This is a genomic window from Microbacterium sp. SY138, assembly GCF_039729145.1.
Lineage (GTDB): Bacteria > Actinomycetota > Actinomycetes > Actinomycetales > Microbacteriaceae > Microbacterium > Microbacterium maritypicum_A.
The window spans coordinates 1,473,807-1,530,363 of record NZ_CP155793.1 but is presented as its reverse complement, the minus strand read 5'-3'; the positions used below and the strand labels follow the sequence as shown (position 1 = coordinate 1,530,363).

55 protein-coding genes (2 of these 55 only partly in view) are annotated in these 56,557 nt (G+C 67.0%); 12 read left to right on the top strand and 43 right to left on the bottom strand.

The features are described from left to right. The 14 genes from tpiA to ABDC25_RS07160 all read right to left on the bottom strand — a co-directional run. On the bottom strand, positions 1-535 hold the 5' portion of the coding sequence (gene tpiA, locus ABDC25_RS07225; RefSeq protein WP_021201515.1) for a triose-phosphate isomerase. 257 nt of this gene lie to the left of the window's left edge; the window shows 535 of its 792 coding nt (coding positions 1-535); it begins with the start codon at positions 533-535; the stop codon falls past the left edge of the window. Beyond that, the gene (locus tag ABDC25_RS07220; RefSeq protein ID WP_021201516.1) at positions 526-1,740 is read right to left on the bottom strand and encodes a phosphoglycerate kinase; all 1,215 of its coding nucleotides are present in this window, start codon (positions 1,738-1,740) and stop codon (positions 526-528) included. The genes tpiA and ABDC25_RS07220 overlap by 10 nt, the downstream gene beginning before the upstream one ends. A 10-nt stretch (positions 1,741-1,750) precedes the next feature. Further along, positions 1,751-2,761 (bottom strand): type I glyceraldehyde-3-phosphate dehydrogenase, encoded by a 1,011-nt coding sequence (gap, locus tag ABDC25_RS07215; protein ID WP_021201517.1) that lies wholly within the window; start codon positions 2,759-2,761, stop codon positions 1,751-1,753. Between the two features lie 115 nt (positions 2,762-2,876). After that, positions 2,877-3,503: a superoxide dismutase gene (locus ABDC25_RS07210; protein ID WP_297558171.1), complete on the bottom strand. Its 627-nt coding sequence runs from the start codon at positions 3,501-3,503 to the stop codon at positions 2,877-2,879. Positions 3,504-3,688: 185 nt separating this feature from the next. Next, a complete protein-coding gene (whiA, locus tag ABDC25_RS07205) occupies positions 3,689-4,666 on the bottom strand; it encodes a DNA-binding protein WhiA (protein WP_017830285.1) in 978 nt (325 codons plus the stop codon). Between the two features lie 67 nt (positions 4,667-4,733). Then, entirely contained in the window at positions 4,734-5,606 is an 873-nt protein-coding gene (gene rapZ, locus ABDC25_RS07200) for an RNase adapter RapZ (protein ID WP_021201519.1), read from the bottom strand. Positions 5,607-5,640: 34 nt separating this feature from the next. Further along, entirely contained in the window at positions 5,641-7,545 is a 1,905-nt protein-coding gene (uvrC, locus tag ABDC25_RS07195) for an excinuclease ABC subunit UvrC (protein WP_167253906.1), read from the bottom strand. Then, on the bottom strand, positions 7,545-10,433 hold the full coding sequence (gene uvrA, locus ABDC25_RS07190) for an excinuclease ABC subunit UvrA (RefSeq protein WP_021201521.1): 2,889 nt from the start codon (positions 10,431-10,433) through the stop codon (positions 7,545-7,547). The genes uvrC and uvrA overlap by 1 nt, the downstream gene beginning before the upstream one ends. A gap of 9 nt (positions 10,434-10,442) precedes the next feature. Then, positions 10,443-11,036, bottom strand: a complete 594-nt coding sequence (locus tag ABDC25_RS07185) for a hypothetical protein (protein ID WP_167253904.1) — start codon at positions 11,034-11,036, stop codon at positions 10,443-10,445. Continuing rightward, complete coding sequence (locus ABDC25_RS07180; protein WP_347125606.1) at positions 11,033-12,346, bottom strand: DUF58 domain-containing protein; 1,314 nt, start codon at positions 12,344-12,346, stop codon at positions 11,033-11,035. Before ABDC25_RS07180 ends, ABDC25_RS07185 begins: the two co-directional genes overlap by 4 nt. Further along, on the bottom strand, positions 12,343-13,314 hold the full coding sequence (locus tag ABDC25_RS07175) for a MoxR family ATPase (protein ID WP_347125604.1): 972 nt from the start codon (positions 13,312-13,314) through the stop codon (positions 12,343-12,345). The genes ABDC25_RS07180 and ABDC25_RS07175 overlap by 4 nt, the downstream gene beginning before the upstream one ends. Then, positions 13,311-13,784, bottom strand: a complete 474-nt coding sequence (locus tag ABDC25_RS07170) for a hypothetical protein (RefSeq protein WP_347125601.1) — start codon at positions 13,782-13,784, stop codon at positions 13,311-13,313. The genes ABDC25_RS07175 and ABDC25_RS07170 overlap by 4 nt, the downstream gene beginning before the upstream one ends. Next, complete coding sequence (locus ABDC25_RS07165; protein ID WP_347125600.1) at positions 13,781-14,536, bottom strand: DUF4129 domain-containing protein; 756 nt, start codon at positions 14,534-14,536, stop codon at positions 13,781-13,783. The genes ABDC25_RS07170 and ABDC25_RS07165 overlap by 4 nt, the downstream gene beginning before the upstream one ends. A gap of 71 nt (positions 14,537-14,607) precedes the next feature. Further along, positions 14,608-15,051 carry a MarR family transcriptional regulator gene (locus ABDC25_RS07160; protein ID WP_021201527.1) on the bottom strand — a complete coding sequence of 148 codons (444 nt, stop codon included), beginning with the start codon at positions 15,049-15,051 and terminating at the stop codon, positions 14,608-14,610. Between the two features lie 45 nt (positions 15,052-15,096). On the opposite strand from ABDC25_RS07160, the gene ABDC25_RS07155 reads away from it, so the two are divergent. Then, positions 15,097-15,339, top strand: a complete 243-nt coding sequence (locus ABDC25_RS07155) for a hypothetical protein (protein WP_172889137.1) — start codon at positions 15,097-15,099, stop codon at positions 15,337-15,339. A 35-nt stretch (positions 15,340-15,374) separates the two neighbouring features. On the opposite strand, the gene ABDC25_RS07150 is transcribed toward ABDC25_RS07155, so the two are convergent. The 11 genes from ABDC25_RS07150 to rpsA all read right to left on the bottom strand — a co-directional run bounded on the left by ABDC25_RS07150 (position 15,375) and on the right by rpsA (position 28,030). Then, the gene (locus ABDC25_RS07150; RefSeq protein WP_021201529.1) at positions 15,375-15,725 is read right to left on the bottom strand and encodes a TfoX/Sxy family protein; all 351 of its coding nucleotides are present in this window, start codon (positions 15,723-15,725) and stop codon (positions 15,375-15,377) included. 11 nt (positions 15,726-15,736) lie between these two features. Next, positions 15,737-17,809 (bottom strand): excinuclease ABC subunit UvrB, encoded by a 2,073-nt coding sequence (gene uvrB / locus ABDC25_RS07145; protein ID WP_021201530.1) that lies wholly within the window; start codon positions 17,807-17,809, stop codon positions 15,737-15,739. Between the two features lie 108 nt (positions 17,810-17,917). After that, complete coding sequence (locus ABDC25_RS07140) at positions 17,918-19,135, bottom strand: MFS transporter (RefSeq protein ID WP_021201531.1); 1,218 nt, start codon at positions 19,133-19,135, stop codon at positions 17,918-17,920. After that, positions 19,132-19,731: a dephospho-CoA kinase gene (coaE, locus tag ABDC25_RS07135; protein WP_347125596.1), complete on the bottom strand. Its 600-nt coding sequence runs from the start codon at positions 19,729-19,731 to the stop codon at positions 19,132-19,134. The genes ABDC25_RS07140 and coaE overlap by 4 nt, the downstream gene beginning before the upstream one ends. A 32-nt stretch (positions 19,732-19,763) precedes the next feature. Next, positions 19,764-20,342 (bottom strand): CoA-binding protein, encoded by a 579-nt coding sequence (locus tag ABDC25_RS07130; RefSeq protein ID WP_347125594.1) that lies wholly within the window; start codon positions 20,340-20,342, stop codon positions 19,764-19,766. Next, the gene (locus ABDC25_RS07125) at positions 20,339-21,643 is read right to left on the bottom strand and encodes an O-acetylhomoserine aminocarboxypropyltransferase/cysteine synthase family protein (RefSeq protein ID WP_021201534.1); all 1,305 of its coding nucleotides are present in this window, start codon (positions 21,641-21,643) and stop codon (positions 20,339-20,341) included. Before ABDC25_RS07125 ends, ABDC25_RS07130 begins: the two co-directional genes overlap by 4 nt. Positions 21,644-21,672: 29 nt before the next feature. Then, positions 21,673-23,688: an acetate--CoA ligase gene (acs, locus tag ABDC25_RS07120; RefSeq protein WP_347125592.1), complete on the bottom strand. Its 2,016-nt coding sequence runs from the start codon at positions 23,686-23,688 to the stop codon at positions 21,673-21,675. Positions 23,689-23,690: 2 nt separating this feature from the next. Beyond that, positions 23,691-24,551, bottom strand: coding sequence for an ABC transporter permease (locus ABDC25_RS07115; RefSeq protein WP_136025023.1), 861 nt, complete (start codon positions 24,549-24,551; stop codon positions 23,691-23,693). After that, positions 24,548-25,588: an aliphatic sulfonate ABC transporter substrate-binding protein gene (locus ABDC25_RS07110; protein ID WP_021201537.1), complete on the bottom strand. Its 1,041-nt coding sequence runs from the start codon at positions 25,586-25,588 to the stop codon at positions 24,548-24,550. Before ABDC25_RS07110 ends, ABDC25_RS07115 begins: the two co-directional genes overlap by 4 nt. Next, positions 25,585-26,433: an ABC transporter ATP-binding protein gene (locus tag ABDC25_RS07105; RefSeq protein WP_347125589.1), complete on the bottom strand. Its 849-nt coding sequence runs from the start codon at positions 26,431-26,433 to the stop codon at positions 25,585-25,587. The genes ABDC25_RS07110 and ABDC25_RS07105 overlap by 4 nt, the downstream gene beginning before the upstream one ends. Positions 26,434-26,575: 142 nt before the next feature. Beyond that, positions 26,576-28,030: a 30S ribosomal protein S1 gene (gene rpsA, locus ABDC25_RS07100; protein ID WP_021201539.1), complete on the bottom strand. Its 1,455-nt coding sequence runs from the start codon at positions 28,028-28,030 to the stop codon at positions 26,576-26,578. 239 nt (positions 28,031-28,269) lie between these two features. On the opposite strand from rpsA, the gene ABDC25_RS07095 reads away from it, so the two are divergent. Further along, complete coding sequence (locus ABDC25_RS07095; RefSeq protein WP_347125587.1) at positions 28,270-28,827, top strand: hypothetical protein; 558 nt, start codon at positions 28,270-28,272, stop codon at positions 28,825-28,827. A gap of 212 nt (positions 28,828-29,039) precedes the next feature. Next, a complete protein-coding gene (locus tag ABDC25_RS07090; protein WP_347125585.1) occupies positions 29,040-29,645 on the top strand; it encodes a hypothetical protein in 606 nt (201 codons plus the stop codon). 17 nt (positions 29,646-29,662) lie between these two features. Here the strand turns inward: ABDC25_RS07090 and ABDC25_RS07085 are convergent, their stop codons facing one another. Continuing rightward, the gene (locus tag ABDC25_RS07085) at positions 29,663-30,388 is read right to left on the bottom strand and encodes a hypothetical protein (protein WP_347125583.1); all 726 of its coding nucleotides are present in this window, start codon (positions 30,386-30,388) and stop codon (positions 29,663-29,665) included. An 88-nt stretch (positions 30,389-30,476) separates the two neighbouring features. Here ABDC25_RS07085 and ABDC25_RS07080 point away from each other — a divergent pair, with 88 nt between their 5' ends. Next, the gene (locus ABDC25_RS07080) at positions 30,477-31,415 is read left to right on the top strand and encodes a 5'-3' exonuclease (RefSeq protein ID WP_347125581.1); all 939 of its coding nucleotides are present in this window, start codon (positions 30,477-30,479) and stop codon (positions 31,413-31,415) included. A 23-nt stretch (positions 31,416-31,438) separates the two neighbouring features. Here ABDC25_RS07080 and ABDC25_RS07075 read toward each other — a convergent pair whose 3' ends face one another. Both ABDC25_RS07075 and trpD read right to left on the bottom strand, forming a co-directional pair. Then, the gene (locus ABDC25_RS07075) at positions 31,439-32,425 is read right to left on the bottom strand and encodes a PHP domain-containing protein (RefSeq protein ID WP_347125579.1); all 987 of its coding nucleotides are present in this window, start codon (positions 32,423-32,425) and stop codon (positions 31,439-31,441) included. A 2-nt stretch (positions 32,426-32,427) separates the two neighbouring features. After that, a complete protein-coding gene (trpD, locus tag ABDC25_RS07070) occupies positions 32,428-33,498 on the bottom strand; it encodes an anthranilate phosphoribosyltransferase (protein WP_029264931.1) in 1,071 nt (356 codons plus the stop codon). 288 nt (positions 33,499-33,786) lie between these two features. Between trpD and ABDC25_RS07065 the strand changes: the two genes are divergently transcribed. The 7 genes from ABDC25_RS07065 to ABDC25_RS07035 all read left to right on the top strand — a co-directional run bounded on the left by ABDC25_RS07065 (position 33,787) and on the right by ABDC25_RS07035 (position 39,742). Beyond that, positions 33,787-34,344 (top strand): heme-copper oxidase subunit III, encoded by a 558-nt coding sequence (locus ABDC25_RS07065; protein ID WP_208323613.1) that lies wholly within the window; start codon positions 33,787-33,789, stop codon positions 34,342-34,344. 20 nt (positions 34,345-34,364) lie between these two features. After that, complete coding sequence (locus ABDC25_RS07060; RefSeq protein ID WP_029258331.1) at positions 34,365-35,168, top strand: cytochrome c; 804 nt, start codon at positions 34,365-34,367, stop codon at positions 35,166-35,168. Positions 35,169-35,204: 36 nt separating this feature from the next. Continuing rightward, positions 35,205-36,281, top strand: coding sequence for a Rieske (2Fe-2S) protein (locus tag ABDC25_RS07055; protein ID WP_021201548.1), 1,077 nt, complete (start codon positions 35,205-35,207; stop codon positions 36,279-36,281). Further along, positions 36,278-38,089: a ubiquinol-cytochrome c reductase cytochrome b subunit gene (locus tag ABDC25_RS07050; protein ID WP_021201549.1), complete on the top strand. Its 1,812-nt coding sequence runs from the start codon at positions 36,278-36,280 to the stop codon at positions 38,087-38,089. The genes ABDC25_RS07055 and ABDC25_RS07050 overlap by 4 nt, the downstream gene beginning before the upstream one ends. Before the next feature lie 80 nt (positions 38,090-38,169). Further along, positions 38,170-38,574, top strand: a complete 405-nt coding sequence (locus ABDC25_RS07045; RefSeq protein WP_021201550.1) for a Rid family hydrolase — start codon at positions 38,170-38,172, stop codon at positions 38,572-38,574. After that, a complete protein-coding gene (locus ABDC25_RS07040) occupies positions 38,571-39,092 on the top strand; it encodes a GNAT family N-acetyltransferase (protein WP_021201551.1) in 522 nt (173 codons plus the stop codon). The genes ABDC25_RS07045 and ABDC25_RS07040 overlap by 4 nt, the downstream gene beginning before the upstream one ends. Positions 39,093-39,322: 230 nt before the next feature. Beyond that, positions 39,323-39,742, top strand: coding sequence for a rhodanese-like domain-containing protein (locus ABDC25_RS07035; protein ID WP_021201552.1), 420 nt, complete (start codon positions 39,323-39,325; stop codon positions 39,740-39,742). Between the two features lie 65 nt (positions 39,743-39,807). On the opposite strand, the gene ABDC25_RS07030 is transcribed toward ABDC25_RS07035, so the two are convergent. From ABDC25_RS07030 to ABDC25_RS07010, 5 genes are all read right to left on the bottom strand, one after another. Continuing rightward, on the bottom strand, positions 39,808-40,242 hold the full coding sequence (locus ABDC25_RS07030) for a cytochrome c oxidase subunit 4 (protein ID WP_021201553.1): 435 nt from the start codon (positions 40,240-40,242) through the stop codon (positions 39,808-39,810). A 3-nt stretch (positions 40,243-40,245) separates the two neighbouring features. Continuing rightward, complete coding sequence (gene ctaD / locus ABDC25_RS07025) at positions 40,246-41,979, bottom strand: cytochrome c oxidase subunit I (protein WP_021201554.1); 1,734 nt, start codon at positions 41,977-41,979, stop codon at positions 40,246-40,248. A gap of 3 nt (positions 41,980-41,982) precedes the next feature. Next, positions 41,983-42,885: a cytochrome c oxidase subunit II gene (gene coxB, locus ABDC25_RS07020; protein ID WP_029258335.1), complete on the bottom strand. Its 903-nt coding sequence runs from the start codon at positions 42,883-42,885 to the stop codon at positions 41,983-41,985. A 140-nt stretch (positions 42,886-43,025) separates the two neighbouring features. Continuing rightward, positions 43,026-43,388, bottom strand: coding sequence for an iron-sulfur cluster insertion protein ErpA (gene erpA / locus ABDC25_RS07015; protein ID WP_017830247.1), 363 nt, complete (start codon positions 43,386-43,388; stop codon positions 43,026-43,028). Positions 43,389-43,458: 70 nt separating this feature from the next. Continuing rightward, positions 43,459-44,862, bottom strand: a complete 1,404-nt coding sequence (locus ABDC25_RS07010) for a dipeptidase (protein ID WP_029258336.1) — start codon at positions 44,860-44,862, stop codon at positions 43,459-43,461. Positions 44,863-44,908: 46 nt separating this feature from the next. On the opposite strand from ABDC25_RS07010, the gene ABDC25_RS07005 reads away from it, so the two are divergent. Next, the gene (locus tag ABDC25_RS07005) at positions 44,909-45,481 is read left to right on the top strand and encodes a DUF3043 domain-containing protein (protein WP_021201557.1); all 573 of its coding nucleotides are present in this window, start codon (positions 44,909-44,911) and stop codon (positions 45,479-45,481) included. On the opposite strand, the gene ABDC25_RS07000 is transcribed toward ABDC25_RS07005, so the two are convergent. From ABDC25_RS07000 to ABDC25_RS06955, 10 genes are all read right to left on the bottom strand, one after another. After that, positions 45,456-46,493: a quinone-dependent dihydroorotate dehydrogenase gene (locus ABDC25_RS07000; protein ID WP_021201558.1), complete on the bottom strand. Its 1,038-nt coding sequence runs from the start codon at positions 46,491-46,493 to the stop codon at positions 45,456-45,458. The two genes, ABDC25_RS07005 and ABDC25_RS07000, sit on opposite strands and share 26 nt — an antisense overlap. Before the next feature lie 10 nt (positions 46,494-46,503). Continuing rightward, a complete protein-coding gene (gene nrdR, locus ABDC25_RS06995; RefSeq protein ID WP_021201559.1) occupies positions 46,504-46,974 on the bottom strand; it encodes a transcriptional regulator NrdR in 471 nt (156 codons plus the stop codon). Between the two features lie 10 nt (positions 46,975-46,984). Beyond that, complete coding sequence (gene hisD / locus ABDC25_RS06990) at positions 46,985-48,289, bottom strand: histidinol dehydrogenase (protein ID WP_021201560.1); 1,305 nt, start codon at positions 48,287-48,289, stop codon at positions 46,985-46,987. Position 48,290: 1 nt separating this feature from the next. After that, positions 48,291-49,541: a hypothetical protein gene (locus ABDC25_RS06985; RefSeq protein ID WP_347125572.1), complete on the bottom strand. Its 1,251-nt coding sequence runs from the start codon at positions 49,539-49,541 to the stop codon at positions 48,291-48,293. 71 nt (positions 49,542-49,612) lie between these two features. Further along, positions 49,613-53,131, bottom strand: coding sequence for a DNA polymerase III subunit alpha (gene dnaE, locus ABDC25_RS06980; RefSeq protein ID WP_347125570.1), 3,519 nt, complete (start codon positions 53,129-53,131; stop codon positions 49,613-49,615). A gap of 61 nt (positions 53,132-53,192) precedes the next feature. Beyond that, positions 53,193-54,287 (bottom strand): hypothetical protein, encoded by a 1,095-nt coding sequence (locus ABDC25_RS06975; protein ID WP_136053540.1) that lies wholly within the window; start codon positions 54,285-54,287, stop codon positions 53,193-53,195. Next, on the bottom strand, positions 54,262-54,867 hold the full coding sequence (locus ABDC25_RS06970; protein ID WP_029258341.1) for a sigma-70 family RNA polymerase sigma factor: 606 nt from the start codon (positions 54,865-54,867) through the stop codon (positions 54,262-54,264). The genes ABDC25_RS06975 and ABDC25_RS06970 overlap by 26 nt, the downstream gene beginning before the upstream one ends. 37 nt (positions 54,868-54,904) lie before the next feature. After that, complete coding sequence (locus ABDC25_RS06965; RefSeq protein ID WP_347125567.1) at positions 54,905-55,081, bottom strand: hypothetical protein; 177 nt, start codon at positions 55,079-55,081, stop codon at positions 54,905-54,907. After that, the gene (locus ABDC25_RS06960) at positions 55,078-55,677 is read right to left on the bottom strand and encodes a GNAT family N-acetyltransferase (RefSeq protein WP_347125565.1); all 600 of its coding nucleotides are present in this window, start codon (positions 55,675-55,677) and stop codon (positions 55,078-55,080) included. Before ABDC25_RS06960 ends, ABDC25_RS06965 begins: the two co-directional genes overlap by 4 nt. A gap of 48 nt (positions 55,678-55,725) precedes the next feature. Beyond that, positions 55,726-56,557, bottom strand: partial view of an RluA family pseudouridine synthase gene (locus tag ABDC25_RS06955; protein WP_347125563.1) — the 3' portion only. 89 nt of this gene lie beyond the right edge of the window; 832 of the gene's 921 nt are visible here — the last part of the coding sequence; the start codon falls outside the window, past its right edge; its stop codon occupies positions 55,726-55,728.

The following is a 56,557-nucleotide window of genomic DNA, read 5'->3' as shown; positions in this document are numbered from 1 at the left end:
CCCACACGGGCTCGTATGCCACGACGATGTCCGCCTTCGGCGAGACGCCCTCGAGCGCGGCCTCGAGCTGGGACACCGGGACCGCACTGGCGCCGAACTTCTCGAGGTCTCCCGCTGTCTCGCCGACGCAGATCACCGGGACGAGTCCGTGCTTGAGCGAGGCCTTCACCTTGGCAGCCACGATGTCGTCGCCCTCGGAGTGGTACTCACGGCGTTCGGAGTGACCGATGATGACGTACTTCGCGTCGAGCTTCGCCAAGAATGCCCCCGACACCTCACCGGTGTACGCACCGGAGTCGTGTGCCGAGACGTCCTGCGCTCCGAGCGCGAACGGGATCTTGTCCGCGTCGATGAGCGTCTGCACGCTGCGGATGTCCGTGAACGGCGGGAAGACCGCCACCTCGACCGATCCGTCTTCGTGCTTCGCGTCCTTCAACGTCCAGTGCAGCTTCTGCACGAACGCGACCGCCTGCAGGTGGTCGAGATTCATCTTCCAGTTTCCCGCGATCAGCGGGGTACGGGAGTTCACGCCCATCCGAGGACCTCCAGCCCAGGTAGTTTCTTGCCCTCGAGGAATTCGAGGCTCGCGCCGCCGCCGGTCGAGATGTGACCGAACTGGTCGTCGGAGAAGCCCAGCTGCCGCACGGCTGCCGCGGAGTCGCCACCGCCGACGACGCTGAGGCCGTCGACCTCGGTGAGCGCCTGCGCCACGGTCTTGGTACCCGCCGCGAACGCCGGGAACTCGAACACGCCCATCGGGCCGTTCCAGAACACGGTCTTCGACTCGCGGATGACCTCGGCGAAACGTGCCGCCGTCTCCGGGCCGATGTCGAGGCCGATGCCGGAGGCACCGAACGGCGTGGACTCGATCGCATCGGCTGCAGCGACTTCGTGCGCGGCATCGGCGCCGAAGGATGCGGCGACGACGACGTCGGTGGGGAGCACGAGCTCCACGCCACGCTCCGCCGCCTCCGCGATGTAGCCGCGAACGGTCTCGAGCTGGTCCTCTTCCAGCAGGCTCGACGCCACGGCGTGACCCTGTGCCTTGAGGAAGGTGAACAGCATGCCGCCGCCGACGAGGATCTTGTCGACGCGCGGCAGCAGGTGCGAGATGACGCCGAGCTTGTCGCTGACCTTGGAGCCGCCGAGCACGACCGCGTACGGACGCTCGGGATTCTCGGTCAGACGGTCGAGCACGTCGAGTTCGGTCGCGATCAGCAGACCGGCCGCGGACGGGAGCAGCTCGGCGAGCTCGTAGACGCTCGCCTGCTTGCGGTGCACGACCCCGAACCCATCGGAGACCAGCACATCGCCGAGCTCCGCGAGTTCGGCCGCGAAAGCCGCACGGGTGGCGTCGTCCTTCGAGGTCTCCCCCGGGTTGAACCGCAGGTTCTCGATGACGACGACTCCGCCGTCCTCGAGGGACTCCACGGCGTCCTTCGCCGACTCGCCGACCGTGTCGCGTGCGAACGCGACCGGGGCACCGAGCAGCTCGGACAGGCGCTGGGCCACCGGCTCCAGGCTGTACTTCGGGTCGGGCGCGCCGTCCGGCCGCCCGAGGTGAGAGCACACGACGACGCGGGCGCCCGCATTGATGAGTGCGTTGAGGGTCGGCAACGAGGCGCGGACACGGCCATCGTCCGTGATGATCCCGTCCCGCAGGGGGACGTTGAGATCACAACGGACGATGACGCGCTTGCCCTCGAGCGACCCCAGAGTGTCCAGGGTGCGCAGAGTCATGTGTCTGAGCTTAGAGGCGCTCGGCCACGTACTCGGTCAGGTCGACGAGACGGTTGGAGTAGCCCCACTCGTTGTCGTACCAGCTGGAGACCTTGATCAGGTTGCCGCTCACGTTGGTGAGCGTCGAGTCGAAGATCGACGAGTGCGGGTTGTGCACGATGTCGCTCGAGACGATCGGGTCCTCGTTGTACTGGAGGTAGCCGGCGAGGCGACCCTCGGCAGCGGCCTTCTTGTACGCCTCGTTGACCTCGTCGACCGTCAGGTTCTCACGGTCGGTGATGAGGGTGAGGTCGACGATCGAGCCGGTCGGAACCGGAACGCGGTACGACGAGCCGCTGAGCTTGCCCTGCAGCTCCGGGAGCACCTCGCCGATGGCCTTGGCAGCACCGGTCGACGCCGGCGTGATGTTGATCGCGGCAGCACGTGCACGACGCAGGTCGCTGTGCGGGCCGTCCTGCAGGTTCTGGTCCGCGGTGTACGCGTGAGCCGTCATCATGAAGCCGCGGTCGATGCCGAAAGCGTCGTTGAAGACCTGGGCGAGCGGCGCGAGGCAGTTCGTCGTGCAGGAGGCGTTGGAGATGATGTGATCGGTCTCCGGGTTGTACGTGTCCTCGTTCACGCCCATGACGAACGTGCCGTCGACACCGGTGCCCGGGGCCGAGATGAGGACCTTCTTCGCGCCGGCCTCGATGTGCTTCTTGGCGAGTTCAGCCTTGGTGAAGAAGCCGGTGGACTCGATGACGATGTCGACGCCCAGCTCACCCCAGGGGAGGTTGGCGGGGTCGCGCTCGGCGAACGCCTTGATCGTCTTGCCGTTGACGGTGATGCTCTCATCGTCGTAGCTGATCTCGGCGTCGAGGACGCCGCCCACCGAGTCGTACTTCAGCAGGTGCGCCAGGGTCTTGTTGTCGGTGAGGTCGTTGACGGCGACGATCTCAAGGTCCGCTCCCTGCGCGAGAGCCGCGCGGAAGTAGTTGCGTCCGATGCGGCCGAAGCCGTTGATACCGATCTTGACAGACACTCAGGTCTCCCTGTTTCTCGTGCACTGCACGCTGCTTTCCAGCACGCGTGAAGCGCGGGGTTTTTTGGCTGAGAGGGCGTCCCGACGAGCCGTGGCCCGTCGGGACGCGACCCGATTACGACAGTACCAGCAGGCCGTTCGTCTGCTTGCGGGCGACGTCGAGGCGCTGGGCGACGTTCTCCCAGTTCGCGATGTTCCACGCGGCCTTGACGTAGTCGGCCTTCACGTTGAGGTAGTCGAGGTAGAAGGCGTGCTCCCACATGTCGAGCTGGAACAGCGGGATCGTGCCCTGCGCGGTGTTCGACTGCTGGTCGAACAGCTGCTGGATGATCAGACGCGAGCCGATCGAATCCCAGCTGAGGACCGCCCACCCGGATCCCTGGATGCCGGTCGCCGCTGCCGTGAAGTGCGCCTGGAACTTCTCGAACGAGCCGAAGTACTCGTCGATCGCCGCCTTCAGCTCACCCTCGGGCTGACCGCCGCCGTTCGGCGACAGGTTCGTCCAGAAGATCGAGTGGTTGACGTGACCGCCGAGGTTGAAGGCGAGGTCCTTCTCGAGCTTGTTGACGTTCGCGAGGTTTCCGCTCTCGCGCGCCTCGGCGAGCTGGTCGAGCGCGGTGTTCGCACCCGTCACGTAGGCCTGGTGGTGCTTGTCGTGGTGCAGCTCCATGATCTTGCCGCTGATGTGCGGCTCCAGGGCTGCGAAGTCGTAGGGAAGGTCGGGGAGCGTGTAGGTCGCCATATCGCTTTCATCCAATCCGCGCCGCGCCGCGGCGCTTGCCGATCCTCCGCGCCGCCGATGTGCGGCGTAGAGCGGACGTGATTCATCCTACTGACGACAACGCGGCGGCGCCCCCGATCCTTCCGTCGTATGACGAAAGACCCGCCGTCCGGGTGCCGGTCGGCGGGTCTTGGTCGAGAGGCGGATCAGACGTCGAGTCCGACGGGGACCGCGGCTTCCGTTCCGGGGATGCCCTCCTGCTGCGCGCGCTTGTCGGCCATCGCGAGCAGACGGCGGATGCGGCCGGCGACGGCATCCTTCGTCAGGGGCGGGTCGGCGTGGTGGCCGAGCTCGTCGAGGCTGGCGTCGCGGTGCGCCAGACGGAGTTCGCCGGCCACCTTGAGATGATCGGGGACTTCGTCGGCCAGGATCTCCAGTGCGCGCTCGACACGTGCGCACGCCGCGACAGCGGCCTGTGCGGAACGGCGGAGGTTCGCGTCGTCGAAGTTCACGAGACGGTTGACGCCGGCACGCACCTCACGGCGCTGGCGGAGCTCCTCCCACGCGATGGCGGTCTTCTGTGCACCCATCTCGTTGAGGATGGTGCGGATCGCCTCGCCCTCGCGCACGACCACGCGGGGCATCCCGCGCACCTCGCGCGCCTTGGCGGCGACTCCAAGGCGGTGCGCCGCACCGACGAGGGCCATCGCGGCCTCCGACGAGGGGCAGACGACCTCGAGCATGGCCGAGCGTCCGGGCTCGCTCAGGGATCCTGCGGCGAGGAAGGCACCGCGCCACAGTCCGGCGACCTCGGCCCGCGAGCCGGTGGTGAGCCTGTTGGGCAATCCGCGCACGGGGCGCCGACGCTGGTCGAGCAGCCCGGTCTGACGGGCGAGGGTCTCCCCCTGCGCGATCACGCGCACCGCCCAGCGTGCGCCATCGTTCGCGGTGCTCGACTGGACCTGGGCGATCTCGGGTCGCACACCGTAGATCTCGGCGAGGTCACGAGCGACGCGGCGTGCAAGGGTCTCCGCGTCGACCTCGGCCTCCACGGCCACGCGACCGGCGATCGAATGCAGACCACCGGCGAACCGGAGGATGGCGGTCACTTCCGCGACTCGCACCGTCGGGGGTGCATTGCGGATGCTGACCAGCTCGGCCTTGACGTCGGTGGTTAGTGCCACGACACTCCTTCACGTTCACGCGCCGGATCGCGACGCAAACGTCCAGCTTACTCGGCCGGACGGCCCGCTACTCTCGGCCCAGGTCCCGGTGACGGACGTTCACGGCGACGCCTGGGATCGCGGCGAGGCGGCGCGACAGCTCCTCCGACATGGCGACGGAGCGGTGCTTTCCCCCCGTGCAGCCGATCGCGATCGTCGAGTGACTCTTGTTCTCGCGCTGATATCCCTCGAGCACCGGCACCAGCGCCGCGGAGTAGGCGTCCAGGAATTCCATCGCGCCATCCCGGGAGAGCACGTACTCGCGAACAGTCTCGTCCTGCCCCGTCAGGCCCCGTAGCTCCTCGTTCCAGAACGGGTTCGGCAGGAATCGCATGTCCGCGACGATGTCGACATCCGTCGGCAGCCCGTACTTGAACCCGAAGCTGAGCAACGTGACCCGGTGTCGCGCCTCCCCCTCCTCGGAGAAGATGTCGGAGACCTGGGTGGCGAGCTGGTGGATGTTGAGCGTCGACGTGTCGATCACCAGGTCGGCTGCTTCCCGGATCGGCGCGAGCCGGGCTCGCTCGATGCGGATGCCGTCGAGCAGGGTACCTTCGCCCTGCAGCGGGTGCGGTCTCCGCACGGACTCGAACCGACGTACCAGGACGTCGTCGGACGCGTCGAGGAAGAGCACGCGAACGGAACCGCGGGAGCGCAGTGCGCGCGCCACGCCGGGAAAGTCGTCGAAGAGGTTGCGTCCGCGCACATCGACGACCGCCGCGACCTTCGGCAGAGCAGTGCCGCCCATATCGGTCAGATCGAGCAGCGGACGCAGGATCTGCGGAGGCAGGTTGTCGACGACGTACCAGCCGAGATCCTCGAGTGCGTTCGCCACCGTCGTCCGACCTGCGCCGGACATTCCCGTGACGATGAGGAACTCGCCCTTCTCCCCGTCAGTCATTGCTCAGTGCTCCCTCTCCCCCTCGGCCTCCAGCCTAGCGAGTGGACAGGTGCGTGTGGATGTTCTGAGCGAGCACGGGACCGATTCCCTGGACTTCTTCGATCTGTTCCGGCTCGGCGGCGCGGAGAGCGGTCACCGAACCGAAGTGCTTGAGCAGCACCTTGATGCGGGAGGCCCCGAGTCCCGGTACCTCGGCGAGCACCGAGCCGATGTCGTTGCGCCGCCTCTTGCGCTGATGCGTGATCGCGAACCGGTGCGCCTCGTCGCGCAGGCGCTGCAGAAGGTACAGGGCTTCGCTCGTGCGGGGCAGGATCACGGGGAAGTCCTCGCCGGGGAGCCAGACCTCCTCGAGACGCTTGGCGATGCCGCAGACCGCGATCTCGGTGTGTCCGGCGTCGCGGAGCGCTCGGGCCGCGGCCTCCACCTGCGGCTGTCCCCCATCGACGAGGAGCAGCTGCGGCGGATAGGCGAATCGGGGCTTGCGTCGCACCGTCGCCTCCCCGACGTCTTCCGCCACGACCTCGTCGGTCGTCGGGTCGATGGCCTCGGGCTCTTCGGGACGATCGAGGTAGGCCAGACGGCGACGGAGCACCTGGTACATGGAATCGGTGTCGTCGGTCGTCTCGGCGATGTTGAACGACCGGTACTGGTCTTTACGGGGAAGCCCGTCTTCGAACACCACCATCGACGCGACGACATTCGTGCCACCGAGGTGGGAGATGTCGAAGCACTCGATGCGCAGCGGTGCTTCGTCCATGCCGAGCGCCTCCTGCAGGTCGGTCAGCGCCTGGGTTCGAGCGACATAGTCGGTGGTGCGTCGCGTCTTGTGCCGGATCAGTGCCTGCTGCGCGTTGAGCGTGGCGGTGCGCATGAGGTCGGCACGCTGGCCGCGCTGCGCGACCGCGATCTCGACCTTCTTGCCGCGGCGCTCACGCAGCCACACCTCGAGCTCCGCGGCGTCATCGGGCAGTGTCGGAACCAGGATCCGACGCGGAACGTCCTGCGCCTCTCCGTAGGCCTGCTGCAGCACCTGCTCGACGAGCTCGCCGCTGGAGATGTCGATCTCCTTCTCGATGGTCAGGGCGCGCACACCACGCACCCTGCCGCCACGGATCACGAAGTGCTGGACTGCGGCGGCGAGTTCGTCTTCCGCGATCCCGAACAGATCGGCGTCCTCGTCGCTGGGGAGGACCAGTGCGCTCTTGCCCAGCACGGCTTCGATCGCCGAGAGCTTGTCACGGTACTTGGCCGCTGCTTCATAGTCCATCGCCGCGGATGCCGCCAGCATCCGTTTCGTGAGCTCGCGGGTGAAACGCTCATCGCCACCTGCCATGAAGGCGACGAAGTCGTCGACCATGGCACGGTGCTCCTCGATGCTCACTGTCATCGAGCAGGGGCCCCCGCACTTGCCGATCTGCCCGGGAAAGCACGGACGGCCTGTCTGCATGGCACGCCGGTAGCTGGAGTCGCTGCACGTGCGGATCGGGAAGACCTTGATCATCAGGTCGATGGTCTCGTGCACCGCCCAGACCTTCGGGAACGGACCGAAGTACCGTGCGCCGGGGATCTTGCGGTTGCGGGTGACGATCACTCGGGGTGCTTCGTCCGCGAGAGTCACGGCCATGAACGGGTAGGACTTGTCGTCCTTGTAACGCACGTTGAAGGGCGGATCGAACTCCTTGATCCACATGTATTCGAGCTGCAGCGAATCGACATCGGTGGGGACCACCGTCCACTCGACGGACGAGGCGGTGGTGACCATACGACGGGTGCGCTCATGCAGCGTGCGCAAAGGTGCGAAGTAGTTCGACAGACGCTGACGCAGGTTCTTCGCCTTGCCCACATAGAGCACACGGCCGGCAGAGTCGCGGAAGCGGTACACGCCGGGGTCGGTGGGAATCTCCCCCGGCCTCGGCTTGTACGACAGCACATCGGCCATCAGCTGGCCTTCCGCGCGGAGCGCCCCTCACCCAGGATCTCGCCGAGGAACAGCCCGGTGTGGCTCGCCTCGACGCGGGCGATCTGCTCCGGGGTACCCGTGGCGACGATCTGGCCACCGCCGGAACCGCCTTCAGGTCCGAGGTCGATCACCCAGTCCGCCGACTTGATCACGTCGAGGTTGTGCTCGATGACGATCACCGTGTTGCCCTTGTCGACCAGGCCGTTGAGCACCTCGAGGAGCTTGCGGACGTCTTCGAAGTGCAGACCCGTGGTCGGCTCATCGAGCACGTAGATGCTGCGCCCGTTGCTGCGACGCTGGAGCTCGGTCGCCAGCTTGACGCGCTGCGCCTCGCCGCCGGAGAGCGTCGTCGCCGACTGGCCCAGCCGCACGTACCCGAGCCCGACGTCGACGAGCGTCTTCATGTAGCGGTGGATCGCCTGGATGGGCTCGAAGAAATCGGCTGCCTCCTCGATCGGCATCTCGAGCACTTCGGCGATGTTCTTGCCCTTGTAGTGCACGGCGAGCGTGTCGCGGTTGTAACGCTTGCCGTGGCAGACCTCGCAGTCGACGTACACGTCGGGCAGGAAGTTCATCTCGATCTTGATCGTGCCGTCACCGGAACATGCCTCGCATCGGCCGCCCTTGACGTTGAAACTGAATCGGCCGGGCTGGTATCCACGGACCTTCGCTTCCGGTGTCTCACTGAAAAGCGTGCGGATACGGTCGAACACCCCCGTGTAGGTGGCCGGGTTCGATCGCGGGGTGCGGCCGATCGGTGCCTGATCGACGTGCACGACCTTGTCGAGGTTGTCGAGCCCGGTCACCCGCGTGTGCTTGCCGGGAACGGTGCGTGCACCGTTCAAGCGCGACGCCAGCACCTGGTAGAGGATGTCGTTGACGAGCGACGACTTGCCGGAGCCGCTGACCCCCGTGACCGCGGTCAGGACGCCGAGCGGGAAGTCGGCGGTGACGTTGCGGAGGTTGTTCGCACGGGCCCCGACCACACTGAGCATCCGCTTCTTGTCGATCTTCCGCCGCTTCGTCGGCATCGGGATCTCGCGGCGACCGGAGAGGTACTCCCCCGTCATCGATGCGCTGTCATTGAGCAGCGCCGAATACGGGCCCGAATGCACGACCTCGCCACCGTTGACTCCGGCACCGGGACCGATGTCGACGACCCAGTCCGCTGCCTCGATGGTCTCTTCATCGTGCTCCACCACGATCAGGGTGTTGCCGAGGTCGCGCAGGGTGAGCAGCGTCTCGATCAGGCGGCGGTTGTCGCGCTGGTGCAGTCCGATCGACGGTTCATCGAGCACGTAGAGCACGCCGGTCAGCCCCGAGCCGATCTGCGTCGCCAGCCGGATGCGCTGCGCCTCTCCACCGGAGAGGGAGCCCGCCGAACGACTGAGGTTCAGGTACGAGAGACCGACCTGCAGAAGGAAGTCGAGGCGGAGGCGGATCTCGCGCAGCACCTGGGCCGCGATCTTCGCTTCACGGTCGGTGAGGGTGAGGGTCTCCATGAAAGCGCGCGCGTCGGCGAGGCTGAGATGCGAGACCTCGGCGATGGAATGACCGTGCACCTGCACGGCCAGGACCTCGGGCTTGAGCCGGTTGCCATCGCACACGGGGCAGGGCACCTCGCGGAGGTACTCACCCCAGCGGTTGCGCTGGTTGTCGGACTCGGCTTGCAGGTACTGCCGCTCGATGTACGGAACCACACCCTCGAAACCGGAGGTGTATCGCATCTCGCGGCCGTAGCGGTTCTTCCACTTGACGGAGACCTTGTAGTTCTCGCCGCGCAGCACGGCGTTCTGCACGTCGGAGTGGAGTTCGCGCCAGGGGGTGTCCAAGGAGAAGTCGAGATCATTGGAAAGACCTTCGAGCAGACGCTCGTAGTACTGGAACAGGCCCTTTCCCTGAGTCGTCCACGGGATGATGACGCCCTCGCGGATCGAGAGGTCTTCGTCGCCGAGCATCAGATCGACGTCGACGGACATGCGCGTGCCGAGCCCCGAGCATGCAGGGCAGGCGCCGAACGGCGCATTGAACGAGAACGTGCGCGGTTCGATCTCGGTGAGAGTGAGGGCGTGCCCGTTCGGGCAGGCCAGCTTCTCGGAGAACGTCTGCCACGCGTCGTCGCCCTCGCCGTCGACGTAGTTGATCTGCACCACGCCGCCCGCGAGCCCGAGCGCGGTCTCGACTGAGTCGGTGACGCGCCCGAGGATGTCGTCGGACGCGACCAGACGGTCGACCACCACCGCGATGTCGTGCTTGTAGCTCTTCTTCAGCGTGGGCGGCTCGGCGAGCTGGATGAGGTCGCCGTCGACGATGGCCCTCGAGTATCCCTTGGCACCGAGCTCGCGGAACAGGTCGACGAACTCGCCCTTCTTCTGCGAGACGATCGGCGCGACGACCTGATAGCGCGTGCGCTCGGGGAGCTCCATCAACTGATCGGCGATCTGCTGCACCGTCTGACGCTGGATGCGTTCGCCGCATTCAGGACAGTGCGGAATACCGATACGCGCCCAGAGCAGGCGCATGTAGTCGTAGATCTCGGTGATCGTGCCGACGGTCGATCGCGGGTTCCGGTTGGTCGACTTCTGGTCGATCGAGACGGCAGGGCTGAGGCCCTCGATGAAATCGACGTCCGGTCGGTCGACCTGGCCGAGGAACTGGCGCGCGTACGCGCTCAGCGATTCGACGTAGCGACGCTGCCCCTCGGCGAAGATCGTGTCGAACGCGAGGCTGGACTTCCCCGATCCGGACAGGCCGGTGAACACGACGAGGGAGTCGCGGGGAATGTCGATGTCGACGTTCTTGAGGTTGTGGACGCGGGCACCGCGGACACTGAGTTTTCCGGAGGAGGCAACGGGGACGATGGGCACCGAACAAGTCTACGAGGGGCCACGGACATTGGCTCCGCGAGGACGCTCGGCGACCGATTCCTCTCCCGCCGATCGTGCCGGCCGCGGCACATCCGAGCTCCGGACGGCTCTCAGCGCCAGCCCGACACCGAGCACGAGCATCACTGCGGCGAGCGGGGCGAGCGCCGTGATCCCCTGCTCGACGTTCGACGGCGCCAGCAACCAGGCCGCGAGGACGACGGGCTGCGCCAGCAGCTGGATGATGCAGAAGCGCGACAGGCTCGGCCCCAGGACGGCGAGGGCGACACGCGAGGAGATCGGGATCACGAGGCTCAACGATGCGAGCACGTGGATCGCGTGGACGAGCAGGACGGCGAGGGCTGTGCGTCCCGGATCGGGTGGGGTCAGGAGGACTCCGAACACCAGGCACGCCGCCGCGAACCACGCCGCCAGGGACCGCGGGAGCACGACAGCGAGGACCGCGGCGATCACCGCCACGCCCTGCCACAACGGGAATGGAACGAGCACGACCGCCCCTGCCCATACCATCGCGACGAGCAGGAGCCGCACCGTGACGCCGGGCACAGCCGCCCGCACCCGGAACGAACGGAGACCGCGTTTCACCGCCGCACCGTCCGCATCCGCTGCTGACGGAGCGCCGCGAGCCGCATCGCGACGTCGACGTCCTGATCCGTCCACGCGACGACCTCTACGCCGGCATGCCGGAGCTCGACGAGGATGTCCGCGCGTTCCGCGAGCAGGGTCCGGAGCGCGATGCGCTGCTCACGGCTGAGCCGGCTCTCGTCCGGAGCCGGGAGCACGTCGACGGCGACCACGGCGTGCCCCGCCGCCCGCCAACGGATGGCGAGCTGGGCGGCGACACCGTCGAAGAACGTGGAGAGCACGAAGACGATGGATCCCGCAGGCACGACCGGCGACCGGCGGTACCGGGAGTCCTCGTCACTCTGACCCGTCGCCGCGATCACGTCCCGCACCCGCGCGAGATGACGTGCACCTCCACCGGAGGGAAGGCTGAGACCTCCGGGCGACAGCGCGTGGTACGCCACCCGATCACCGACGCCGACCGCCGCGGTGGCGATGGACAGCGCGGCCTCCCGCGCGAGGTCCAGCGAGGTGACGCCTGCCCGGTCGGCATCGTCCGCTCCCCAGGCGGCGACGACGGTCCCGAGATCCTCCGCGGTGTCGACCGCGATCACCACCGAGGAATCGCTGAGGGTGGCAGTGCGTCGCACGAGCAGTTCACCCGGTCGGCGAGCGGCGCGCGCGGTCGCCCGCCAGTCGACGCGGCGCAGTTCGTCGCCGGGGGCGAACGGATGGATGTCGCGGAAGTCTCCGCCATGGCCGGGCCGCGATCCCTCATGGGCACCGTGCAGACCCCTCAATCGCGGCGCGACCGGGAGACGCCCGATCCGGACATGCCGCGGCGGTGTATTCCACTCCAGTGCGACGCGAGGAGCAGCCTCGGTGACCCACGCGCCGTCGAGAGCGACCCCGCGCACGGTCACTCCGAGCAGCTCCAGAGGACCGGAGTGCTGCAGGCGGTTGCGCGACGTGAGGACGGAGCTCCCGACCTTCACGTCGGCGACCCCCGACCGCTGCTCCTCCTGATCGACCGCGATCTGGAGCCAGTCGCCGTCGAGGACCGCATCTGCCGCGGCGATGACCTCCGATGAGCCGTCCGAGCGCTCCGGGCGTGCACGCAGCTCGATCGACAGCACATCGTCACCGGGCCGACGCAGCAGCATCCATGCCGTCGCGAGCGCGAGCGGAAGCCCGATGCCGATCACGTCGGGTCGCGAGAAGACGAGCCCCACGGCAGCGAGGATCGTCGAGCCGGCGAGTCCGATCGCGATCACGGGCGTCCGACTCCAGTGCACGGGGGCACGTGCCGTGACACGGACCTGCTCGGTCATCGCACCGCGGCCACGGTCGGCGGCACCGGCGTGGCCTCGACCACCGTCGCCACGACGGACCGGGGATCCACTCCTTGCGCCCAGGCCTGCGGCGTCAGGGTCAGCCGGTGCGCGAGCACGGGTTCCGCGATGCGCTTGATGTCGTCCGGCCGCACGTAATCGCGACCGTCCAGGGCCGCGAGTGCGCGGCCGAGCAGGACGAGAGCCTGCGATCCGCGCGGCGAGGCGCCGACCGCGACATGCGTCGCATCCCGCGTCGACCTCGTGAGCTCCACGCAGTACCGGGCGACATCGGCATCGACGTGGATCCTCTCGACGGCTGCCTGGATCGCGAGGAGCCCCCGTTCGTCGATGACCGGATCGACGAACGCATCGGGGCTCTGTCGGCGTACGCGGTCGAGGATGATGCGCGTCTCATCGTCCGGCCCGGGGTATCCGACGGCGAGCCGCACCATGAACCGGTCGAGCTGCGCCTCGGGAAGCGCGTACGTGCCCTCGTACTCGATCGGATTCGAGGTCGCGATTACGTGGAACGGATGCGGTAGGGCGAAGCTGTTGCCCTCGACGGTGACCTGATGCTCGGCCATCGCCTCCAACATCGCCGACTGGGTCTTGGGAGTGGTGCGGTTCACCTCATCGGCCAGGAGCAGGCCGGTGAAGATGGGGCCGGGTCGGAACACGAACTCACCGGAGGCCGGTGCATACACGTAGGAGCCGGTGACGTCGCCCGGGAGCATGTCCGGCGTGCACTGCAGGCGACGGAAACCGAGGCCGAGCGCGGACGCCAGGCTCCTCGCCGCGAGAGTCTTCCCCAACCCCGGAACGTCTTCGAAGAGCACGTGGCCACCCGCGAGGATCGCAGCGAGGGCGATCGTGAGGGGCTCGTCCATCCCGACGACGGCGCCGCGTACGCTGTCGAGCACTCGACGCCCCGTGGCGGCGATCTGCGTGGTCTCCTGGCTGCTCATCCGGTCTCCTCCGTGTCATTCGGGATTCGTTCGATCGCGTCGAGCACGATCTCGATGTCGGTGCTCCGCACTTCACGACCGTGCAGGGCGTCGCGCACTCCCCCGCCGAGCAGCGCGTCGATGCGCGCGTGATGCGTGGGATCGTCGAGGTCGAGTCCACGCAGGGCGAGTCGTCTTCTCAACACGCTCTGCACCCGGCTCACGACGACGTGCCCGGCGACTCCCGTGCGCGTGTTGATCGCCCAGGCCATGCGGGATACTTCCGAGCCGCGCGTCTTGCGGCTCGGCTTCTCGGGGGGCCAGACAGGCCCGACCTCGATGAACTCCTGTCGGCAGGCGCACACCACCGCGATGGCGAGGATCATCCAGGCGAGGACGAACGGAACCGGAAAGCCCACCTGGCCGAGCAGGAGCAGGACGATCACAGCGACGGCGGCACCGACGCCCAGGACCAGGATCCGTCTCTTCATCGCCAGCCCTTCTGGATGCCGCGGAGGCAGTCGGCGGCTCGGGCCCGATCGCGCTCGTCGGCGTCGTGCCCGCCGAAGCGCACCTGTTCGTAGAGGCCCAGCAGGGCGACGACATCGTCGGCGATCCCCGCGCGTCGGCCGATAATGCGAACGGTGAACTCCGACGGCGTCTCGTTGACGCCGCGGCCGGCGCCGGCATCCGCCGCCGATTCCTCCAGGCCCACCCACGCCGCCACGATGCTGTCGCCGGGCAGAGGCCGACCGTCGATCGTCCTCAGCGCCTCCGCGATTCCACGCTGGATCGTCGCCTCGTCCGGTTCGGCGTGGGCCGCGGGTGCGATGACGACCCGGGCATCGACCCGCGCCGCCTCGCGACGCGCGAGCGGACGGTCACGCCAGAGACCCACGAGGTAGCGGATCAGGAGTCGAAGACCGAGGTACACCATCGCGAGCACGACGGCGACGACGACCGCCGCGAGGACGTAGCCGATGATCGCGAGCAACGGCGAATCCTCAGGGGGATCGAACGGCGGTGGCGCGGTCTCCGTCGGCGCCGTCGGCAGGACGTCGTCACCTGCCCGTTCCTCGGTAGCGGTGAACCATCCTCCGAACTGCGGAAGGCCCTGTGCCGAGGCAGCGAACATGATCGTCGCGAAGAAGCCGGCTATCGCGATCAGCGGGAGCAGAAGCCCCCGCGGCCGGTCTGTCCCGGCACGCTCCCGCACCGGGATCGAGGGCTCGGGGCGCGACATGCCTCCACCCTAGGGGGCTGCTCCCCCACCTCGTGGTCGTCGATTCCCGCGAGCCGTGGGCGCACGACGCGTCAGCCCAGGTCAGGACGACGCCCCGCGAAAGGTCCGAGACCGTCCCGAAGCGCCGCGATCTCGTCGACGCCCATGCCGACCGCCGCCATGACCTGGTGCGGAACGTCGACCGCCCGGTCACGCAACGCCGTTCCCGCCGGCGTGAGCGTGATCTCCAGGCGCCGCTCGTCCTCGCTGCTGCGCTGACGCACGACCAGCCCCTCCGTCTCCAGCCTCTTCACGAGCGGCGAAGCCGTCGCCGGCTCCATGGCGAGATCGATCGCCAGGTCGTTGAGAGTCCGCGGCGACCGCTCCCACAGTGCCAGCATGACGAGGTATTGGGGATGAGTCAGGCCCAGCGGCTCGAGGATGGGACGGTACAGGGCGACGACATTGCGCGCCGCGGTCACCAGGGCGAAGCAGAGCTGGTTCTCGAGCCGGAGCAGGTCATCGGATGCTGTCACAAGGGAGACTATACATCTGCACTAATAGTTAGTACACTAATGAACATGGCACAGGATTCCGATCGCCCGCCCCTCCGTACTCGCATCCGCGACGCCGGAGGGCTGTATTCCTGGGTGAACACGAACCTCATCCGGTTCGCGGGACCCGCATCCGTCGGTCCCTACGAGAAGACTCCGCCCCCGAGCGCCGCAGAGCGCGCCGAGCGCGCCTGCCCTCTCTGCGGCGCACCGATGACGGAGCACGAGATCGACCGCACCGGGCCGAAGACCCTGGTGCACTGCCCGTAGCAGCCTCGACCTTGGCGACGGTCCCGCCCGTCGCGTCAGTTCTCCTCTGGAGCCTCGTTCGCCGAACCCGTCGACTCCCGAGCGACGTCGAGCCAGAACATGAGCGCGGTGTCGTCCTCGATGGCCCCGGCAGCCACGTCGAGCCAGCCGGAGCTCATCGTGCGCGCACCCATGACGGCCCGCGCTGCTCCGGGCTCCGTGAGCAGCGCGGCACCGTTCTCGTCATCGACGCGCACCAGAAGGACGCCACCCGGACGCGCGCCGACGAGGATGCGGCCGTCGTCGAGGAACGCCCTGGTACCGAACATCCGACGCTCTTCGATCTCGGTGTCCACGCCCAGCAACGCACGCACCCGATCGGCAAGTTCGTTCCCCGCAGCGTCCATCAGCCCGCCTCCTACGCGTGCCCGGCGCGCTCCATGGCACGGAGCTCTTTCTTGAGGTCCTGCACTTCGTCACGCAGGCGCCCGGCGAGCTCGAACTTCAACTCGGCCGCTGCCGCGAGCATCTGATCGGACAGATCCTGGATCGTGGCTTCGAGCTGCTGCGCCCCCTCGGCCGCGATACCCGTGCGGCGCAGGTTCGGCGTGGGCGACTTGCCCTTGCCGGTGGCGCGACCGCGACCGGACAACATCTCTGCCGTGTCGGCGCCCTCACGCGCCAGCACCTCGGTGATGTCGGCGATGCGCTTGCGGAGCGGCTGCGGGTCGATGCCGTGCTCTTTGTTGTACGCGACCTGCTTCTCGCGACGCCGGTCGGTCTCCTCGATCGCCTTCGTCATCGAGTCGGTCATCTTGTCGGCGTACATGTGCACCTCGCCGGACACGTTTCGGGCCGCACGACCGATGGTCTGGATCAGCGAGGTCCCCGAACGCAGGAACCCCTCCTTGTCGGCGTCGAGGATCGCGACGAGGGAGACCTCGGGAAGGTCGAGTCCCTCACGCAGGAGGTTGATGCCCACGAGGACGTCGTACACGCCGGCGCGCAGCTCGCTGAGCAGCTCGACGCGGCGCAGGGTGTCGACATCGGAATGCAGATAGCGCACCCGCACCCCGTGCTCACCGAGGAAGTCGGTGAGCTCCTCAGCCATCTTCTTGGTGAGAGTCGTGACGAGGACGCGCTCGTCGCGCTCGACCCGTACCCTGATCTCCTCGAGCAGGTCGTCGATCTGCCCCTTCGACGGCTTCACCACGATCTCCGGGTCGACGAGACCGGTCGGGCGGATGATCTGCTCGACGATGCCATCGGCGATGCCCATCTCGTACTTGCCGGGAGTGGCGGACAGGTAGACGGTCTGACCGATGCGGTTCTTGAATTCGTCCCAGCGCAGCGGGCGGTTGTCCATGGCGCTCGGCAGCCGGAACCCGTGGTCGACGAGTGTGCGCTTGCGCGATGCATCGCCCTCGTACATCGCACCGATCTGCGGGACGGTCACGTGCGACTCGTCGATCACCAGCAGGAAGTCGTCGGGGAAGAAGTCGAGCAGGGTGTGCGGCGGCTCGCCGGGCGCGCGTCCATCCATATGGCGCGAGTAGTTCTCGATGCCGGAGCAGAAGCCCAACTGCTGCAGCATCTCGAGGTCGAAAGTGGTGCGCATGCGCAGACGCTGCGCCTCGAGGAGCTTCCCCTGCCGCTCGAACTCGGCCAGGCGCTCTTCCAGCTCGGTCTCGATGGTGCCGATCGAACGCTGGATGACATCGGTGCCGGCCACGTAGTGCGAGGCGGGGAAGATCGGCACGGCGTCGAGCTTCTCGATGACCTCTCCTGTGAGCGGGTGGAGCGAATACAGAGCCTCGATCTCGTCGCCGAACAGCTCGATGCGGATCGCATGCTCTTCGTAGACGGGGATGATCTCGATGGTGTCGCCGCGCACCCGGAAGTTGCCTCGCGAGAAGTCGACGTCATTGCGGTTGTACTGCATCGCGATGAACTGGCGGATGAGGGCGTCACGGTCGTAGCGCTCCCCCACCTGAAGGGCGACCATGGCGCGCAGGTACTCTTCGGGAGCCCCGAGTCCGTAGATGCAGGACACGGTCGAGACGACGATGACGTCGCGGCGGCTCAGCAGCGAGTTCGTCGTGGAGTGGCGCAGTCGCTCGACCTCGGAGTTGATCGAGGAGTCCTTCTCGATGAAGGTGTCGGTCTGGGGCACGTAGGCCTCGGGCTGGTAGTAGTCGTAGTACGACACGAAGTACTCGACGGCGTTGTTCGGCATGAGCTCGCGGAACTCGTTCGCGAGCTGTGCGGCGAGCGTCTTGTTGTGTGCGAGAACGAGCGTCGGGCGCTGCACCTGCTCGACCAACCACGCCGTCGTCGCGGACTTTCCGGTACCGGTCGCGCCGAGCAGCACGACGTCGGTCTCTCCCGCGTTGATGCGCGCCGCCAGGTCGGCGATGGCCTTCGGCTGATCGCCCGCGGGCTCATACTCGCTGATGACCTCGAAAGGACGGACACTGCGCGTGGGTTGCATACCTCCAGCGTATGCCGCCCCTCCGACATCGAGGCCGTCAAGAGGGATCCACCCCGGTCGCATCCATGCGCACGGCGTCGCCCGCCGCGACAGCATGAGGAGTTTCTTTCAGGAAGACGACTGCCCTGTGGGTGCGCCGCGCAGAGCCGAGACGGCCGCGAGAGCAGCCACGCCGCACATCGCGACGATGACGGCGACGAACCAGCCCCAGTTCGCGGCGCCGAACACGAGGCCGAGCATCCACCCGAACAGGCTCGACCCGGCGTAGTAGGCGAAGTAGTACAGCGACGACGCCTGGGCCCGGCTGGCGGGGCCTGCCGCGACCGGCGTCCATCCGGAGGCGACGGCATGGGCTCCGAAGAACCCGGCAGTGAAGAGCACGAGACCGCCCAGCACGATCGTCGCCACCGGCACGAGCAGCAGGCCGGCGCCCGCGGCCATCACAGCGATCGAGGCGAGCAGCACGGGGAAGCGCCCGACCCGCGAGGCGAGCGCCCCGGCCCAGGGAGACGAGACCGTGCCGGCCAGGTAGGCGAGGAAGAGCAGCGTGACCACCCAGGCGGGCAGCACGAACGGTTCGGCCGACAGATGGAAGCCGAGGTAGTTGTAGACCGCCACGAAAGCGCCCATCAGCAGGAATCCCTGCGCGTACAGCGCCCACTGCAAGGGCGAGCGCAACGGCGCACGCAGCTTCTCCAGGATGCCGGGCCCGCGATCGGCGCGCAGACGACCGGGGACGAACCCCCTGGCGCGCGGAGTGAGCCAGAGGAACAGCGCGGCGGCGACCGCGCACATCACGGCGACCGACAGGATGCCGGCGCGCCATCCGCCGACCTCCCCGACGATCCCCGACGCGATGCGGCCGAGCAGACCACCGACCGTGGTCCCGGCGATGTAGCTTCCCGCCGCAGCGGCGGCGTGGCGGGCCTCCACCTCCTCGCTGAGATAGGCGAGCGCCACAGCCGGCACCGCTCCCAGCGCCACCCCTTCCGCGAAACGCAGGACGAGAAGCATCCCGATCTCGCCGCTCAGCGGGGCGGTGAGACCGAACACCGTGGCTGTGAGCACGCCCGTGGCCATGGCGGGCACACGACCGATGCGATCAGCGACCACCGACCAGGGGATGACCGCGAGCGCGAGGCCGAGCGTCGCGGCAGACACGCTCAGGGCTGCCGTCGCCGGGGCGACCGCGAGATCGGAGGAGATCTGCGGCAGCACGGCCTGGGCCGAGTAGAGCTGTGCGAACGTCGCGATCCCCGCGAAGAACAGACCGACGATGAGACGCCGATACTCGCGGGAGCCCGGGGCGTGACCGGAGAAGGTCACCGTGCGCTGATCCGCTCCCAGAGGGAATCCGTCTGCGCGCGTGTGCGCTCGAGAGAGTCGGACGTGTCGATCACCACATCGGCGATCGCGAGACGTCTTTCGTCGGAGACCTGGGCGTCTATCCGGTCCTGCGCCGCGCGCTCGTCCATCCCGCGCAGCTCGACGAGTCGCTGCCGACGCACAGCGGCCGGGGCGTGCGCGACCACGATGAGGTCCCAGGGGTCGTCCACCCGTGCTTCGACAAGAAGGGGCACGTCGTAGACGACGACCGCGTCGGCATCGTCGGCGAAGGCCGCGTCGAAGCGGCGCTGCGACTCTTCGCGCACCGCCGGATGCACGATCGCGTTCAGCTGCGCGAGGAGGTCGGCGTCGCCGAAGACCCTCGCGCCGAGCGCCGCCCTGTCGAGAGAGCCGTCGGGCGCGATGACATCGGCACCGAAGGTCTCGGCGATCCGCACGAGCACAGGCGACCCGGGCGACTGCACGTCACGCACGATCTGATCGGCATCGACGACGATGGCGCCGTGCTCCGCCAGACGCCGGGCGATGGTCGACTTCCCGGAGGCGATGCCGCCGGTGAGCGCGATGAGGGGCATGCCGCCAGTCTAAGGTTCGCTGCGGCCGCTCCTCACCTCGCGAGCAGCTGACGTCGCGAGCTGATCACGCCCGTGTCGAAGCCCGCCAGATGCAGGCCGCCGTGGAACCGCGCGTGCTCGATCTTGATGCACCGGTCCATGACCACCGAGAGACCTGCACGTTCCGCGATGGCCGCCGCGTCCTCGTTCCAGGACCCCAGCTGCAGCCACAGCGTCTGGGCACCCACCTCGATCGCCTCCTGAGCGATGCCGGGAAGGTCATCATGCCGACGGAACACGTCCACGATGTCGGGTACCACGGGGAGGTCGCTCAGCGTCGCGTACACGGGCCGCCCCAGGATCCGGGTCTCTCGGGGGTTCACGAGGTAGACGTCATAGGCCGTGCTGGAGAGCAGGTATGTCGCCACGAAGTACGACGCACGCGCAGGATTGTTCGAGGCGCCGACGATCGCGATGGATGTCGCGCGTCGCAGCAGACCGAAGCGCTCTTGCTGGCTCGGCCCGATCCAGGTGCGCCCGGGGATGGTCGCCGTCGCGCCGGGCAGCGCGCAGGCCGCAGAATCCGTCACGGTGGGCAGCGCGCACGCATCGCCCGAGGTCGTCGCGTTCATCGGTTCGTTCCTGTCGCCGTGGTGAGTGCCTGGTCGAGGTCCCAGATGATGTCGTCGGCGTCTTCCAGCCCGACCGATATGCGGATCAGATCTGCACGCACGCCTGCGGCGACGAGCTGCTCCTCGGTGAGTTGGCGATGTGTCGTCGACGCCGGGTGGATGACCAGGGTGCGGGCATCTCCGATGTTCGCGAGGTGGGAGGCCAGCTGCAGGTTCTCGATCAGCGTCTCCCCCGCCGCCCTCCCGTCTTCGGCCGCGACCCCGAAGGCGAACACCGAACCGGGCCCGAGGGGCAGGTACTTGGCCGCACGCTCATGATGCGGGTGTCCTTCGAGCCCTGCCCAGGTCACGTAGGCGACCCGCGGGTCGGAGGCGAGCCAGTCCGCGACGACCCGGGCGTTCGCGAGATGCGCGTCGATGCGCTGCGGAAGGGTCTCGATACCCTGGAGCAGATTGAACGCCGACTGCGGACTGAGCGCGGGGCCGATGTCGCGCAGCTGTTCGGATCGGAGCTTGGTGAGGAAGCCGTACTCCCCGAAGTTGTCCCACCACTTGATGCCGCCGTACGAGTCGACGGGTTCGGTCATCTGCGGGAACTTGCCGTTGCCCCAGTCGAACGTGCCCTTCTCGATGACGACGCCGCCGAGCGTGGTGCCGTGTCCACCGAGGAACTTCGTCACGGAGTGGATGACGATGTCGGCGCCGTGCTCGAGGGGACGCGCGAGGTACGGGGTCGCCAGCGTCGCATCGACCACGAGCGGCACACCGGCCGCATGGGCGACGGCCGCCAGTCCTTCGACGTCGGCGATCTCTCCCGAGGGGTTGCCGATCATCTCGACGTAGACGACCTTCGTCTCCGGACGGATAGCGGCGGCGAAGTCGGCAGGATCGGTCGAGGCGACGAATGTGGTCTCCACACCGAAGCGGCGCAGCGTCACGTCCAGCTGAGTCACGGTGCCGCCGTACAACTGCGCAGCGGCGACGACGTGGTCACCCACGCCGACGAGGGCTGCGAACGTGATGAACTCCGCGCTCATCCCGGATGCGGTGGCGACGGCGCCGATCCCGCCTTCGAGTGACGCCAGACGCTCCTCGAGGGCCGCGACCGTGGGGTTGCCTATCCGGGAGTAGATGTTGCCGTACTTCTGCAGCGCGAAGAGGTTGCCGGCGTCCGCCGCGTCGTCGAACACGAACGATGTCGTCTGATAGATCGGCACCGCCCGCGCGCCGGTCGAGGCGTCAGGGGTTCCGCCGGCGTGCAGGGCCCGGGTACGGAACCCGAAGCGATGTTCTTCCGTCATGATGTCCTCAGTTCAGCGGTATCGAGAGTTCAGCGGTGTCGAGAGTTCAGCGGTGTCGAGAGTTCAGCGCTACCGAGCACGTCGGCGATGTCGTCGACGGCCCAGGGGTTCTGCAGCGAGGTCGTGTCTCCGAGCGGCTGGGCATCGCGACCTGCTCGGCGGTCCTGCTCGGCCTCCCACAGCTGCGCCAGGAGTCGCCGCATGATCTTGCCCGAGCGTGTCTTGGGGAGGTCCGGTACCACCACGATGTGCTTTGGCTTGGCGACAGGGCCGATCGACTGCGCGACCTGCGCACGCAGGTCGGCCGGCGTCACTTCTGCGCGGCCCGACGGTGTCACGAACGCGACGACGGCCTGCCCGGTGATCGGGTCGGACACGCCGGCGGAGCCGGCTTCACCGACGGTGGCATGCGCGACGAGAGCCGATTCGATCTCGATGGTGGAGAGCCGGTGTCCGGAGACGTTGACGACGTCGTCGAGTCGGCCGAGGATCCAGATGTACCCGTCGGCGTCTCGCGTCGCACCGTCTCCGGCGACGTAGAAGCCACCGAACTCGCCGTGACCGGCATACGCCGACCAGTAGGCGTCGCGGTAGCGCTTCGGGTCACCCCACACCGTGCGAGCCATCCCGGGCCACGGGCGGCGGACCACGAGCGTTCCGGAGCGGCCGGGTTCGACCTCGCGTCCGTCCTCGTCGACCACCGCGACGTCGATCCCCGGCAGGGGCACCGACGCCGAGCCCGGCTTGAGTCGTGTGACCCCGGGCAGCGGCGCGATCATCGCGGCGCCCGTCTCGGACTGCCACCACGTATCGATCACCGGAAGCTCGTCACGGCCGAAGTTGCGGCGGAACCACACCCAGGCTTCGGGGTTGATCGCCTCGCCGACCGTGCCGAGCAGGCGAAGGGTCGAGAGGTCGTGGCCGACGGGGAGGTCGGGGCCGAACCAGGTCATGAAGGTGCGGATCAGTGTGGGTGCCGTGTAGTAGACGGTCACCCCGTATCGCTCGATGATCTCGAGATGGCGCTCCCGGTGCGGAGAATCCGGGGTCCCCTCGTAGATGACCTGGGTGAGACCGTTCGAGAGCGGTCCGTAGATCTCGTAGGTGTGCGCGGTGACCCAGGCGAGGTCTGCGGTGCACCAGTGCACGTCGTCGGGCTTCGCATCGAAGTGCGCCCAGTGCGCCCAGCTCGCCTGCGTGAGATAGCCGCCCGACGTGTGCACGAGGCCCTTCGGCTTCCCGGTGGTGCCGGAGGTGTAGATGATGAAGAGCGGATGCTCGGCATCGAACGGCTGCGCGTCGTGCACGGGCGACGCAGTATCGACGACGTCGTGCCACCAGACATCGCGCCCGTCCGTCCACGGCACGTCCTGGCCCGTGCGCCGGAGCACCAGCACGTGCTCGAGGGCGGGAAGACCGGAGGCGGCGACATCGGCCGTGGACTTGATCTCGGTGGCAGCGCCGCGTCGGTACTGCCCGTCGCTCGTGACCAGCAGCTTCGCACCGGTGTCTTCGAGGCGGAAGCGCACGGCTTCGGCGGAGAAGCCCCCGAAGACCAGCGAGTGCACGGCGCCGATCCGCGCGCAGGCCAGCGTGATCACGATCGTCTCGACGAGCACGGGAAGGTAGATCACGACACGGTCGCCCGCCTCGACGCCGAGCGCCACGAGGGCGTTGGCGGCGCGGCACACGCGCTGCCGCAGGTCGGAGTACGTCACCGCGACACGGTCGCCCGGCTCCCCCTCGAAGTGCAGGGCGATCTTGTCGCCTCGGCCGGACTCCACGTGCCGGTCGACGCAGTTGACGGCCACGTTGAGCGTGCCTCCGGTGAACCAGCGCGCCGCAGGCATCGCATCTCCGCTCGGCGGCTCCCACTCATGGGGTGTGTGCCAGGGCTCCGCCCAGTCGAGCCGTCGAGCCGCATCCTCCCAGAAGGCGATGGGGTCCGCCGCGGCGCGGGCGTACGCCTCCGCCGTCACGTTCGCGTGTGGGAAGTGGTCCGACGGCTCGTAGACGCGAGCCTCCTGCAATCGAACCTCGGTCATGCTCACACCCACCGACGGAGCAGGTACTTCTCCACCAGCACGAGAACGCCGTTGGTGATGGTGCCGAGCAGAGCCAACAGCACGATCGAGAGAAGGATGCGGTCCACTCGACCGCTGTTCTGAGAATCCGTGAGCAGGAAGCCGAGCCCCATGGACGAAGCGATGAGCTCAGCGGCGACCAGGAACAACCACGCCTGGGCCAGCGCGAGACGGAGGCCGGAGACGACGGACGGCACGACCGCGGGCAGCTGCACGATGCGGAACAACGACCATCCGCGCAGGCTGAACGAGCGTCCGGCCTCGACGAGCTGCGGGTCGACATGCCGGAGTGCGGAGGCGACCGTGGTGTAGACGGGGAAGAACGCCCCGATCGCGATGAGCGTGACCTTGGACTCCTCCCCGATCTGCATCCAGAGGATCAGCAGCGGCACCCAGGCCAGCGACGGCACGGCGCGGATGGCGGCGAGCGTCGGGCTCAGCAGCACGTCGCCGAGCCGGGACAGCCCCACCACTCCCGCCGCGGCGAGACCGATCAGGGAGCCGATCGCGAATCCGAGCAGCACGCGCTGCACGGAGATGGCGATGTGGGTCCAGAGCTGGCCGCTCTCCGCGAGCTCGACACCGGCCTGGAAGACCGAGGCGGGCGTGGGCAGGCGGTAGGGCGGGATGAGCCCGTTCGTCGTGACGACCTGCCAGACGATCAGGATGATCGCCGGGAGGAGGAGGCCGGCGACGATGCGAACGACCGGACGGTCCCAGGTGCGCCGGGCAGCGGCATCGGGCCGCCTGAGGTCGCCTTTCGCGAAGTCGAGCGCGTCCCGCGAGTCGGCGGGCACGATCACGCGCTGGTCGAGTTCACTCACTCGCCGTCGACCGCCTTTTCGGCGAAGGTCGCGTTCACGATCGAGGAGAGCGCCTTGTCGACGGAGTCCTTGCCGCCCTGCACGTCGCCGGACTCCACGAGCACGGGGGCGATCTTCTCGAGCACGGCGATCTGGTCGTCGCCGGGGACGCCGCTCACGTCGAGGTTCGAGCGCTCCTCGATCACGGTGGTGGCGACGCCGAGGTCGATGCCGGCGACCTCGGCCAGGAGCGCCGCAGTCTTGTCGGGGTTCTCCAGCGCCCACTCGCGTGCCTGCTCGTAGGCGTCGACGACCGCCTGCGCGAGGTCGGGGTGGTTCGTGATGAAGTCCTCGGTGGCGTTGAGGAAGCCGTACGTGTTGAAGTCGACGTTGCGGTAGATGAGCTTGTCACCCGACTCTGCCTCGGCCGCGGCCATGATCGGGTCGAGACCCGACCACGCGTCGACCGAACCGCCGTCGAGAGCCGCCCGGCCGTCGGCGTGCTGCAGGTTCTGCACCTCGACGTCCGAGAGCGACAGGCCGCCCTCTTCGAGCGCCTGCAGCAGGAAGAAGTAGGGATCGGTGCCCTTGGTGGCAGCCACGGAGGCGCCCTTCAGATCTTCGATCGACGTGATATCGCTGTCCGGTCCGACGACGATGGCCGCCCACTCCGGCTGCGAGAAGATGTCGATGACCTGGATGGGCGAGCCGTTGGCACGGGCAAGGAGCGCCGCGGATCCCGCGGTCGAGCCGACGTCGACCGAGCCGGAGCGCAGCAGTTCGTTGGCCTTGTTGGAGCCGGCGGACTGCACCCACTCGACGGCGACGTCATCGCCGAGGATATCTTCGAGGATGCCCTGGTCACGGATCACGAGGCTCAGCGGGTTGTATGTCGCGAAGTCGATCGACAACGTGTCGGACGACCACTCGGTGGTCCCGGAGGTGGGCTTCGTGTCGGTGGCCGCGGCGTTCTCTCCCGCGACGCAGCCGGTCGCGACGAGCATCATCGTCCCGGCGATCGCGATCGCGGGGATGATTCGGCGGGTGGTGATGCTCATCGGGTCTCCTCGGCGGTGCGGTGGTGGGTGTCGACGCCGAGGCCTTCGAGAAGGTCGGCGCGCAGGTCGGCGAGACCGCGATCGGCGCGGTCTCTGGGGCGGATGCCCGGAACGGTGATCGTGCGGGCGATGGAGGACTCGTCGCCGTCGGCCGCGCCCAGCGTGCGCAGCAGGAGGACACGGTCGGCGAGATAGAGGGCTTCTTCCACATCGTGCGTGACGAGGAGGATCGTGGTGGGCTCCGCGGAGTGGATCTTCAGCAGCAGATCGTGCATGCGCAGGCGCGTCAGCGCGTCGAGCGCTCCGAAAGGCTCGTCGAGCAGGAGCACGCCGGGGTTCCGGGCGAGAGCCCTGGCCAGGGATGCGCGCTGGGCCATGCCGCCGGACACCTCGCGCGGATGCTGATCCGTCGCATGATCGAGGCCGACCAGCTGCAGCAGCTCACGGACGCGTTCGCGGCCGAGGCGGCGTGCGGTGCCCCGCGGGAGGCCGAGTTCGACGTTCTGTGCGATCGTGCGCCACGGGAGCAGCCTCGGCTCCTGGAACGCCACGGCCGTGCGCTCATCCACGTCGGCGACGGGCGTGTCGTCGAGTCGGATGCCGCCTCGTGTCGGCGCGTCCAGACCTCCGACGAGGCGCAGCAGGGTCGACTTGCCGCAGCCGGAGGGCCCGACGACGGCGACGATCTCACCGGCGGCTATGTCGACGTCGACGCCCCGCAGCACGTCGCGGTGGCCGTGCGGCAGAGGAAACGATCGTTCGATGCCTTCGACCCGAACGGCCTGTGCCGTACCCACCGCCGTCGGAGCGGCGGCGGTGCGCGGTGCGGGCAGCAGGGTGGTCATACGCCCATGCTGGCCGAGCGGATCGGTTGTCACGAATGCCGTCGTAATGTTGCGTCACGCGCGGGATTCCGTGGTGGAGATATGCGAAACGGGCCGCCACACCCGCCCGAAGGCGAGGTGACGACCCGTTCCCGAATGCTGCTTAAGCGTTGCCGCCCGAGAGCTTCTCGCGCAGAGCGGCGAGAGCCTCGTCGTCCGCGAGGGTGCCGGCGCCGGCAGCCTCGCTGGTGAAGGTCTGACCACCGAAGTCGTCTCCGGCCGCAGCCTCGGCCTCGGCCGCCTTGACGACCTGAGCCTTGTGCGCCTCCCAGCGAGCCTGGGCTGCAGCGTACTCCTGCTCCCATGCCTCGCGCTGGGCGTCGAAGCCTTCCTTCCACGCACCGGTCTCGGCGTCGAAGCCCTCCGGGTACTTGTACTCGCCGTTCTCGTCGTACTCGGCGAGCATGCCGTACAGGGCCGGGTCGAACTCGGTGCCGTTGGGGTCGACCGACTCGTTGGCCTGCTTCAGCGACAGCGAGATGCGACGACGCTCGAGGTCGATGTCGATGACCTTGACGAAGACCTCTTCGCCGACCGACACGACCTGCTCAGCCAGCTCCACGTGCTTGCTGGAGAGCTCGGAGATGTGGACGAGGCCCTCGATGCCGTCTGCGACGCGAACGAATGCACCGAACGGGACGAGCTTGGTGACCTTACCCGGCGTGACCTGTCCGATCGCGTGGGTACGGGCGAAGACCTGCCACGGGTCCTCCTGCGTCGCCTTCAGCGACAGGGAGACGCGCTCGCGGTCGAGGTCGACCTCGAGGATCTCGACGGTGACCTCCTGGCCCACCTCGACGACCTCGGAGGCGTGCTCGATGTGCTTCCAGGACAGCTCGGAGACGTGCACGAGGCCGTCCACGCCGCCCAGGTCGACGAACGCACCGAAGTTGACGATCGACGAGACGACACCCTTGCGGACCTGACCCTTGTGCAGGTTGTTCAGGAACGTGGTGCGCGACTCCGACTGCGTCTGCTCGAGCAGCGCACGGCGGCTCAGGACGACGTTGTTGCGGTTCTTGTCGAGCTCGAGGATCTTGGCCTCGATCTCCTGGCCGAGGTACGGCGTGAGGTCGCGGACGCGGCGCAGCTCGATGAGCGAAGCCGGCAGGAAGCCACGGAGGCCGATGTCGACGATGAGTCCACCCTTGACGACCTCGATGACCGTACCGGTGACGACGCCGTCGTTCTCCTTGATCTTCTCGACGTCTCCCCAGGCACGCTCGTACTGTGCGCGCTTCTTGGAGAGGATCAGACGGCCTTCCTTGTCCTCCTTCTGGAGAACGAGGGCCTCGACCAGATCGCCGACAGCGACGACCTCGTTGGGGTCGACGTCGTGCTTGATCGAGAGCTCGCGCGAGGGGATGACACCCTCGGTCTTGTAGCCGACATCGAGGAGGACCTCATCGCGGTCGATCTTGACGATCGTGCCTTCGATGATGTCGCCGTCGTTGAAGAACTTCAGGGTCTTCTCGACCGCGGCCAGGAAGTCCTCAGCAGATCCGATGTCGTTGATGGCGACCTGCTTGGTGGCCGGGGCGGTCGTTGCGGTAGTCATGTAGTGGGTTGTCCTTGTTGAATGGAGACTCGGGCTGGGAGGCAACGACCGCGCACGGCCGACTGCATGCTTCACAGCAGTTGGATTTTGGTTTTCTCGTCACGAGGGCACGCGCATGCACGCCACGAGTGACGGTTAAGGCTATCAGAAGTTCGGATACGGCAGGAGTCGGATTCCGACGGGCACCGACCTGTGGATAACTCCCCCGGGCCCGACGCGCTCCGGGCTACCGTGACGGGGTGATCTCACCGACTCCTCCGCTCGCCATGTCCCGTCGCCTCGGCGCTCTCACGACGGTCGCCGTTGCCGTGACACTCGCGGGCTGCGCGCCGACTCCGGCTCCGACGCCGACGCCGACCGCAGCCTTCGCCTCGGAAGAAGAAGCCTTCGCCGCCGCGGAGGCGACGTACCGGGCCTACACGGACGCATTGAACTCAGTCGACTTCAGCGATCCGTCGACGTTCGATGCGGTCTACGTGCTCCTGTCGAATGCAAGCGCAACATCAACGAGGAAGATCTTCAGCGAGTTTCACGCTGCGAAGGTCCGGACGGTGGGACTCACGGAGTACGACTCATTTGCCGGAATCTCTGCAGACCTCTCAACTGGAAGCATCTCCGCAACCGTCTGCGTTGATGTAAGCGCTGTCGATGTGGTCGACGAGTCCGGAAAATCCATCGTCTTGTCCGATCGGCCCGCTCGACAGCCAATGCTGATCAGCTTTGAGGGAACGCGTGGCGCGGGAAGCGTCACGATTGCAGCCCAGGATCCCGCGGACGATTTCACGTGCGCGCGGTAGCCATCGTCCTCTTGTTCGTGTTCCAAGCTCCGTTCACGTCGGCGTCAGCAAGTAGTTCGTGCAATGCAGGCATCGCATGGGTTGCCGGATGCAGTACCAATGGCAATTCCCTGACGATCTCCGGCACCCAGACCCAGCCCTCTTCCGGCAGCCCACACAACAACGTCCCGGACGGAGGGTCCCCGTCCACCCCGACCTCTCCAGCTTTCCCGGTGCACGAGTTCGACTTCGATTCGTGTCTCGACGACTGGAACAGCTCCCGCAGCTGCTTTCGCGCCGCGGTCGACGAGGAACCGACGTCACCCCCGCCAGCGGCGACGGATGAGCCCGCCGCCCCGGCGATCACGATCGACGATCTCGCACAGTTCGCTCCCGATCCGGTCGCGAACGTCGGCGAGCCCGACAACGTCGGTGTGGCCGGGATGCCGACGAACTTCGTCGCGGCGGCGTCCGCGCACACGCGCTCGGGCACCCTTCTCGGCACCCCTCTCTCGGTGCGGTTCACACCCGTCGACTATGAGTTCGTGCACGGCGACGGCACCTCTGCGACATCGAGCACCGGCGGACAGACCTGGTCGGCGCTCGGTCAGGCGCCGTTCACCCCGACCGCGACGAGCCACGTCTATCGCGAGCGCGGCACCTACCAGGCGCATGTCACCGTCCGCTACGCCGCGGAGGTCGACCTCGGCGGCGGCTGGTTCCCGGTCGCCGGTCGACTCACGATCCCGGGCCCCGCACGGGAAATACGCATCTTCGAGGCTCACACCGCACTCGTGGCCTTCACCTGCGAACAGCGCCCATCGGCCCCAGGCTGCTGAGCGACATCGAAGAAGGGCTAGCGCGCGACGGTCACGACGACCGGGGCGCCGTCCGCATCGACGTACCCGGCGAGCGTCAGTTTCGCGTCCTGGTCGATGCCCTCCGCTGTCACGAACGTGATCTGCGGAACCAGATCCATCGTGCAGACCTCGTTCGCACTCTCCTCGAGCCGAACGATCGCCTCGTTCTCACTGACGGCCTCGACGGCCCCGGAGGCAGGCATGCAGGTCGACGATCCCCAGGTGAGGACCGCGAGTTCATGCGCGTCGATCCATGCCGCTGCGGGTGTCTGCTCGGGCATCCGATCGGCCGGGATGATCTCCCCTGAGACAAGTCCGGGAAGCGTCAGTTCCGTGGTCTCTCCCCCGGGATCCGTCACTGTCAGTTCGACAGGTCGCGAGGAATCGAACGCCGCCGGCAGCCCGACGTACATTCCGTGAGCGGTCTGCACTTTCGCGCACACCTCATCCGTGCCGTCGACGAGAACGAGCTCGAGCGATTGGTCCCCCGCGACGATGTCCCCGATCTGCGGAGCGCACGCATCGCCCCACGTCTTCACGACGAACGACGTCGCATCCAGCCATGCCGCCTGCGGTGCGTACGTCGTGTCGGAGGTGTCCGGAGCGGACGTCGATTCCGGGACAGGGGAGGTCCCCGCCGACATCGCGCATCCGCTCAGTGTCGCAGCGAGCGCGAACCCACCCAGGACGAGGGACGAGAACGTGCGAAGAGAAGCTGTCATACCCGTGAGTGTCGCAACCGCGCGGATCGTCTCACGCTCCGGCCCGCGACCACCGGCCCGTGTCGCACGCCCGTGCCAGACTGTGCTGGTGACCGATCGCCTCATGCTGCTCGACACCGCCAGCCTCTACTTCCGCGCCTTCTACGGCGTCCCCGACAAGGTGACGGCGCCCGACGGCGCTCCGATCAACGCGGCGCGCGGTCTGCTCGACATCATCGCGAAGCTCGTCACGCTCTACGAGCCCACCCATGTCATCGCCTGCTGGGATGACGACTGGCGCCCGCAATGGCGCGTCGATCTGATCCCCAGCTACAAGACGCACCGTGTCGTCGAGGTCGTCGAGGTCGGACCTGACATCGAAGAGGTCCCCGACCCCCTCGAAGCGCAGATCCCCCTCATCCGGGAGACGCTCGCCGCGATCGGGATCCCGATCATCGGGGTGGCGGAGCACGAGGCCGACGACGTCATCGGCACGCTCGCGACCGGTGCCACGATGTCGGTCGATATCGTCACCGGAGACCGCGATCTGTTCCAGCTCGTCGACGACTCCCGCGATGTGCGGGTCATCTACACCGCGCGCGGCATGAGCAATCTCGAGGTCGTGACCGATGCGACGGTGTTCGCGAAGTACGGGGTGCTCCCCTCGCAGTATGCCGACTTCGCCACCATGCGTGGCGACGCCTCAGACGGCCTTCCCGGTGTGGCCGGGGTCGGTGAGAAGACCGCCGCGACGCTGCTGCAGACCCACGCCGACCTCGAGGGCATCCGCGCCGCCGCCGAGGCCGGAGAGGGCATGAGCGCCGGGGTGCGGGCGAAGGTGCTCGCCGCATCCGCCTACCTCGATGTGGCCCCCACCGTGGTCGCGGTCGCCACGTCGCTTCCCATCACGGCGCCCGAGATCCCGTTGCGGGTGCTCGATCCCGCGGAGGTCGATGCGGCGACGGCTCTCGCCGAGAAGTGGAACCTCGGCGGCTCGATGACGCGCGCGGTGTCAGCGGTGTCGAAGGCCGCCCTCACGTCCGGCTGACCCCCGGGCAACCGCAGCTGCACCTATTCCGCCCAGGCGAGAAGCCGGGAGAGTCCCCAGGTCGTCACGATCCGGGAGGCAGGAATCCCCGCGCGCTCGGCTCGCTCCGCGCCGTGATCCAGCAACGAGAGCTGACCGGGAGCGTGCGCATCCGAGTCGATGGAGAAAAGGCATCCTGCTTCGAGCGCGAGCGCGATCAGTTCATCCGGCGGATCCTGACGCTCGGGGCGCGAGTTGATCTCGACCGCCACTCCGTTGTCCGCGCATGCGGCGAAGACCGCCGCCGCGTCGAACGCCGACTGCGCGCGGGTCCCTCGTTCCCCCTGCACCAGGCGCCCGGTGCAGTGCCCGAGCACGTTCACCCTGGGGTGCGACACCGCGGCGATCATGCGTGCGGTCATCGGACGCGAGTCCATCCGCAACTTCGAATGCACCGATGCCACGACGATGTCCAGTTCGCGGAGCAGGGAGTCCTCCTGGTCGAGAGCGCCGTCCTCGAGGATGTCGACCTCGATGCCGGCGAGCAGGGTGAAACCGTCACCGGACTCCGCACGCACCAAGGGCATCTGCTCCCGAAGCCGCTCGGCCGAGAGCCCTCTGGCCACCCGAAGACGCGGCGAGTGATCCGTTATCGCCTGATACTCATGGCCCAACGCGCGAGCTGCCGCTGCCATGACAGAGATGGGAGTAGTGCCGTCGGACCAGTCGGTGTGAGCGTGCAGGTCGCCGCGCAGCTTCGTGCGCAGCAGCGAGACACGCTCAGGTTCGACGTCGCCACGCAGCTCGACGAGGTAGTCCGGAACCTGCCCGGCCTGCGCCTGACGGATCACCGCGAAGGTGGATTCTCCGATGCCCTTCGCCGCTCTCAGGCGGGTGGGATCGGCCCGGACGTCGTCCGGGAGATCCTGCAGGGTCGCGGCAGCCTGACGAAAAGCCTTCGCTCGGTACCGTGAGGCCCGCTCGCGCTCCAGAAGAGAGGCGATCTCCAGCAGGGCGTCGACGGGATCCACGGTCACTCCTTCGGGGCCGCCAGCTCGCGACTGACGGAGATCCACTGGTCGAGCTTGGCCAGGGCACGGCCGTCGTCGACCGCCGCCGATGCCTTGTCGTACCCCTCGCGCAGTCGTTCGAGGATCGGGCGCTGCACCTGCATGGCGTCCTGGGAGAGTTCGAACGCGACGATGCCCGCCGCCGCATTGAGCAGCACGATGTCGCGCACCGCCCCGGTCTCCCCCGCCAGCGTCCGTCGAAGCACCTCCGCGTTGTGCTGCGGAGATCCGCCGATCAGGTCGGCCAGGTCGGCGATCGGGATGTCGAGGTCACGGGGGTCGAGGTCGTGCTCGTGGATGTCCCCGCGGGTGACCTCCCAGATGCGGCTGTGGCCGGTCGTGGTGAGCTCGTCGAGTCCATCGTCGCCTCGGAACACCAGCGCGGTCGCGCCGCGGGTCCGGAAGACGCCGGTGATCAGCGGTACGCGCTCGATCTGCGCGACACCCACGGCGTTGGCTTCGGCGCGCGCAGGGTTGCACAGCGGCCCGAGCATGTTGAAGACGGTGGGAACCCCGAGCTCCGCGCGGACGGATCCTGCGTGCTTGAAGCCGGGGTGGAACGCGCCCGCCCACGCGAAGGTGATCCCGGTGCGGTCGAGGATGGAAGCGACGGCGGCGGGGTCGAGTGACAGCTCGAGGCCGAGAGCACCGAGCACGTCTGAGGAACCGGAAGCCGAACTCGCCGCACGGTTGCCGTGCTTGACGACGGGCACGCCGGTGGCGCCGATGATGATCGCCGCCGTGGTCGAGACGTTCACCGTGCCGACGCGGTCGCCGCCCGTCCCGACGATGTCGAGCACATCAGGAGAGACGGGAAGAGGGACCGCAGCCTCGAGGATCGCGTCGCGGAAGCCGACGATCTCGTCGATCGTCTCCCCCTTGGCACGAAGAGCGACGAGGAATCCTGCCAGCTGGGCCTCCGTGACGTTGCCCTGCATGATCTGCCGCATGGCCCACGTCGACTCCCACACGCTGAGATCGCGACGCTCCAGAAGAGAGGTGAGCACGTCGGACCAGGTCAGGGAATCAGCCATGTGTGCGATCCTATCGGCGCAGAGAAAACATGCAGATGCTTCCGAACACACGTGCACCCCACCCCCACCCCTTGTTTCCCGCGGATTCACCGGGTATTCGCAGTGTTTTCTTAGGGTCTCCTAAGTCGTCGACCGGCAACTCGAAGGTCGCCGGTGCAAGAATCACGCCCGCGGATCGGCCATAATGGAGGGGTGACGACCTCAGCGACGTATGCCCCGGCGGCGAGAACGATTAAGCGGCCCAACCCGGTAGCTGTCGGCACCATTGTGTGGCTCGGCAGTGAGGTGATGTTCTTCGCGGGACTCTTCGCGATCTACTTCACCCTCCGCAGCACCTCCCCGGAGCTGTGGGCGGCCCGGACCGAGCTGCTGAACGTCCCGTTCGCCGCAGTAAACACTGCGATCCTCGTACTCTCCTCGTTCACGTGCCAGATGGGCGTGTTCGCGGCAGAGGACCTGCAGCCCTACAAGATCGGCAAGGGACAGAAGAACGGCGCAGGACGCCGTCGCCTGTTCGGATGGGGAATGGTCGAGTGGTTCTTCCTCACCTTCGCCCTGGGCGCGATCTTCGTCTCCGGCCAGGTCTGGGAGTATGCCCAGCTCGTTGCTGAGGGCATGCCCATCAGCGCTGACTCGTACGCTTCCGCGTTCTACCTGACGACGGGCTTCCACGCCCTGCACGTCACCGGCGGACTGGTCGCGTTCTTGCTCGTCATCGGACGCGCATACGCCGTCAAGAACTTCCGGCACAAGGAGGCGACCTCCTCGATCGTGGTGTCCTACTACTGGCACTTCGTCGACGTCGTCTGGATCGTGCTGTTCCTCGTTATCTACTTCCTGAAATAAGAGCGGAGCTGATCCCCGAGATGGCACGAGAGAAGAAGCGCCGTTCCAGCGGTCGTCGCAGCCCTTTGGCGGCGGCCGCGCTCATCGGCGCAGGCCTCATGATCACCGGCGCCGTGTACGCCGGCGCGACCGCTGCGTTCGCCGCGACCGACACCCAATCGGCGGCGACCTCGCAGTTGACCGTCGAGGACGGCAAGAAGCTGTTCACGGCCAACTGCGCCACCTGCCACGGTCTCGACCTGCAGGGAACCGCCAATGGCCCCAGCCTCTACGGCGTGGGTGAGCTGGCGACCGAGTTCCAACTGTCGACCGGCCGCATGCCTCTGCAGATGCAGGGCCCCCAGGCGCCGCAGAAGGCCCCGCAGTTCACCGAGGACCAGATCCTCGCGATCTCGTCCTTCGTCCAGTCCGAGGCTCCCGGCCCGACGTTCCCGTCGGACCACATCCTCGACGGCAAGGGCGATGTCTCTAACGGCGCCGAGCTGTTCCGCGTCAACTGCGCGATGTGCCACAACGTGGCCGCCGCGGGTGGAGCGCTCACCGAGGGCAAGTACGCCCCCGGACTCAGCGAGACCAGCGCGCTGCACATGTATGCCGCCATGGTCACCGGCCCCCAGAACATGCCGGTCTTCGGCGACATGAACCTGTCCGACGAGGACAAGCGAGACATCATCTCGGCGCTGCTCTTCCAGCAGCAGTCCGTGCAGATCGGTGGCTTCTCGCTGGGCTCGCTCGGTCCGGTCTCCGAAGGCCTGTTCGTGTGGATCTTCGGTATCGGCGCGCTCGTCGCCGTCACCGTGTGGATCACGGCGAAGTCCAACTGACGCTTAATCATCGAAGAGGAACGTACGAGGAGCACCATGGCACACGACGACGACTCGCAGGCTCTTGACAGGGCCTACCAGCCCTCTCCGGGGCTGGGTGTCGCAGTCAGCGATCCCGTGCAGAACCCCGGGCTTCCGCCGCACCGCGAGCGGATGACCGATAAGGACCCGCGCGCCGAGAAGGCCGCTGTCCGCACTGTCTACACGCTGTTCTATCTCTCGCTCGCCGGCAGCATCTGGGCGGTCGCCGCCTACATGCTGTTCCCGATCGAGAGCGGCGCGCTCATCGACATCCGGCAGAACAACCTCTTCATCGGTCTCGGCATCGCGCTCGCGCTGCTGGCCCTCGGCATCGGTGCCATCCACTGGTCCAAGGCCCTCATGTCCGACAAGGAGTTCATCGAGCACCGCCACCCCACCCGTGGCAAGGACTCCACGCGCGAAGCGGCCATCAAGGCCTTCTCCGACGCGAATGAAGAGTCGGGCTTCGGCCGTCGCTCGATGATCCGCAACTCGCTTTTCGCCGCGATCGTCGCCTCGATCATCCCCGGCGTGACGCTGTTCCGTGGCCTGGCGCCGCACTCCACTCCGGAAGACCCCACCGCGGGCGACCCGGTCGTGCTGCTCAAGCACACCATGTGGGAAGAGGGCGCGCGCCTGGTGCGCGATCCCGACGGCACCCCGATCCGCGCGGCTGACGTCACCCTGGGTTCGGCGTTCCACGTGATCCCGGAGGAACTCGCCACCCTCAGCCACAGCGACGGCTACCTCGAAGAGAAGGCCAAGGCCATCGTGCTGATGATGCGCCTGCGCCCCGAGCAGCTGATCGAGGCCGAGGACCGCAAGGACTGGTCCTACGACGGCATCGTCGCGTACTCCAAGGTCTGCACGCACGTCGGATGCCCTGTGGCTCTGTACGAGCAGCAGACCCACCACCTGCTGTGCCCGTGCCACCAGTCGCAGTTCGACGTCACGGACCATGCAAAGGTCATCTTCGGCCCGGCGGCTCGTCCGCTGCCGCAGCTGCCCATCACCGTCGATGACGAGGGCTACCTGGTCGCACGCAGCGACTTCAAGGAACCCGTCGGCCCGAGCTTCTGGGAGCGCCATTGAGCACCGCAACGCTGTCCAAAGAGGACAAGGACACCAAAGCGCCCCTCGGCGGTCGCTTCGTCGGTGCCGCGTCGAACTACATCGATGAGCGCACCAGCCTCTCCGGCTTCGTCAAGGAGCTCGGACGCAAGATCTTCCCCGACCACTGGTCGTTCATGCTCGGCGAGATCGCGCTCTGGAGCTTCGTCGTGGTGTTCCTCTCCGGAACCTTCCTGACGTTCTTCTTCCAGGCGTCCATGGTCGAGACCCACTACACCGGCGCCTACGCTCCGATGCGGGGTATCGAGATGTCCGCGGCGCTCGAGTCGTCGCTGCACATCTCCTTCGATCTGCGCGGTGGACTCCTGGTCCGGCAGATCCACCACTGGGCCGCCCTCGTGTTCATCGCCGGCATCGGCGTGCACATGCTCCGCGTGTTCTTCACCGGTGCCTTCCGCAAGCCGCGTGAGCTCAACTGGGTGATCGGCTTCATCCTCTTCATCCTCGCGATGGCCGAGGGCTTCACCGGATACTCGCTTCCCGACGACCTGCTCTCGGGCAACGGCCTCCGCATCATCGACGGCATGATCAAGGGTCTCCCCCTGATCGGCACCTGGACCTCGTTCCTCCTCTTCGGTGGCGAGTTCCCGGGTACCGACATCGTCGGACGCCTGTACACGCTGCACATCCTGCTGCTGCCGATGCTCGTCATCGCGCTGATCGTGGTGCACCTGATGCTCATGATCATCAACAAGCACACGCAGTTCGCCGGCCCGGGCCGCACGAACGACAACGTCGTGGGCTACCCGATGATGCCGGTGTACATGTCCAAGATGGGCGGATACCTGTTCATCGTCTTCGGCACCATCGTGTTGATCGCGACGTTCTTCCAGATCAACCCGATCTGGAACTACGGTCCGTATGACCCGTCCCCTGTCTCTGCCGGCACCCAGCCCGACTGGTACATCGGCTTTGCCGACGGCGCCCTGCGTCTGGCACCGTCGAACTGGGACATCGTCTTCCTCGACCACACCTGGTCGTTCGGCATCATCGCCCCGGTTCTGGTCCTCGGCCTGTTCATCGTGGCGGTGGCGATCTACCCCTTCATCGAGGCGTGGGTCACCGGAGACAAGCGCGAGCACCACATCGCACAGCGCCCGCGCAACGCCGCGACGCGCACGGCGATCGGTGTGGCCGGCGTCATCTTCTACGCCGTCCTCTGGGCCGCGGCATCGTCCGACCTCATCGCGACGCACTTCATGCTCACGATGGAGGGCGTGATCCACACGCTGCAGGCCCTGCTCTTCCTCGGGCCGATCCTGGGTTACTTCGTCACGAAGCGCATCTGCATCGCGCTGCAGAAGAAGGACCGCGAGATCGTGCTGCACGGTTTCGAGTCCGGCCGCATCGTCCGCCTCCCCGGTGGCGAGTTCATCGAAGTGCACCAGCCGGTCGACAAGTACGACCGCTGGAAGCTGATCGACGTCGACACTTACGAGCCCCTCGTGGTGCGCCCCAATGACAAGGGCCGCATCCCGTGGACCGAGAACCTCCGTTCCTCGATCTCCCGTTGGTTCTTCGAGGACCGTCTCGCCCCGCTCACGCAGGCCGAGGTCGAGGCGGCGGATGCTCACCAGCACCACGTCACGGCTCACAACGACGAGACCGAGGCTGCAGAGATCCAGGGCGCCCACGAGCGCGCAGGATTCCCTGACGCCCCGCTCACGGTCGATGAGACCCACGTCGACGAGACGCCGAACACGCCGAGCACGGTCATCGCGACCGAGCCGGTGAAGAAGCCTCGCAAGAAGTCGGAGGATGGCGAGTAGTCGCCACTCCCCCACTGATGAAGGCCTCGTCCCTGCGGACGGGGCCTTCATCGTTAATCCCCTAATGAGAGGATCGATCCATGTCGTCCGTCGTCCAGCTGATCCGCGGCACCGCCCTCGCCGAAGTCCCCTACGCCTACGCCGCGACCGCACCGGCCGGCTCACGCCTGATCTTCCTCGCCGGCGCGTGCCCGCTGAACGACGATGGCACGACTGCTGCACCCGGTGACTACGCCGCTCAGGCGGCCAAGTGCGTAGAGACCCTCCAGGGGGCGCTCGAGATCGCCGGCGCGACCATCACCGACGTCATCAGCACGCGGGTACTCGTGGCCTCCTCATCGCAGGCCGACCTCGTCGCGGCCTGGGATGTCATCCATGCGGCTTTCGGCGCGCACGACGTGCCCAGCACGCTCCTGGGCGTGACGGTGCTCGGCTACGACGACCAGCTGGTCGAGATCGAAGCGATCGCGGCTGTCTCCGAATGAGCATCAACGTCGTCGTCCGCCCGGCCGCGCCCGACGATGACGCGGCAACGGAACAGATCGAAGTGGCCGCCGATGCCCTCCTCATCGAACGGTTCGGAGCCGTCGACTGGCCTCCCCCGACGCCCCCGCAGGAACGCGCGTCGATGCCGGGCTTCGTCCTCGTCGCCGAACACCACGACGGGACCACCACGACGCCGGTCGTTGTCGGCTTCGTGCACGTGCTGGAGCTCGACGGCCACGCGCATCTCGAGCAGCTCTCGGTGCTTCCCTCTTACGGACGCCAGGGTATCGGTCGTGAGCTCGTCACGGCCGCGCTCACGGAATCGCGCCACCGGGGTCATACCGAGATCACCCTTCGGACCTACATCGACGTGCCCTGGAACGCCCCCTTCTACACGTCCTGCGGCTTCGTCGTGAGCGAGCCGGACACCTCACTGCTCCGAGATCTGGTCCAGGTCGAATCCGCGCTGGGCCTCTTCGAGCACGGACCGCGCACGCAGATGACGGCTGTGCTCTGATTCACGGCTGTGCTCTGATTCACGGCTGTGCTCTGATCCACGGATGTGCTCTGATCGGTAGCAGTACGTCGATCGTCGAACGCGCCACGACCGACGACGGCACCTCTGCCGCTGACCTCGCCGGGCCGCCCTGGCTGGCGTATACCCCCGGCTCCGGCATTGACCGCAATCCGTCGCTGAGCGACTGGATTCCGCCGGATGGTTCCCGCGTGTCTCCGTAGGCTGGAATCATGATCGATCGTGCCGAGTTCTACGCAGCCAAGTTGACCTATGAGACAGACCCCAGCGATGTGCACGCGGCGCTCAAGGCCGGCGAGAACATCGTCGTCGTCGACGTCCGCTCCGACGAGGCGTGGGCCCAGGGGCGGATCGCCGGTGCCGTGCACATGCACTACAGCGAGATCGCCTCGCGTGCTGCCACCGAGATCCCCGAGGGTGCGGACGTGGTCGTCTACTGCTGGAGCCCCGGCTGCAACGCCGGCGCCAAGGGCGCGCTCGAGTTCGCCCGCCTCGGATACGCCGTACGCGAGATGATCGGCGGTTTCGAGTACTGGGTCCGCGAGGGTTACGCGGTCGAAGACAGCGATGGCGTCCACCACCGCCCCGTGGATCCGTTGACCGGCATCGCACGCATTCGCGCCCACGCCTGATCACGGCCCCGGCGCACGAAGAAGGCCCCCGGATTCCTCCGGGGGCCTTCTTCCGTGCAGCTGGGTCAGCGGGCGAAGTTGCCGCGGTAGTACTCGTACACCCAGCCGACGATCGCGACGACGAAGATCGCGAGGCCGATCGGCAGGAGGAAGTGCCCGACCGCGAGCCCCACGACGAAGACTCCCGCCGAGGCAGCGAGGACGATGGGCCACCAGGACCACGGGCTGAACTCGCCGAGCTCCGGGTCACCGTCGTCGATGTCGGAGGTCAGGATGTCTTCGGGCAGCTCACCACGCTGCGCCTTGTGAGTGCGATCGAGATAGAACGCGATCATCGCTGCCATGAAGGCGGCGAAGAACAGGGCGACCGTACCGACCCACTCGATTCGCATCGCGAAGTTGTCGTTCGGTGTGGCCAGGATGTGCCAACCGGTGTAGACGACTCCGACGAGAGCGAAGAACGCCGTCAGGATCCACCAGAGAATGACGTTGTCGCGCATGACTTAGTGGGCCTCTCGCTCGCCGGGAGCCGTCGTGGCGAACTCCGCAGCCTCCGGGTGATTCAGGTCGAACGCAGGCCGCTCGCTGCGGATGCGCGGGATCGACGTGAAGTTGTGGCGCGGGGGCGGGCAGGACGTCGCCCACTCGAGCGATCCGCCGTAGCCCCACGGGTCGTTGACCGTGACCTTCGGCGCCTTGCGGGCGGTGATCCAGACGTTCAGGAAGAACGGCAGCATCGAAGCGCCCAGGATGATGGCACCGATCGTCGAGACCTGGTTCTGCCAGGTCCATCCGTCGGCCTCCGAGTAGTCGGCGTAACGACGCACCATGCCGTCGACGCCCAGCCAGTGCTGGATGAGGAAGGTCATGTGGAAACCGATGAACAGAAGCCAGAAGTGCACGTAGCCGAGACGCTCGTTCAGCATGCGTCCGGTCCACTTCGGCCACCAGAAGTAGAAGCCGGCGAACATGGCGAACACCACGGTTCCGAACACCACGTAGTGGAAGTGGGCGACCACGAAGTACGAGTCGGAGAGGGCGAAGTCCAGCGGCGGAGCCGCGAGGATGACACCGGTCAGACCACCGAAGACGAACGACACGAGGAACCCGAGAGCGAAGACCATCGGAGTCTCGAAGGTGACCGACCCTCGCCAGAGGGTACCGATCCAGTTGAAGATCTTCACACCCGTCGGCACGGCGATCAGCATCGTCATGAGCGCGAAGAACGGCAGCAGGACCGAGCCCGTCACATACATGTGGTGAGCCCACACCGCGACCGAGAGAGCAGCGATGGCGATCGTCGCGTAGACGAGGGTCTTGTATCCGAAGATCGGCTTGCGGCTGAAGACCGGGAAGATCTCGGAGACGATACCGAAGAACGGCAGCGCGATGATGTACACCTCGGGGTGACCGAAGAACCAGAACAGGTGCTGCCAGAGCAGAACGCCGCCGTTGGCCGGGTCGTAGATGTGAGCACCGAGGATGCGGTCGGCTGCCGCGGCGAAGATGGCTGCGGCAAGCACCGGGAACGCCATCAGGATCAGGAGGCTCGTGATGAGCGTGTTCCACGAGAAGATCGGCATGCGCCACATCGTCATGCCGGGGGCACGCATCGTGATGATCGTGGTGATGAAGTTGACGGCACCGAGGATCGTTCCGAATCCGGAGATGCCGAGACCCACCATCCAGAGGTTTCCACCCGCACCCGGCGAGAACGATGCCCCTGCCAACGGCTGATAGGCGAACCACCCGAAGGATGCCGCGCCCTGCGGGGTGAGGAAGCCGGCCACCGCGATCGTGGAGCCGAACAGGAAGAGCCAGAAGGCGAAGGCGTTCAGACGCGGGAAGGCGACGTCAGGGGCGCCGATCTGCAAGGGCAGGATCGCGTTGGCGAAGCCGGCGAACAGCGGCGTCGCGAACATCAGCAGCATGATCGTGCCGTGCATCGTGAAAAGCTGGTTGTACTGCTCCTTGGTCGGGATGATCTGCATACCCGGCGCGAACAGCTCGGCACGGATGACGAGTGCCATCACACCGCCGAGGAGGAAGAACATCACCGACGCGATCAGGTACATGTACCCGATGGTCTTGTGGTCGGTGGAGGTGATCCACTTGACGACGATGTTGCCCTTCTGCTCGACGCGCGAGGAGCTCATGAGAGCGGCCTGGCGTGCGGGCAGAGTCTGGGGACGCGAGCGGGGAGACTCGTCGGTACGGGGAGCTTCTGTGGTCGACATGGCTTACTCCCCTCCTTCCTCGGTGTCGGTCTTCGGGGTGGTCCCCGGAAGGTTCGAGAGACGGTCGTAGGCGCCGGTGATGTCACCGGTGTTGCCCTGCTCCTCGAGCGACGCGAGGTAGGAGTCGTACTCGCTCTGCGAGACGACCTTCACGTTGAAGAGCATCATCGAGTGGTACTCACCGCAGAGCTCGGCGCACTTGCCGGCGTACTCGCCCTCACGGGTGGGGATGAACGACCAGGAGTTGTCCTTCCCGATGAACATGTCCTTCTTGTACAGGAAGTCGATGATCCAGAAGGAGTGGATGACGTCGCGCGACTGAAGGTTGATCGTGACCTTCTTGTCGACCGGCAGCACCAGTGTCGGCAGCTGCGCCTGATCGATGTTGCCGTCCTTGTCGGGCTGGGCCTGGATGCCCATGGTCCACACGGCGTCGGAGTTGTCCTTCTCGTCACCGTCGTACTGGAAGTCCCACGCCCACTGCTTCGCGATGGCGGTGATCTCGACGTCGGGCTCGTCCCACTTGGCCTCGATCTCCGTCTGATCGCGGGCGGTGAAGAAGAACATGCCCAGAACCAGGATGAGCGGCACGATCGTGTAGAAGATCTCGATCGGCATGTTGTAGCGCATCTGCACCGGGAGACCGGTCTGGCCCTTGCGACGGCGGTAGGCGATCGCCGCCCAAGCCATCAGGCCCCAGGTGATGATGCCGACGGCGAGAAGCACGATCCACGAGTTGACCCAGAGCGACGAGACACGCTCGGTCTGGTTGGTGGCCGCGGGTCCACCCTCCACGAAGCCCGGAAGAAAGCCGTTCAGCTCGGTGGGAGAGCATCCCGCCAGGGCCAAGGCTGCCGCAACTCCCACAGGGAGGGCGGCCCAACGAAGGCTGCGTTTCGAGGGCACGATGCACCTTTCAGATCGCGAACAGAGCACACCCAAGTCTAGGGCAACCTCACACCTGATTCATGCCATCCACGCAGGTTGTGGAACCAGAACGGCCGCCGTCACCGATGGTGACGGCGGCCGAGTCGGCAGAGCGAGGATCAGTGGAAGCTGTCGCCGCAGGCGCAGCTGCCCGCTGCATTGGGGTTGTCGATCGTGAACCCCTGCTCGGAGATCGTGTCCTTGAAGTCGATCGCCGCACCGTCGAGGTACGGGACGCTCATGTTGTCGATGATCACCTCGACGCCGTCGAAGTCGACCGTCTCGTCGCCCTCCAGATAGCGCTCGTCGAAGTACAGCTGGTAGATCAGGCCCGAGCATCCGCCCGGCTGCACGGCGACACGCAGACGCAGGTCGTCGCGGCCTTCCTGCTCGAGGAGGTTCTTCACCTTCGTGGCAGCAGCGTCGGTCAGGGTGACGCCGTGTGCGCGGGTGGTCTCTGGGGAGAGTGTGGTGTCGCTCATGTCGCTCCTTGTGACGGGCCGCAGATGCACGGCTTCTCGGATGATTCTACCGCCGCAGATGCTGTGAGGCTCAGAGTTCCGCCTCATTCATGCGGGCCAGCAGCAGCGCCTCGGTCGCGACCGCATGACGGAACGTGTCGAGGTGCAGCGACTCGTTCGGGCTGTGTGCCCGCGAATGGGGATCTTCGACACCGGTGACCAGGATCTGTGCGGCCGGGAACTCTCGCACCAGATCGGCGATGAAGGGGATCGATCCCCCCACGCCCAGATCGACCGGAGCGACTCCGTAGCCGTCACGCATGGCGTCGCGGGTCAGAGCGACCGCCCAGCCGCTCGTGTCCACCAGGAAGCCGTCGCCGAGATCGACATCCGAGAACGTGAGCTCTGCTCCGAACGGCGCATGCGCGCGAAGATGACCCTCGAGTGCGTCGTAGGCTTCCTGACCGGTCTGCCCGGGGGCGACGCGAGCGCTGATCACGACGGTCACCTCGGGGAGCAACGTGTTGGACGCCGCCGCGACGCTCGTGGCATCGATACCGATCACCGTGACCGACGGCTTGTTCCAGATGCGGCTGAGGATCGTCCCGTCACCGATCGGAGTGGTGCCGGGCAGAAGTCCGGCCTCATCGCGCAGAGTCGCCTCGGTGTAGTCCGGCGTCGGCGCATCGCGCTCCGTCATCCCCTCGACCGCCACCGAGCCGTCGGCGTTCCACAGCGTGGACAGCAGCGTGACGGTCGCCATCATCGCGTCGGGCACCGCGCCACCGAACATCCCGGAGTGCGAGGCGTGGTCCAGGGTGCGCACGCGCATCGTGAAGCGCGCGTTGCCGCGGAGGGAGACGGTGAGACCAGGAGTCACGGAATCCCAGTTGCCGGAATCGGCGACCACGATGGCATCAGCGCGGAGCGCATCCTTGTTGTCGGAGAGGAACTGGGCGAATGAACGGGATCCATACTCCTCTTCGCCCTCGATGAACATCGCGATACCGAGCTCGAGGTCATCGCCGAGCACCTCGCTCACCGCACGGATCGAGGCGATGTGCGACATGATCCCGGCCTTGTCGTCTGCCGCTCCACGCCCGTAGAGACGCCCGTCGCGTACGGTCGGCTCGAACGGCGGCGTCTCCCACAGGGCGTCATCCCCAGGAGGCTGCACGTCGTGGTGCGCATAGAGCAGGATGGTGGGCTTGCCGTTGCGTGCCGCGCGGGTGGCGAGGACGGCCGGCTGTCCCTGCTCCTCGGTGCCCGGGATCGCTGCGCGGAGCACGCGCACCTCGTCGAAGACCCCCGTGTCCGATGCCAGGGCCGCCACGGCATCCGCACTGCGTTGCAGCTGGGTCTGATCGAACGCGGGCCAGGCCATACCCGGAATGCGAACGAGGTGACCGAGATCCGACAGCGCTGCGGGGATTCCGGTCGCCACCGCCTCGAGGACGGCGGCATCGGACTCACGGGGAGGAACAGGAGAGGTCATGCGAGTAATCTTAAGGTGATCCCCCGCCGGCGAACCGAGGAACTCCGTGTCCACTACCCCTACCTCCCCTTCCACGAACGACGACGCCCCCGAGACGACTGCCGTCGGCAAGGGGCGCGCGACGCCGACCCGTGCGGAGCAAGAGGCAGCACGTCGCCGCCCCCTGGTCGCCAACACCAAGGAAGCGAAGGCGGCCGCGAAGGCGGACCTCAACGAACGTCGTGCCCGCGCCCAGGCCGGCATGGCCGCCGGCGAGGAGAAGTACCTCCCCGTCCGCGACAAGGGCCCGCAGCGCCGTTGGGCGCGCGACTACGTGGACGCCGGCTGGCACCCGGCCGAGTTCGTGATGGGAGTGATGGTGCTGGTCATCCTCGCCTCGCTCGTTCCGGCCAACACGGTCATCTCGTTCTACGCCTACATCGTCATGATGGGCTACCTCGTCATCGCCATCGGCGGCATGGTCCTGCTCGGCATGCGGGTCAAGCGCAAGGCCGCGGCGAAGTTCGGCAAGGATCGCCTCGAGCGCGGCCTCGGATGGTACGCCGCGATGCGCGCGCTCCAGATGCGCTTCATGCGTCTGCCGAAGCCGCAGGTCAAGCGCGGCCAGTACCCCGACTGAGCAGTCCCCTGTTGATCTCGCGGCCCCAGAACGGACCGCGGTACAGGAAAGCGGTGTAGCCCTGCACGAGGGTCGCCCCCGCATCGAGGCGCTCCTGCACGTCGGACGGCGTCTCTACTCCCCCGACGGCGATCACGCAGAAGTCGGAAGGAACCGCTTCGCGCACCACGCGGAGCACTTCGAGCGAGCGCTTCTTCAACGGCGCTCCGGACAGACCTCCCGCTCCGGCAGCCTCGACTGTGGCGGCATCCGTGAGCAGCCCGTCTCGGCTGATCGTGGTGTTGTGAGCGATGATTCCTGCGAGCCCCTCGGCTACCGCCATCTGCGCGATCGCCGTGATCTCCTCGTCAGAGAGGTCCGGTGCGATCTTGACGAGCAGCGGAGTGGCCCCGGCTGCCTCGCGCACGGCACGCAACAGCGGCGCGAGCGTTTCGACGGCCTGCAGTCCCCGAAGGCCCGGGGTGTTCGGAGACGACACGTTCACGGCCAGATAGTCGGCGAGCGGAGCCAGCCGCGCCGCCGAGGCCACGTAGTCGGCCGTCGCATCCTCGACCTCGACGACTCGGCTCTTGCCGATGTTGACGCCGATGATCGTGTCGGGTGCCCCGCGACGCAAGCGTGCGAGACGACGTGCCGCTGCATCCGCACCCGCGTTGTTGAAGCCCATCCGATTGATCACGGCACGGTCCGCGATGAGACGGAAGAGCCGCGGCTTCGGGTTGCCATCCTGCGGTATCGCGGTCACGGTGCCGACTTCCACGTGCCCGAAGCCGAGAGCCGCGAGTCCCCGCACACCCACCGCGTTCTTGTCGAAACCCGCGGCGACGCCGAACGGTGACGGGAACGTGAGACCGAGCGCTTCGACGCGCAGCGACGGGTCGGGACGGGTGATCGCACGCGTGGCCCACGAGAACGGGGGCACGCCGAGAACGCGGATCACCGCCATGCCGGCGTGGTGGGCGAACTCGGGATCGAAGCGCGAGAGGACAGCGCGGAAGAGCAGCGGATACATCCCTGCCAGATTACCGCTCCTCGGACTCCCTCTTCGTGTGGTCGGCACGCAGATCGGTGATCGCGGCCTCGAAGTCCTCGAGGGAGTCGAACGCCTGGTAGACGCTGGCGAAGCGCAGGAACGCGACCTCATCGAGTTCACGCAGCGGGCCGAGGATCGCGAGACCGATCTCGTTGGTGTCGAGCTGCGAGACACCGGTCTGGCGCACGGCCTCTTCCACGCGCTGTGCGAGCACGGCGAGGTCGCCCTCCGTGACCGGACGGCCCTGGCATGCCTTCCGCACGCCCGTGATGACCTTCTCGCGACTGAACGGCTCCATCACGCCGGAACGCTTGATCACGTTGAGGCTCGCGGTCTCGGTCGTCGTGAAACGGCCACCGCACTCCGGGCACTGTCGACGGCGCCTGATCGAGAGCCCGTCGTCGCTGGTGCGTGAATCGATGACGCGGGAGTCGGGGTGTCGACAGAAGGGGCAGTGCATCTGACCGATCCTACGCGGTGAAACGGGCCTCGATCGCTTCACCGTGTGCGGGGAGCACCTCGGTGTCGGCGAGGGCGACGACTCCGGCACGCACGGCAGCCAGCGCAGCCCTGTCGTAAGAGATGACCTGCTGCGGACGGAGGAACGTGTACGACCCGAGACCCGGGGCGTAACGCGCCTGTCCCCCGGTCGGCAGCACGTGGTTGCTGCCCGCCATGTAGTCTCCGAGGCTGACCGGCGTCTGGTCGCCGACGAACACGGCACCGGCACTGGTGAAGTCGGCGGCGGCATCCTCGGCGTCGACGAGGTGCAGCTCGAGGTGCTCCGGCGCGTAGGCGTTGCTGAACGCCGTGGCCATGGCCCTGTCATCCACGAGGACGATCGCGGACTGCGGTCCCGAGAGAGCGGCGGCGACACGCTCACTGTGGCGGGTTCTCGCAGCCATGCGCTCCACCTCGACGGCGACCTGTTCGGCGAGCTCGGCCGCATCGGTGACCAGCACCGCGGACGCCTGCTCGTCGTGCTCAGCCTGGCTCACGAGATCGGCGGCGATGAGTCGCGGATCCGCGTGGGAATCCGCGACGACGAGGATCTCGGTCGCCCCGGCCTCCGAGTCCGTGCCGACCACACCGGCGACCGCGCGCTTCGCGGACGCGACGTAGTTGTTGCCGGGACCGGAGACGACATCGACGGGATCGAGATCCAGTGACGGCACACCGTAGGCCAGGGCGCCGATCGCTCCGGCACCGCCCATCGCGTATACCTCCGTCACTCCCAGCAGAGCCGCCGCCGCGAGGATGGTCGGGTGAATCCGCCCGCCCTGATCCGACTGCGGCGGCGATGCCAACGCGATCTGCTCGACCCCGGCGATCTGCGCGGGCACGACGTTCATGATCACGCTGGACGGGTAGACGGCCTTGCCGCCGGGGATGTAGACCCCCACGCGGTGCACCGGCTGCCACCGCTGCGTGATGACGGCCCCGTCCCCGATCCGGGTGACCTGTGTTGCCGGAACCTGCGCGGCGGAGGCCAGACGCACTCGGCGGATCGCCTCCTCGAGCGCGCCTCTGACCTCGGGGGCGAGTTCAGCCAGCGCTGCGGTGATGTGTTCGGCGGGCACTCGTACGGCGTGATCCGTGACGGCGTCGAATCGTTCGGCCTGCTCGCGAAGAGCGTCCTCGCCACGGTCGCGCACGTCCTCGACGATCCGCGCAGCGGTATCGAGCGCTTCGGCACGCGCCTGGGTGGCCCGGGGTACCGCGGCGAGCATGCCTGCGGGCGAGAGCTCGCGCCCTCGCAGGTCTATGGTGCGCATTTCAGCCCTTCGTGATGTCGGAGATGTCGTGGAGGTAGCCGATCCGTCCGTCGTCATGTCGCACGACGAACGCACCCCCACGATCTTCGATCACCAGTGCCCACGCGCTCGGGCCGATGCGGAACAGCGGTTCACCACGCTCGTCGTGGACATCGCGCTCCGAGGGAGCGAGGATCCAGAACGGTTGAGCGGCGGGGGCCGCCTCGCGAGGGTTGGTCGCTTCGAGGTCGGCGTCGGAGACGCCCTCCAACACCAGCGGCGCCGGCTCTTCCGCAACGACGTCGGTCTCATACGTCGCCGCCGTCTCCAGAAGCGACTCGATGCTCCCGGTGTCCGAGACGATCTCGGGTTCCTGACCGCGCGAACGACGCGAGTAGGCGGGCACATACTCCTCATCCGAGGACTCCTGCTCGGTACCGATGCCGCCGCCCGAGGCGTGGGCAGTGAGGGGCACCTGCTCGGCGAGGTCGAATCGGGCGATCTCGTCGGTCGCCTGCCTCCCGGAGGGCTCGACATCGAGCGGGACCACGAGCGCTGGCGTCGCACCATCGACGATGACATCTGTCCGGCCGTCGGCCTGCGCCTCTGCCCCCTCGAGGGATGCGGACGAGTCGGACCCCGCAGGCGATGCCTCGGCCGACTCGCCGGTCGGTTCTTCCGCTGCCGGCGCAGGCTCAGGACGCGGCCGCGCGATGACCGGACGCACCGGATTCGCGTTGCGGTGCGCGAGAGTCACCAGGCGACCGTGGAAGTCTTCCTTCAGCCCCGGGATGATCGGAGCGAACACGGTGAGGACGACGAGGGCCAGAGAGGTGATCACCAGGGCCACCCCGTTCCACGGAAGGCTCCACGTGCCTCCGGAGACGAGTGCAGAGATCGCGAGCCACAGGCTGCCGGCCCAGACCACCGCTGACACGGAGAACGCGACCGAGGCGAACTGATCGATGCCCAGCGAACCGACCCTGCGGATGCCGTCGGGCGAGAAGCGGCGCAGCACGAGAAGGAAGACGGCGACAGTCGGGAGCGCGATCGGGAGTATCCATTGGATGCCGACGCCCCACAGCGAGAGGTCGCCGATCAGCGGGAAGAAGGAGAAGACGAAGGACAGCAACCAGACGCCCACGATCAGCAACTCACGCAGTGTGAAGCCGAGGATACCGAACTCCGGCGTGACCTCTTCGTCGTAGAGGACGCCGTCATCGTCGCCCAAGACGATGTCCTCGGTGTCCGATTCGGGGAGATCCGTGCTCATGCGTGGTCCTTTCGTCACAGGGCTCGACGGGTGGATTCGTCGTGCTGCCGACGGCTCACGATCCTACCCGCTCACCCCAGACAGGTGGGTCCGAGCAGTGACTTGAGGTCACCGAACAGGTCTGCGGACACCTTGACCGGCATGGGTACCTCGAACACCTTCGCGGTGCCCCCGCGATGCACCCGAAGCAGCACTTCGGTGTCGCCGTTGTGCCGTCGCAGCACCTCTGCGAGCTCCATCATCACCCGCTCTGTCGCGCGCTGCTCGGCGAGGACGAGGGCCAAGGGACCCGCCGCGTCGAAGGACCCCACATCCGGGGCGAACGCCGACTGCGCGTGCAGGTTGAGTCCGTCATCGCGCCGGGACACGCGCCCGCGGACTGCGAGAATCGCATCCTGCTGCAGCGTGTTCTGGAACTCGGTGTAGGTCTTTCCCATGAACATCACGGTGACCTCACCGTTGAAATCCTCGACGGTGATCATGCCGTAGGGATTTCCGCTCGCCTTGGCGACGCGGTGCTGCACGCTGGTGACGAGCCCGGCCACCGTCACCTGGTCACCGTCCTGCAGGTCTTCGGAGTTGTTGAGGTCGTGGATCGAGATCGATGCATGCTTCGCGAGAGGCACCTCGAGCCCGGCCAAGGGGTGGTCGGACACGTAGAGACCGAGCATCTCGCGTTCGAAAGCGAGCTTGTCCTTCTTGATCCACTCGGGGCGGGCGGGGACCTTGGCGGGAGCGACCTCGTCCATGCCGTCGTAGAGGCTGTCGAAGTCGAACCCGATGGCGCCCTGTGCCTCGTTGCGCTTGCGATCGACGGCGGCCTCCACCGCGTCTTCATGCACCTCCATGAGCGCTCGACGGGAGTCGCCCATCGAGTCGAAGGCGCCGGCCTTGATCAGCGACTCGACCGTGCGCTTGTTCGAGACGTGCAGCGGAACCTTCTCGAGGAAATGGTGGAACGAGGTGAAGCGCTCGTCCTTGCGGGCCTGCACGATCCCCTCGACGACGTTGCTGCCGACGTTGCGGACGGCGCCGAGGCCGAAGCGGATGTCGTCGCCGACGGCCGCGAAGAAGTTGATCGAGTCGGAGACATCGGGCGGAAGGACCTTGATGCCCATGCGGCGGCACTCGTTCAGGTAGAGCGCCATCTTGTCCTTGGAGTCGCCGACGCTGGTGAGCAGCGCCGCCATGTACTCGGCGGGGTAGTGCGCCTTGAGGTATGCGGTCCAATACGAGACGAGACCGTATGCGGCGGAGTGGGCTTTGTTGAAGGCGTAGTCCGAGAAGGGCAGCAGGATGTCCCACAGCGCCTTGATGGCCGCCTCGCCGAATCCGCGCTCGGTCATACCGCCCGCGAAGCCTTCGTACTGCTTGTCGAGCTCGGACTTCTTCTTCTTGCCCATCGCTCGACGCAGGATGTCTGCCTGTCCGAGGCTGAACCCCGCGACCGCCTGGGCGATGGCCATGACCTGCTCCTGGTAGATGATGAGCCCGTAGGACTCCTCCAGGATCTCGGCGAGCGGCGCCTCCAGCTCGGGGTGGATCGGCGTGATCTCCTGCACCCCGTTCTTGCGCAGCGCATAGTTCGTGTGCGAGTTGGCTCCCATGGGACCCGGCCGATACAGGGCGATGAGGGCCGAGATGTCACCGAAGTTGTCGGGCTTCATCAGACGCATGAGCGAACGCAGTGGCGGGCTGTCGAGCTGGAAGACGCCCAGGGTGTCGCCGCGCGCGAGCAGCTGGTACACGCCGGGGTCGTCGAGACCGAGATGTTCGAGGTCGAGCTCTTCGCCACGGTTCGTGCGGATGTTGTCGAGCGCATCCGAGATGATCGTGAGGTTCCGGAGCCCCAGGAAGTCCATCTTGATCAGACCGAGGGACTCGCACGACGGGTAGTCGAACTGCGTGACGATCTGCCCGTCCTGCTCGCGGCGCATGATCGGAATGATGTCGAGGAGCGGATCGGACGACATGATCACGCCGGCGGCGTGCACGCCCCACTGGCGCTTCAGCCCTTCGAGACCCAGCGCGCGGTCGAAGACCGTCTTCGCCTCGGGATCCGTCTCGATCAGGGTCCTGAACTCGCTCGCCTCCTTGAACCTCGGGTGAGCAGAGTCGAACATGCCGTCGAGGGGCATGTCCTTGCCCATCACGGGCGGCGGCATCGCCTTGGTGAGGCGCTCCCCCATGCTGAACGGGAAGCCGAGCACTCGACCGGCGTCCTTCAGCGCCTGCTTGGACTTGATCGTTCCGTACGTGACGATCTGCGCGACGCGCTCGGATCCGTACTTCTCCGTGACGTAGTCGATGACCTCGCCGCGGCGCCGGTCATCGAAGTCGACGTCGAAGTCGGGCATGGAGACACGGTCGGGGTTGAGGAAGCGCTCGAAGATCAGGCCGTGTTCGAGTGGGTCGAGGTCGGTGATCTTCATCGCGTACGCGACCATCGACCCGGCACCCGAGCCACGGCCCGGCCCCACGCGGATGCCGTTGTCCTTGGCCCAGTTGATGAAGTCGGCGACGACGAGGAAGTATCCCGGGAAGCCCATCTGCAGGATGATGCCGGTCTCGTACTCGGCCTGCTTGCGCACCTTGTCGGGGATGCCGCCGGGATATCGGTAGTGCAGGCCGGCCTCCACCTCCTTGATGAGCCAGCTGTCCTCGGTCTCGCCGTCGGGCACAGGGAAGCGCGGCATGTAGTTGGCCGAGGTGTTGAACTCGACCTCGCAGCGCTCGGCGATCAGCAGGGTGTTGTCACAGGCTTCGGGGTGGTCGCGGAACAGTTGGCGCATCTCGGCCGCGGTCTTGATGTAGTACCCGTCGCCGTCGAACTTGAACCGGTTCGGGTCGTCCATCGTCGATCCCGACTGCACGCACAGGAGCGCCTCGTGCGCGTCGGCCTCGTGCTGATGCGTGTAGTGCGAGTCGTTGGTGGCGACCAGCGGGATGTTCAGGTCCTTCGAGAGACGGAGGAGATCGGTCATCACGCGCCGCTCGATCGACAGACCGTGGTCCATGATCTCGGCGAAGTAGTTCTCCTTGCCGAACAGGTCCTGGAACTCGGCTGCGGCCGCGCGCGCAGCGTCGTACTGTCCGAGACGCAGGCGCGTCTGGATCTCGCCTGACGGGCATCCGGTGGTCGCGATCAGTCCTTTGGAATAGGTCTGCAGCAGCTCGCGGTCCATGCGCGGCTTGAAGTAGTAGCCCTCCATGCTCGACCGGGAGCTGAGCCGGAACAGGTTGTGCATGCCCTCGGTGCTCTGACTCCACATGGTCATGTGGGTGTACGCACCGGAACCCGAGACGTCGTCGCTCTTCTGATCGGGCGAGCCCCACTGCACGCGCGTCTTGTCACTGCGGTGCGTGCCGGGAGTGACATAGGCCTCGAGCCCGATGATCGGCTTGACACCCGCGGCATTGGCCGCCTTGTAGAACTCGAAAGCCGCGAAAGTGTTGCCGTGATCGGTCACCGCGATGGCCGGCATCTTGTAGTCGGCGGCCGCCTGGGTCATCGCGTTGATCTTCGCCGCTCCGTCGAGCATCGAGTACTCGCTGTGCACGTGCAGGTGGACGAAGGAGTCGGATGCCATGCCTCCGATTCTACGGCGGGGCCCCGACACCGGAGGCCGGTGTCGGGGCTCCGGCAACTCGCTACGGCGCGGAGTCGACCACGCTCACAGTGATGGTCATCCACGAATCCGGGACGTCCTCCGGCACTATCCCCGCGCCTGCGTCCTGCCGGATTGCGGATCCGACGACCAACCCTGTCGACATATCGATCGAGATGCCGTTGGTCACCCATCGACCCGCGTTCGACGCGAACGAGATGGTGGTGATGTCTCCGTCCACAGCGGCGATCGTCCCGTTCGGGAGGAGTGCCAGCACTTGGTACATCGAAGCTCGCAAGTCGGCGGGCGCCGTGTTGTACTGAAGCTCTTCGAGCAGCACTTCCGTAACCGTGCCGTTCGACCACTCGGAACCGTCTGTCGCCCCGTTTTTCACACGAATCCATTCCAGGAGTGCCTGCGGGTCGCGGGGAAACGCCGCGTAGTAGGCATCCGACGCTCGGGACAACTCACCGGGTCCGGACTCCCCTAGCCCGCCCGGGGTCCGGTTATAGAACGGTTGGCGATCGCCGCCGAGCCACTCCTGAGCGTGTGCCTCGGCGTCGACCCCGTAGAACGCCGTCAACTGAGACTGATTCGCGAACTCCTGGACCCACTCCGCTGATCTATCGGCAGGAACGTAGATCGTCCAATGTCCTTGCGCTATCCACGCGGCGGTGGCATCTGCGCGAGAAGCATCGAACATGGAGGAAGGGTTCGTGGTTCCATACAGGACGAGATCGTTGACCTCGCGTTCGATCTTCAGGTACTGGCCCTGCTGGGGCGCTGGAGCTGTGTTCGCGCCCGACGCTCGCGCTGCGGCGCTCAGCACAGAAGATGCGGTCATGGGGGCAGGCGCTGTCGGTTCTGGCGCGATGGGTTCCTTCGTCGCGACTGGCGGCACCGCCTCGACGCGCGGCGGCGGAGTGGTTGGGTGGTCGAGGACCACGACTGCCACTGTCGCCGCGGCCGCTCCGGCCAGCGCACCCACGATCACCAGTGATCGACGGGCGAGTCTTCTACGCTTTCGTCCGCGATCTGCGTCGATCCCATCCAGAAGCCGGACACGAGCGCCGGAGATCCGCTCCTCCGTCAGGCTCACTCCCGCATGGACCTCACGCACTTGTTCGAAAACGTCCATCGACCTCTCCTTCCTTCTCATTCACGACTCGTTCCCGGCTGCTCACACGGCCCGGGTTCAACCGCGTCCGCACGCGGTTGATGCGCGATCGGACGGTCCCCACCGGGACACCGAGGGCGATGGCGATCTCCTCATAGGTGAGGTCGCCCCACGCGTAGAGGAGCAGAGTCTCGCGATCCTTCGCAGAGAGCGAAGCGATCGAGGGCGCCAGTTCGCGTGTGGAGATCTCGGCATCGAGCCTGGCGATGGTCTTGTCGAGATCTCCGTGGGATATGTGCTCGTCCCGCGCGGCCGATGCCGCACTCGACCGCAGATGCTTGGCTTCGCGCGCCCGATGCTTCTTGATCAGACGAGAAGCGATCCCGTACAACCAGGGAAGCGCCGAGTCCCAGGCCGCATCGAACGACTTCCGTCGTGCGAACGCGACCAGGAACGTCTCACTGAGGATGTCCTCGCCCGCATCGGGGCCGAGACGGCGGGCGGCGTAGCCGCCCACCGTTCTGGCATGCCGATCGAACAATTCGGCGAAGGCCCGGGGTTGCCCGAGCGAGCGCTGAATGATCTCGCTGTCTGTGCTCACACTATGTATTGCCCCAGAACGCGAGGACGGTTCGAAACTAGTCATGGCAGGTGTCGACAACGCTCATGTCGAAGGTCATGCGCGTGTCCGGAACGTCACCCGGGATCAGCCCGTCTCCGACCTCGCGCGTGGTCGTGCTCTCGGTGATGATTCCGGTTGACATCTCGATCGTCAGCGTGAATATGTATTTGCCGGGCGCCGTCGAGCGGTTCACGCTTTCTTTGACGACTTCTGCGATGCACCCAGATCGAGCCGCATCAGCACCCGCGGAAATCCGTCGAGAACCGATCCGGTGTCTGCCGCCTTCACGAACCCCGCGCTCTCGAACAGAGCCCGCGTGCCGACGTACGCCATCGTCAGATTCACCTTCTCCCCGCCGTTGTCGACCGGATACCCCTCGATCGCCGGCGCTCCTCGCTCCCGCGCGTACGCGATCGCGCCATCGATCAGCGCGTGCGAGACCCCCTGCATGCGGAACCCCGGTCGCACGCGGAAGCACCACAGCGACCACACGTCGAGGTCGTCGACATGCGGGATCAGCCGATTGCGCGCGAAACTCGTGTCCCGGCGCGGATGCAGAGCCGCCCATCCCACCGGTTCGCCGTCGAGATACGCGATCACGCCGGGAGGTGGATCCTGATGGCAGAGCTCACGGACGCGGTCGGCACGCTCCTGCCCCTTCAGAGCCACGTTCTCCTTGCTGCCGATGCGGTAGCTCAGGCAGAAGCAGACGTTCGACGTCGGTTTCTTCGGGCCGACGAGCGTCGCGACGTCGTCGAACTCCGTCGCGGGGCGAACCTCGATGTCCATGGGTTCAGTGTCGCGTACCCCGCCGACATCGTGTGGAGGCGGCGCGGGCTACTCGCCGCGGAGCACGTCGAGCGCGTGCTGGAAGTCGGCAGGGTAGGGCGACTCGAACTGCACCCGGTCCCCCGTCGCCGGGTGTGCGAACGCGAGCTGATGCGCGTGCAGCCACTGACGCGTGAGCCCGAGCCGGGCCGACATCGTGGGATCGGCGCCGTAGAGCGGGTCGCCGACGCACGGATGACGGTGGGCGGCCATGTGCACCCGGATCTGGTGCGTGCGGCCCGTCTCGAGGTGGATCTCGAGAAGCGACGCGCCGGGGAAGGCCTCGAGCGTCTCGTAGTGGGTGACGGACGGCTTCCCGTCCGGGACCACCGCGAACTTCCACGAGTGATTCGGATGCCGGCCGATCGGCGCATCGATGGTACCCGCGAGGGGGTCAGGATGCCCCTGGACCACGGCGTGGTAGATCTTCTCGACCGTCCGGTCCTTGAACGCCTGCTTCAGGACCGTGTACGCGTGCTCGGACTTGGCGACGACCATGAGGCCGCTGGTGCCGACGTCCAGCCGGTGCACGATCCCCTGACGCTCGGAAGCTCCGCTCGTCGCGACGCGGAAGCCGGCGGCCTCCAGCGCTCCGACGACCGTCGGGCCCTCCCAGCCGACCGATGGATGGGCGGCGACCCCCGTCGGCTTGTCCACCACGATGATGTCATCGTCGTCGTACACGATGCCGAGCTCCGGCACGGCGATGGGAACGATCTTCGGCGCCTCTTTCGGCTGCCATTCGACATCGAGCCAGCCGCCCGCGCGCAGGCGGTCGGACTTGTCGAGTGTCACGCCGTCGAGTCGTACTCCCCCTGCTGCGGCGACGTCAGCAGCGAAG

What these genes read in the sequence shown, in the direction of transcription:
- ABDC25_RS07220 (WP_021201516.1), bottom strand. Translation starts at nt 1,740, where the DNA reads ATGACTCTGCGCACCCTGGACACTCTGGGGTCGCTCGAGGGCAAGCGC.
- ABDC25_RS07210 (WP_297558171.1), bottom strand. Translation starts at nt 3,503, where the DNA reads ATGGCGACCTACACGCTCCCCGACCTTCCCTACGACTTCGCAGCCCTG.
- rapZ (WP_021201519.1), bottom strand. Translation starts at nt 5,606, where the DNA reads ATGACTGACGGGGAGAAGGGCGAGTTCCTCATCGTCACGGGAATGTCC.
- uvrC (WP_167253906.1), bottom strand. Translation starts at nt 7,545, where the DNA reads ATGGCCGATGTGCTGTCGTACAAGCCGAGGCCGGGGGAGATTCCCACC.
- ABDC25_RS07180 (WP_347125606.1), bottom strand. Translation starts at nt 12,346, where the DNA reads ATGACCGAGCAGGTCCGTGTCACGGCACGTGCCCCCGTGCACTGGAGT.
- ABDC25_RS07175 (WP_347125604.1), bottom strand. Translation starts at nt 13,314, where the DNA reads ATGAGCAGCCAGGAGACCACGCAGATCGCCGCCACGGGGCGTCGAGTG.
- ABDC25_RS07170 (WP_347125601.1), bottom strand. Translation starts at nt 13,784, where the DNA reads ATGAAGAGACGGATCCTGGTCCTGGGCGTCGGTGCCGCCGTCGCTGTG.
- ABDC25_RS07165 (WP_347125600.1), bottom strand. Translation starts at nt 14,536, where the DNA reads ATGTCGCGCCCCGAGCCCTCGATCCCGGTGCGGGAGCGTGCCGGGACA.
- ABDC25_RS07155 (WP_172889137.1), top strand. Translation starts at nt 15,097, where the DNA reads ATGGCACAGGATTCCGATCGCCCGCCCCTCCGTACTCGCATCCGCGAC.
- ABDC25_RS07150 (WP_021201529.1), bottom strand. Translation starts at nt 15,725, where the DNA reads ATGGACGCTGCGGGGAACGAACTTGCCGATCGGGTGCGTGCGTTGCTG.
- uvrB (WP_021201530.1), bottom strand. Translation starts at nt 17,809, where the DNA reads ATGCAACCCACGCGCAGTGTCCGTCCTTTCGAGGTCATCAGCGAGTAT.
- coaE (WP_347125596.1), bottom strand. Translation starts at nt 19,731, where the DNA reads ATGCCCCTCATCGCGCTCACCGGCGGCATCGCCTCCGGGAAGTCGACC.
- ABDC25_RS07130 (WP_347125594.1), bottom strand. Translation starts at nt 20,342, where the DNA reads ATGAACGCGACGACCTCGGGCGATGCGTGCGCGCTGCCCACCGTGACG.
- ABDC25_RS07125 (WP_021201534.1), bottom strand. Translation starts at nt 21,643, where the DNA reads ATGACGGAAGAACATCGCTTCGGGTTCCGTACCCGGGCCCTGCACGCC.
- acs (WP_347125592.1), bottom strand. Translation starts at nt 23,688, where the DNA reads ATGACCGAGGTTCGATTGCAGGAGGCTCGCGTCTACGAGCCGTCGGAC.
- ABDC25_RS07110 (WP_021201537.1), bottom strand. Translation starts at nt 25,588, where the DNA reads ATGAGCATCACCACCCGCCGAATCATCCCCGCGATCGCGATCGCCGGG.
- ABDC25_RS07105 (WP_347125589.1), bottom strand. Translation starts at nt 26,433, where the DNA reads ATGACCACCCTGCTGCCCGCACCGCGCACCGCCGCCGCTCCGACGGCG.
- rpsA (WP_021201539.1), bottom strand. Translation starts at nt 28,030, where the DNA reads ATGACTACCGCAACGACCGCCCCGGCCACCAAGCAGGTCGCCATCAAC.
- ABDC25_RS07085 (WP_347125583.1), bottom strand. Translation starts at nt 30,388, where the DNA reads ATGACAGCTTCTCTTCGCACGTTCTCGTCCCTCGTCCTGGGTGGGTTC.
- trpD (WP_029264931.1), bottom strand. Translation starts at nt 33,498, where the DNA reads ATGGCTGATTCCCTGACCTGGTCCGACGTGCTCACCTCTCTTCTGGAG.
- ABDC25_RS07065 (WP_208323613.1), top strand. Translation starts at nt 33,787, where the DNA reads ATGTTCTTCGCGGGACTCTTCGCGATCTACTTCACCCTCCGCAGCACC.
- ABDC25_RS07060 (WP_029258331.1), top strand. Translation starts at nt 34,365, where the DNA reads ATGGCACGAGAGAAGAAGCGCCGTTCCAGCGGTCGTCGCAGCCCTTTG.
- ABDC25_RS07055 (WP_021201548.1), top strand. Translation starts at nt 35,205, where the DNA reads ATGGCACACGACGACGACTCGCAGGCTCTTGACAGGGCCTACCAGCCC.
- ABDC25_RS07045 (WP_021201550.1), top strand. Translation starts at nt 38,170, where the DNA reads ATGTCGTCCGTCGTCCAGCTGATCCGCGGCACCGCCCTCGCCGAAGTC.
- ABDC25_RS07040 (WP_021201551.1), top strand. Translation starts at nt 38,571, where the DNA reads ATGAGCATCAACGTCGTCGTCCGCCCGGCCGCGCCCGACGATGACGCG.
- ABDC25_RS07035 (WP_021201552.1), top strand. Translation starts at nt 39,323, where the DNA reads ATGATCGATCGTGCCGAGTTCTACGCAGCCAAGTTGACCTATGAGACA.
- ABDC25_RS07030 (WP_021201553.1), bottom strand. Translation starts at nt 40,242, where the DNA reads ATGCGCGACAACGTCATTCTCTGGTGGATCCTGACGGCGTTCTTCGCT.
- ctaD (WP_021201554.1), bottom strand. Translation starts at nt 41,979, where the DNA reads ATGTCGACCACAGAAGCTCCCCGTACCGACGAGTCTCCCCGCTCGCGT.
- erpA (WP_017830247.1), bottom strand. Translation starts at nt 43,388, where the DNA reads ATGAGCGACACCACACTCTCCCCAGAGACCACCCGCGCACACGGCGTC.
- ABDC25_RS07010 (WP_029258336.1), bottom strand. Translation starts at nt 44,862, where the DNA reads ATGACCTCTCCTGTTCCTCCCCGTGAGTCCGATGCCGCCGTCCTCGAG.
- ABDC25_RS07000 (WP_021201558.1), bottom strand. Translation starts at nt 46,493, where the DNA reads ATGTATCCGCTGCTCTTCCGCGCTGTCCTCTCGCGCTTCGATCCCGAG.
- nrdR (WP_021201559.1), bottom strand. Translation starts at nt 46,974, where the DNA reads ATGCACTGCCCCTTCTGTCGACACCCCGACTCCCGCGTCATCGATTCA.
- hisD (WP_021201560.1), bottom strand. Translation starts at nt 48,289, where the DNA reads ATGCGCACCATAGACCTGCGAGGGCGCGAGCTCTCGCCCGCAGGCATG.
- ABDC25_RS06985 (WP_347125572.1), bottom strand. Translation starts at nt 49,541, where the DNA reads ATGAGCACGGATCTCCCCGAATCGGACACCGAGGACATCGTCTTGGGC.
- dnaE (WP_347125570.1), bottom strand. Translation starts at nt 53,131, where the DNA reads ATGGCATCCGACTCCTTCGTCCACCTGCACGTGCACAGCGAGTACTCG.
- ABDC25_RS06975 (WP_136053540.1), bottom strand. Translation starts at nt 54,287, where the DNA reads ATGGACGTTTTCGAACAAGTGCGTGAGGTCCATGCGGGAGTGAGCCTG.
- ABDC25_RS06960 (WP_347125565.1), bottom strand. Translation starts at nt 55,677, where the DNA reads ATGGACATCGAGGTTCGCCCCGCGACGGAGTTCGACGACGTCGCGACG.